Genomic DNA, 54,589 nt, shown 5'->3' with positions numbered 1-54,589 from the left:
GGCGATCGACACCAGAAGACCCGGCCGGTCGACGCCCAGTTTGCTCACGCAGCGCGGCGGCCGTACGTCGGGAAAGAACTCATCGAAGACCTCGATCAGGCCGTCCGCGTCCTCGGGCCGCATGAGCAACGTGTGGACCATGACGGCGTCACTCAACTCAGCGCCACCGGCGCGCAGAATCGCCTGGCAATTGCGCAACGCCTGACGGGCCTGCTCCTGAACTGTAGGTCCCGCGAACTCCCCGGTCGCGACATCGATTCCGACGGTTCCGGCGACATAGATCGTGTTACCGACCTTCACCGCCTGGCTGTAAGTGGGGTACTCCGGCGCCTCAGGGGTGGAAATGATTTCACGGGGCATCGATAGGGCTCCTGCCTGGACAGCTTCCTGCTCACCTCGTAACCCTAACGACAAAGCCATTCACCCGAACACGGATTTCTACCGATACCGCTGGCCGGCGCATCCGCCAGGCGGCGCCTGCGCTTCGGCGAAGTGAAGCGTCCTATCGAAGCTCGTGATGACGGCCCCGAGCGACCGTGAGGGAAGCAAAAGCCTCGTCGGTGATGGCGTCGAGGGCGCGACCGCCGTCGAGTTCGACCCAGTGCTCCAGTGCGAGCGTCAGGCAGTCCAGGGCCGCCGCCACTCGTACGAGCGCGGCCAGCGGGGATGCCCCCGAGCGTTCGGCGAGTGCCCGCGCCAGGTGCGGACGCCATCCGACCACCTTTTCACGGAGGCGGGCGCACAGAGCGGGAGTGGCCTGGACGAGGCGGAGCAGGGCGAGTTTGTCGGCGGGGTCCCTGGCGTAGCAGGCGACGGCGGGATCGATGGCGCGGCGCAGGGCCGTCCAGTCGTCCTCGTCGGCGGGGCGAGCCCGCAGAGCGGCGGTCATCTCGTCGCCGAGGGGGTCGAATGCGCAGAGCACCACCTCCTCCTTGGTGCCGAAGTAGCGCAGGAAGGTGCTGCGGGAGACCCCGGCCGCCGCGGCCAGGTCGTCGAAGGTGGCCTTCTCGAAGCCGTCGCGGCAGAACACCCCGAAGGCCACCTCAGCCAGCTCTTCGCGAACGGCGCTCCGCGCGATGTCCCTGGTCTTGGTTCGTGGAGTGCTCATTCCGCCATCGTACCCGGCAGCCGCCACTGACTTGCAATATGGAATCCCAGTGGCTAGCTTGACACTGAGTATCAGTAGCGCATACCAGTATCACAGAGGGGAAAAGACACGTGACCAGGACCATCGGTCTCATCGGGAGCGGCATGATCGGCGGCACTGTCGCCCGGCTCGCCGTCGCCGCCGGATGGAACGTCGTACTCAGCAACTCGCGGGGTCCCGAGACCCTCGGCGAGCTGGTCGCCGAACTCGGCGAGGGGGCGCGGGCGGCCACTCCGGCCGAAGCGGCCAGGGCAGGGGACCTCGTCGTCGTGAGCGTCCCGCTCTTCGCCTACGACCAGTTGCCGCGAGAGGCGCTGGCCGGTCGCGTCGTGATCGACACCCTGAACTACTATCCGGTGCGCGACGGGCAGATCGCCGTACTGGACTCCAACGAACTGACCTCCAGCGAACTCGTGCAACGCCACCTGGCGAGCGCCCGCGTGGTCAAGGCGCTCAACAACATCACCGCGAAGCAGCTGTCCTCGCTGGCGCGGCCGACCGGCGCGGCCGACCGGAGCGCGCTGACCGTCGCCGGGGACGACGCGTCGGCGAAGGCGGAGGTGACTGATCTGCTCGACGCCCTGGGGTACGACGCGGTGGACGTCGGCACCCTCGCGGAGAGCTGGCGCAGCGAACCCAACACGCCCGTGTACTGCGTTCCGTACTTCGGGGATGTGCCGGCCGGGTTGGACTCGGCGGAGTTCCAACACTGGGTCTTCCAGACGCCCGGAGCGCCGGTGCCCGCACGACGCGTCAAGGAACTCGCCGGCGCGACCGTGCGCGGGCGCGCCGGCGGCACGATGTAAGGGCTACGGCTCAGTGGCGCCGACCTCGTCGGCCGTGGCCGGCGACCGGCCGACACGTCGAGGTCGGCGTCCGTCGCGTGGGCTTGGCCACGGCCTCGTCACGCGGACTTCAGGAACGCCAGGGTGCGGGAAAACAGCAGCGCGGCGGCGTCCGGGTCGTAGGAGGGCAGCGTGCGGTCAGCGAAGTAGTGCTGGTCACCGGGATAGAGGAAGAGCTCTCCCTGCTCCGCAGACTCGACCACCTCCCGAGCGAAGTCGACGTCGCCCTCGCCGACAAAAATGGGGTCGGCGTCCATGCCGTGCACCTGGACCGGTACGCCGTCCGGCCAGGCGTCGCCGAACTCCGAGAGCGGCACACAGGAGTAGTACAGCAACGCCCCCCGCGCACCCGACCGCGTCTGAGCCAGCTTCTGCGCACAGAGCACACCGAGCGAGAACCCGGCATAGACCACGTCGGCGGGCAGGTCCTCGACCGCTCGGGTACCACGCTCGATCACCGCACCGAAGCCGATCTCCTGGACGTAACCCATCCCCTCCTCCATGCCGCCGAAGGTGCGGCCCTCGAAGAGGTCAGGCGTATGAACGATGTGCCCGGCCTCGCGCAGGTCATCAGCGAACGCGGTGACACCCGGCGTGAGCCCCAGTATGTGATGAAACAAAACGATGGTCGCCATATCTCCCCGATCATCACCAGCAACACGAATGACCCATCACCGCAGCATATTCAGGCACCCCCGATCAATCCGGGCTTTCCGACTACAACCTCGCGGAACCCAGCTCGTAGCCGTTCCGTCGCATCCTCCTTGACCGCTCATCGAGAGAACCCTGAACTCGCCCGGGCCCTCGGCCGCCCGAAACGGCTCTACAGGCGGCCCGCCACCTGGCGTACCCTGACTGCCCCTGCTTGATCGACAGGGGTATCGTCCAGGTGTGGCCGAGCAGGTTTGGCAACTGCGTCGCGGCGAGGAAATCGTCGGCGACATACACGTGAACGACAACGATTTCCCATGGCTGTCGGGACGCTTCGTCGCCCACCCCGGGTACGCGGCCGTGGAACCGTTGTTCGATCAGGAACTCGCCCTCATCGAGGCAGACGGCGACCTCGATTACGAAGCCTGGGACGCCGTGTATGAGCGGATCAGCGCCCAACTGGAGTTGATCACACCCGATGGCCCGCCTGCAGCGGACTTCCTTCTCCACATCAGCGGGCAGCACGCCTGGTTCCGATGGAGCCCGCACCCTCTCGTTCCTCAGCCGCCCCGGTAACACGCCGTCTGGACGCGCTTCTACGGTTCCGGAGTCTGGCCCGCCTGATGGTTCTGCACGAGCGGCAGGAAGAGTTCGTCGACAATCGATTGGATGCGTGCGGGCTTCAGGGGTTCGAGGTCCATGAGCATGTCGTGTCGTACCAGTTCGAAGGGCATGGCGAGCACGGCTGAGGGGACGCGTTCGAGGTCGATCTCGCCGCGGTCGTGGGCGCGTTGGTAGATGATCCGGACACGCGGGAGCGGCTGGGTGGCCATGACCTTGTCGCGGGCCTGTGAGGGCGTGAGGCCCGTGTCGGCCAGTAGTCCCGAGAAGGCGGCGGCCGCGGCGATGGCGAAGAAGCCGGCGAGGGCTTCGCTCACGGCGGTCAGCTGGGCGAGCAGGTCGCTGCGCAGGGCACCGGTGTCGGGGACCGCGACCGGGTTGGCGCACCGGTAGTGCTCGATCGCGGCCAGCACGAGCTGATCCTTGTTGGCCCAACGGCGATAGAGCACGGCCTCGCTGGTACGAGCGCGCACGGCGATCGATTCCATCGTCAGACGGGCGTACCCGACCTCGACCAGCTCGTCCCATCCGGCGGCGAGCAGCGCGGACTCGAGTTGCTTGCCGTGCCGGCGCCGGCGGACGGGTTCGGACGCCTGGGTAATCACCACTCCACGATAGAAAGGCTTTCATTTCTTAGCAAACCCGGGTAGAAAGGGATTCCTTTCTTACACAAGGGGATGAGATGACGAGAACGCAGGTGCGGGACGCGCTGACGGTGCTGATCGTCGGCGCCGGCCCGACCGGTCTGACGCTGGCCTGCGAGCTCGCCCGCAGCGGCGTCTCCTTCCGCCTGATCGAGGCCGCCCCCGGCCCGCAGCCCGGCTCACGCGGCAAGGGCGTCCAGCCGCGCACCCTCGAGGTGTTCGACGATCTCGGCATCGTCGATCGCGTGATCGCCAACGGCCGGATGGCGATGCCGATCTGTTCGACCGCTCCCAACGGCCAGGTGACACTGGGCGGCGCCGAAGCGGTGAGGGATCGCCCCGACATCCCTTATCCGGCGAGCCTGATCACGCCCGAATGGCGGATCGAGGAAGCGCTGAGGCTGCGCCTGACGGAGTTCGGCGGCGCGGTCGAGTTCGGCACTGCGCTCAGCAGCTTCGAGCAGTCGGACGAGAGCGTGTCGGCGGTGCTCGTCAAGAGCGGCGGGGCCGAGACGGTCACCGCGCGCTGGCTGGTCGGCTGCGACGGCGGCCACAGCATCGTACGCAACCAGGCCGGTATCGCTTTCGACGGCGAGACCCGCGAGACGGTACGGATGATCGTCGCCGATGTCGAGGTAGACGGGCTCGATCGCGACGCATGGCACATGTGGCGGCATGAGGAGGGCCTCGTCAGCCTCTGCCCACTCCCCTCGACCAGCACCTTCCAATACCAGGCCGGCATCACGCCGGAACAGGACCCCGAACTCAGCCTCGCGAACATGCGGGCCATCCTCGAGCGGCGCAGCGGCCGTACCGACATCCGCCTCCACGAGCCGGAGTGGTCGTCGCTGTGGCGCGCCAACATCCGCCTCGCCGACCGCTACCGCGAAGGTCGCGTGTTCCTCGCCGGCGACGCGGCGCACATCCACTCGCCCGCCGGCGGCCAGGGGATGAACACCGGCATCCAGGACGCGCACAACCTCGGCTGGAAACTCGCGGCGGTCGCGAAGGGCGCCTCGCCGGCGCTGCTCGACACCTACGACGCCGAACGGCGACCGGTCGCGGCCGGCGTACTCGCGCTCTCGAACGCGCGCCTCAAACAGGCGATCGAGCAGAAAAGCATCCCCACCCGCCGCGATGCGAGCACGACGCAGCTCAGCGTGGGCTACCGCGGTTCTGCCTTGGCGCGCGACGACCGCGACGACACCGCCCTGCTCCGCGCCGGCGACCGCGCCCCCGACGCGACCAAGCTGACGACGGTGGAGGGTGACCGCCGACTGTTCGACCTGATCCGCGGCGGCCGCTTCACGCTACTGAACTTCGGGGCCACGCCAACGGTCGAAGCCTCTCGGCCCGGCCTCAGGACTCTCCATGTCGTCGCGCGACCGACCGGCCCCAACGACATCACCGACACCGAAGGCCATCTTGCCGGCACCTACGGCGCGACCAACCGAACCCTCGTGCTGATCCGCCCCGACGGCTATGTCGCACTGATCTCCGACACCGGTGACATCTCGGCGGTATCTGACTATCTCGCCGCAATCGACTGAGTCGCTGTCCCCGCAGGCCGGACTCTTGAGCAACGCCGATGAGAGCTATCCGGCCAACGCCACGTAGACCAGCAGAAGGCCCGGAGGGATCAGGGCGACCAGGGAAATGATCTTGATGATGGGTGGCACCCTTGTCTGCCACAACTTCCACGACGCCATCAACAACGCCATGCCGGCCGTCAGCGGCCACGACAGGACAGCCTCGATGGTGTCGGCGACAGGGTTTGATCGGACTTTTTGCTGTACCGGCGGATGCGACAAATCGACATGGTCATACCGATCAAGTGACTCCACGCCATCAGCGTACGTCTCCAGTGCCGGAAGCGTTGAAATCGCATGTCCGGCAGGAGCCCCAAGGTGCTTGGTCCCCCTGACGCGACCCGCGAACGCACGGAGCCGGCCCGGGTGGATTCCGGGCCGGCCCTGTGCGGCGCGCGTTACGGCGCGGAGACGCCGTCGAGAATGCTCACCGCGTCGGTGCCCGGCGTGACGACGAGCTTGCGGGTGAGGGTGTAGGAGCCACCCGCCGGCACCTCGACATTGAACCGGCTCATCACCCAGTTGCCCGCGGCGTAGACGTCGAAGGCGCTGGCCGGCGTGCCGTACACGAGACCGAAGACCTGCGGGTCGGTCCCGGTCATGCCGATGTACGGCTTGGCCGGGACGTACTCCGCCGCCGCGCCCGGCACCACGATGCCCGCGCCCGGGATGACACTGGCCTGGCCGGCCGCGTCGTGGTCCATCGCGTCACCGGTCCACACATTGAGCGGAGCCGAGCCGGAGTTGCTCAACTCCGTCGAGACCGTGGCGAAGTCGTCGCCCGGCTTCAGCGTGTACGTGGTCGTCGCCGTCAGACCCGTGATGCCGTTGACCGGCCCGGACACCCGCACGACGGCCTTGTCGCCGGTCGCCTGGACGATCTGCACCTCGGTCGCCGCCACCGACCGGATGTCCCACGCGCTGCCGCCGGTCGGCTGGGTCGCCGAGACGTAGGGCAGGTTGATCCAGTCGAACTGGTCGGCCATGCCGCGGACGGCGATGTCGACCGGCTTGCCGCGGGTGCCGCCGGAGAGCTGCGAATCGTTGTAGGCGTCGGCGATCGCCATCGAGAGCTTGTCGTTCTCGAGCATGACGTCGCCGGAGCCCGCCTCGACCAGACCCGAGCCGATCTGCTTGCCGTAGCTCGCCTCGACCGTGACCGGGCTCAGCGCGACGTCGGCGACGCCGCTGCCCGCCGCCGGCACGGTGACCTTGCCGGTGGCCGTCTGGTAGCCCAGCTTGGACACCCGGAGGTCGTACTCACCTGCCGGGGCTTTGACGAGGTACTTGCCCTGGGCGTCGGTGCTCGTGGCGGCGACCACCGTACCGGCCTGCTCGAGGGCGACCCGGGCGCCGGAGACGGCGGCGCCGCCCGCGGTGATCGTGCCGGCCGCGCGAGCGGCGTCCGGGACGGTCGTGTCGTGCAGGTCGATCTCGTCGACCCACTTCGCGATGTTCCGGGTGGGGTCGCCACCGGCGGTCGCGTAGTCGGTCAGGTGGTAGAAGCTGAACTGCTTGGTGGCGCCGGGCGCCATCGTGGCGTCGTAGTAGAGACCCTCGACGTAGCCGTACGCGCCGACCGCGGCCGGCGTGTCCAGCGCCCAGGCGAGACCGTGGGCGGCCTGGCCGTTCGTGGTGGCCGCGTCGGCGCCGACGTAGACGTAGTTCCCGGTCCAGCCCGAGGTCTTCAGACCCGGGTTGGTGCCGCTGAACCCGGGGATCCGGCCGTTGTCGACCGAGCTGTCGGGGTCGATCATGTAGTTGAAGTAGCCCTGGTAGCCCGTCGTGCCGGTGTTGGTCAGCTTGACCGTCATCTTCACGATCGGAGCGTCGGGCAGGGTCTCGTAGCGTACCTGCGCCTTGATGGCCGGGTTCGCCCGGTACTGGCCGTTGCCGACCACGGCGGCGCCGTAGACCGCGAGGTCGGGCAGGTCGAGCTGGTCGTTCGGCCGTTCCCACGAGTCGGGCGGCGTGAGGCTCGGGCGCAGCAGCATCTCGCCCCAGTCGAGGGTCTCGGCGCCGTTCGCGTCGTTGAGCATGATGTCCGACAGCGCGCCCTGGCCCAGACCGCCGACGCCGTTGTTGCCGCCGACGCCGTTGTTTCCGGCGGCGTACGGCGTCACGGACGCCCGGATCTTGTCGTTGGCCAGGTAGTAGTACTCCCTGCCCGTGACGACGTCCGTGCGCGTGCTGCCGTTGCCGTAGTCCGGCGCGTACGTCGACTTGCCGGCGACCGGGTGGGTCACCTTGATCAGCTTCAGGTCGGCCTTCTCGGTGCCCGTGGCGCCGACCGTGACGCTGGCCACCGAGCGGTCGTCGGCGATCAGGCCGCGCTTGGCCGCCGTGACGCTCCAAGTCGACGCCGGCAGGCCGAGCCGGTAGTGGCCCTTGGTGTCGGTGCTGGTCACCGCGGTGTCCTGACCGGCGGCGACGGCGGTGACCTTCGCGCCGGCGATCGGAGCGCCCGTCTCCGGGTCGCTGACCGTGCCGGTCACGGTCGCCCAGCGCTGCGCGGACTCGCCGCCCGGCACGTAGGCGTACAGGTTGCCGTCCCAGGCGCCCGCCACGACGGTGTTGCCGCTGACGGCCGGGCCTGCGCCCACCCAGGTGCCGATCTCGTGGCTCCACAGGATCTGGCCGGTGTCGGTGGCCAGGGCGTAGAACCTGCCGTTGTTGGCGCCGACGAAGAGCGTCTCTCCGGCCACGACCGGGCTGGACATGACGCCGCCGTGGTAGACGTCGCCGGGCAGCACCCGCTCCCAGAAGACGTTGCCGTTCTGGGCGTCGAGGGCGACGACGGCGCCGCTCGGGAAGCCCATGTAGACGACGCCGTCCTTGACGGCCGCGGCGCTCGGGGTCGAGCCGCTCGAGACGAGCGAGGAGCGCGGACTGTTGTACGTCCACAGCGTCGCGCCGGTCTTGGCGTCACGCGCGACCATGCCGTTGCTGGCGCCGATGAAGACCTTGCCCTCGGCCGCGGTCGGCACGCCGTCCTGCCAGCTGCCGAGCGCCTCGGCTCCGGTCCACTTGCGGGCTCCGGTGGCCAGGTCGTACGCGAGTACGCGGTCGGCGGTCTCGTTGCCGACGTACACGGTACCGTCCATGACGGCGGGCGTGCCGTCGCTCATGGTCGCGCCCGACATCGGAGAAGCCCAGATCTGCTGTCCCGTACGCGTGTCGAGCGCCTTGAGGACGCCCTGGCTGCCGATGCCGAAGCGCGTCTGGTACGGCCAGAGCACCGTGTGGCCGGAGACGGCCGGCGAGTAGTAGCCGTAGGTGCGCTGGTTGTTCGGGGCCGGCGCCTGCTCGGGCACGGCCTTCCAGCGCAGCTCGCCGGTCTCCGCGTCGACGGCGTAGAGCTCCGAGCCGAGGGTCGGCGCGAAGATCAGGCCGTCACCGTAGGCGAGGCTGCCGTGGATCGACTGCGGCACCTCGACGTTCCACAGCTCCCTGCCGTTCCTGAGCCGGACGGCGTGGATCCGGCTGTTGCCGTCGCCGTTCTCGTCGCGGGTGCCCGCGTAGACGACGCCGTCGTGGATGACCGGCGAGCCGGTGAGGAAGGTGCCTTCGGTGCGGAAGCTCCAGGCGAGGCGGCGGCCCGCCTCCTGCGCCGGCGCGACACCGGAGTGGGACTGGTCGCCGTGGTGCTGGTTCCAGTCGTCACCGGCGACCGTCTTCAGCTCCGGCTCGTCGGTCAGGGTGAAGTCCGCCGACTTGGTCCAGGTCTTGCCCGCCGCGTCGACCACCTGCACGTCGATCCTGTGCTCACCGGGCGTCTGCTGGCTGTTGGGCAGGTTGCCCCGCCAGGTGAACTCACCGCTGCGGTACAGCGGCCGCCAGTTCTTGTCGCCGGCGATCTGGAAGCGCGCCGAGACGACCTCGTCGCCGGTGTCGTACGCGTTGATCTGCACGTCCGGCATTCCCGCGGCCGGCACCTTCGAGCCCGGCGCGGGGTTGACGATGGTGATGTGCTCGTTCTCGCCGTACATCCGGAACGGGTTGTCGAAGCCCGGGCCCGCCATGTGGATGTAGCGGAAGCCGCGGGGCGCGTTGTCGATCGTGTACGAGCTCGACACGGTCTGGATGTGCTTGGCGGTCGAGGCGAACGCCGACTTGTTCTCGACGTGGTTGGAGTGCTCGTGGCCGACCAGGATCAGCTGCGCCTTGTACTGCTCCAGCACGTCGCCGAAGGCGTCGTACGTCGACGGCGAGCCGAACGGGACGTTCATCGGCTGGTGGGTGAGGACGACGACCTCGATGTCGTTGGCCGGGTCGTCGTCGAGCGGGACACTCGCGGCGAGGTCGTCCTTGAGCCAGTTCAGCTCCTCGTCGAACGGCGCCGAACCGTTGTTCTCGAGCACCACGAAGTGCCGGTTGCCGTAGTTGAACGAGTACCACTCCGGACCGACGTTCTTGCGGTAGTTGTCGATCCTGTCCGCGTACGCCGACCCGCTCGCGTACTCGTGGTTGCCGACGGCCGGCCACACGCCGACGGCCGACTGCTGGGTGCCGCGGCGATACGTGTCGAACTGCCCCTGGCTGGCGTCGTTGGTGAGGTCGCCGCTGACCGCGATGAAGCGCAGGTCGGTGCCGGTGGAGTTGATCTCGCGGATCTGGTCGGGCAGCTGTGCGTTGACGTGCGGGTCGGCGATGTTGGCCCAGGAGAAGGTGTCGCCGTCGGAGACGCTGTCACGGATGAGCGCGAAGTTAGCGGTCGGCGTGGCGTCGTCGGCGAGTTCGCCGAGGTTCGCCCAGAACCTCGGCTCCTTGTACTGGTCCAGGCCGAACCGGTAGCCCCGCGGCTGACCGGCCCAGACGATGTCCGTCTTGCGACGGTCGGTGGAGATCGTCAGAGAGTAGGAGCCGTCGGCGGCGGTCGTGGTGGCGACCGTGCCGTCGGAGACGCGCACGCGGGCCAGGCCGGCCTCGCCGGGGTTGCGCTGGCCGTCGGCGTTGGCGTCGACGTACACGACGCCGCTGACGGTGGCCTCGGGCGGGTCGATGGCGTTCGCCGCGTACGACGTGAGCGGGCCCGCCACGACACTGACGGCGAGCCCCAGCGTGGTGGTGTACAGGACGACGCGCAGGCGCGCGCGCGTCCATGTTAAGGCGGACATCGGGATCCTTCGGGGTGGGGAGAGGTGGATCTCAGGTCAGGAGCGGGGAACGTTCCGCGAACCAGACCAGACCGGCACCGGCGACGGCGACGGCCGCCGCGACGGTGCCGAGCGTGAGGGCGCGGGCGGCGGGCGGCGTGGTCGCGGCCCTCCGCAGGAACAGCAGCGCCGGGAAGGTGAGCGCGATGATCGCCAGCTGGGCGAGTTCGATGCCGACGTTGAAGGAGACCAGGTCGACCAGCGTCGAGGCCGACAGCGGCCCGTCGACGCTGAGCGCGCCCGCGAAGCCGAGCCCGTGCAGCAGCCCGAACCCGAAGACCACGGGCAGCCGGTGGCTCGTCCTCGGCGAGAGCAGGTTGTCGAGCGCGACGAACGCGATCGACAGCGCGATGAGCGGCTCGACGATCCACCCGGGCAGGCTGACCCAGCCGATCGCGGCCAGCACCAGCGTCACCGAGTGCGCGACCGTGAAGGCCGTGGCCACCTCGACGACGTCACGCAGCCGCCTCGCGCCCAGCAGCAGCGCCAGCAGGAACAGCACGTGGTCGAACCCGAAGAGCAGGTGCTCCGCCCCGAGCCAGGCGAACCGCGGGATCTCGCTGAGCAGGTCGGTGTCCCCCACCGTGGCGCTGGTGCGGTCGGTGTCGAGCAACGTCGAACCGCGGCTGCCGTCGATGTCGTAGGCCACCATCGTCTTGGTGTCGTCGACGACGCCGTCCGAGGCGCGGAAGATGTCGCTGCGTACGGTGAGCGCGCCGGACGCCGGGCACTCGTAGGCGAGCGCGACCCGCACCGCGCCGGAGTCGGCGAGTTCGACACGGGCGTCGTCCCCGGCGGTGCACCCGATCGAACTCCGGCTCAACCGCAACCGCCCGCCGACGTATGCCGCCACCTCGCTCGCGTGCGCGTCCAGCGACCTGCGCCGCACCTCGGTCGGCACCTCGGCTTCCGCGCCGTCCGCGCCGTCCACGCCGTCCGCGCCGACCGCGTCCGGGCTCAGGACACCGTCGAGACTCAGCAGCCGGCCGAGGACGTCGTACTCCACGTCGACGACGGCCGTGACGCCGTCGCCCTGGCTGCGCAGGTCGACCGCGACCGAGGTCGCGCGGACGTGCGCCCGCGCCGGAGCGGCGACGAGGAGGGCGGCAACAAGGGCGGCGAGGAAGGCCACGAGACGCACGGCAAGCACTTCCGTCAGGAGGAACGGCGGTCGTTACCCAACCCTGCTGTGCTCCCTCCACACCCGGCAACTCAAGACGACCCAATTCACCGACCCTTCCACTGCCGGTTACTCACCAGCCTGAATCCCGATTTCTGAACGCCGAAAGCCGGGTTCCGGGGCCCGGCGACGAGTCCCACGGCAAAGCCGGATGAGCAGCGACAGGCCGCACGCGCCGACGCGCCCCGCACAGCGACGGCACGCGTCAGCAGTTCCTCAAAGTAGCCCGGCCGGTCATCGATCGAAGCGCCGAGCAGGTCAACCACGACGCTTCGAGCCGACTCATCCGGCCCTTCCCCGGTCGGCGCGGTAGCTGTGCCCTCCGCCCGGTAGTGGACGACTTGGAGCTGTGGGTGCCGATGACGGTGGCGGTGTAGGTGACGCCCGCCCGCGTCCAGGTGATCGTGTCCGCGCGCACGGCGCTAACGTCCGGTTACCGGCAGGTCCAGGCGAAACCGGTCAGCGAATCCGATCTCCTCGTCCTCGACCGTGCTGCCGTTGGGGAGCGCGCTGGGCCCTCGCGCAAAGGCGGTGAACTGAGAACCGAGCAACCACCCGAGATTTACTGCGTAGAGCAGAAGACAGCCCCACACAGCAGGGCCGGGGTTCGCTGGCCGCCTGCCCACTGATCGACCGATTTTCGGATCACTCTTAGCCGGGTCGGATGGCTTGCCGGCCCCACGGGACCGTCTCCATCAGAAGTGCGATCACCGGCCATGAGTGATACGCAATTTGGACTGCTTGTGCTGGGACTGTTCCCAGTCGTCCATGAACTCGGCCCGGAGGCCGTATCGGTTGGCGAGGCTCACCAGCGTTTCGGTTTGGTAGTAGAAGTCCTCGCGCAGCACATGATGTTCGGCCTTTTCGGTGCGATCGAAGGTGAAGTCGAAGAAGCCCGCCGGATGAAGGATCCGGCCGACGTGGCGAAGACATTCGTCGATCACCTCGATCGGGCTGTGGGAGAAAACGCTGTGCGCATGTACCACCGTGAAGTGCGCGTCGGGAAGAGCAGCGAAGGTGAGGTCCTTCACCAGGCTCAGATGGGGCAGCTTGGACTGCAACCCCTGCTGCGCGAGGGTTTCCGCGGCCGCTAGCAGGATCTCCGGCGAGATGTCGACGCCGTAGTAGTGACCAGGCTGGAGATATCCGATAAGCCGCCAGCCGAGTCGCAGGTTGCCGCAGCCGATGTCCAGGACCCGATCTTGTGGGGTGAGCCCGTGCCCCACCAGGTAGTCGAACTGCATCTTTCCCACCCGGAGCCAACTCTTCTGTCGGTGGCTGCCGATGGCGCCGTCCGCGCTCATCTCCTCGATGTCGGCGCGCATGACCTCGCGGTAGTAGGAAACATGATCCCGAGTCGTGGCCCGCAACCTCGCGTCACGGGTCAGCCGTCTCAGGTGCGGCCAGACCTTGTCCGGATGACGCAGGGCGTAAGTCAGCTGATACGTGAGGCGTGATCGCTGGCGTGCCACGTAGGGGTTTCGCTTCATGACTCTAAGTTAGAGCCACCTGTTGGCCGCCACTTGGGTCCATAAAGATGATCAGGAAAAATCAGCTCCGGAATTGCTGAACAAAGCAAAGACGGACCGCCCCGGCTTTCCGAATTGGTGCGGAATCGGGCTAGTTGCCGAGAATGTGCGTAATATGAGTAAATGTTTCTGATGGCCCGCCGATCGCGGCGGTTCTGTTCCGATTCCACAATGTCCTGTGCCGGTCAGTTCCGTGCGGGTGCACCTGCGCCTCGTGCTACGACCTGCTCACCGAACGGCTGCGATCATATGATGCGGCCATGACAACGCCCCGTGTCAGGCTCTCCGAGGCCGAGATCACTGCAGCACTCGCCGAACTGCCGGAATGGGCGAGGGAGGGCGACGCCGTTGTCCGCACGGTGGCCCACCCTGACTTCGGGGCTGCGCTCGGATGGGTCGTCCGCGTCGGACTGATCGCGGAAAAGGTGGACCACCACCCGGATATCGACGTCCGCTACAACCAGGTGACGCTACGGCTCTGGACGCACACCACCGGAAGCATCACCGCGGCGGACATCGACCTCGCGAAACGCATCGACGCGACCGTGTAGGACACCCGTCGGCGCCCGAACGGTGCCCTGCGCTACCGATACGCGGGGCTGGACGGGCGTTACGGGATCGCCCACGCGCCCGTTCGCTGGTGAAACCGCTGTTCAGCGAAAATTGAAGCTTCGCGAGTCTGCCGTCCTGGGGCACCGAAGAGGACCACGCTCTTACGCGAATCGCCCGGGTTGGCCGTGACGGACGAGAAGACCACACCCTCCTTCACCCCGCCGAAGGTGTGCGTGTAATGCTGGCCCTCCGTGTCGATCAGCTTGAGCCCGTTGCCGGGTGCGTCGTCGAAGACGGTCGCGCCCGTGTTCTTCAACCGCAGCTCCACCACCACCCATCGGGCACCCGAATCGGGCCTGACGTGGATGGCCGACGCCGGCGTACGCGTTCACGTGCTCCGCACGGTCGCCGGCCATGGATCGCTGACCACACAGCGCTATCTGCACCCGAATCTCGGTTCGGCGACCGCTGCCGGGACCGCCCTGAGCGCTCGTCTCGCTGGGCGACGGCCGACCCAGGGTCCCCATCTGGTCCCCAACTACGCTGGGTAATCGAGCTCAAGGATCGCTGTCGGCAAACAGAAACAGCCTGTTAACCTGGCTATTCACCAGGCCGACAGGCTGCTGCCATTCTGTCGGGACGACAGGATTTGAACCTGCGACCCCTTGACCCCCAGTGGGGGTCGTTGCGGTCCTGTCAGTCCATGGAATGCAGCTCAGGGCCGCCCATTAGTCCGCTTCGTCCGAATCGGTTCGCCCTTTCCGGGGGAGTCTGTGAGACGCCTGTGAGACGGCGCATCGTCGGAAGGTCAGGCGATGGTGGCAGTCCAGCGGCCACGCTGCAGGCGGATCGCCCCGTCCGGCGAGACCCGGACACGGGCCCCGTACAGCGGCAGTGCGCCGTGCTGGAGCCAGTAGTCGCGGACATGGTCGAGCTCGTCCCAGAGGCGGCGTGGACCGCCCTGGTGGACGGTCGGCGGGTCTCCCCCGGTCGACTCGGCGCGGGCCCATGACCCGTCCTCGTGGACCATGACGGCCGTACGAGAGTCCTCGTCCTCCCCGTAGGAGTGCTCGATGCCCGGCGCTGCGATCTCCAGCATCGAGCGGATTTCCCATGTGTCGCCGTTGACCATGTCCAGCACCGGGAACCGGGACGGCTCCACGCTGTCGCCCTCGGCGTTCTGGGCAGTGGCCACCAGATCGTCGAGTCTGGGCGGATAGTCGGCGCCCTCGCGGCTGGACATGAACATCGCCCAGTCCCGGGCGACTTGCCCGGCTGCTCCACCGTCTTCGGTCTTGTCGGCCACCACGATCAGCGACGTGCCCGCGATGGTGGTGACGAGCCGCCCGCCGGGACGCAGCGCCTCCAGCCAGGACGCGGGGATGGGCTTCACCGACATCGTGGCCACGACCCGGTCGTACTCCCCCGGCAGTGGTCCGGTCGCGTCCACGGTCGCGAGGGTGGGGTACAGGCCGACCGCCGCGAGCCGTTCGCCGGCCACCTTCACCAGGTAGGGGTCCACGTCCATGCTCGTGACCCGCTCGCTGCCGAGCAGGTGAGCCAGCAGCCCCGCCCCGTACCCGGAGCCGGTGCCGACGTCGAGCACGTCCAGACCTGGATGGACGTTGGCGTGGCCGAACATGGTCAGTACCAGGGACGGCAAGGTCGAGGACGAAGTCGGGTAGCCGCAGGGGTGGTCCTCGGGCGTGGCGTGGTCGGCGTGCAGGATGCCGATCTGGGTCACCAATGTCCGGTCGGAGTAGGCGGCGCGCATCCACGCGCTCGGGTCAGCAGGGCCGTCCTGGACGGTGCGGCCGCCCGGTCCGGGTGCCCACCAGCAGGGTACGAGTAGGTGACGGGGCGTCGAGGTGACGGGTTCGCGCCATCGCGAGCCGGGATGGGTGACCTGCTCTGCGAGGCGTTGCGCGTGCGATGCCCAGTCCATGGGCTTATTCTCCGTCGACCTGCTGTGCCGGAGGGCAGTCATTGCCATCCGAAGCCGGATTGCATTCTGGAGGACAGACCCTGCCTTGACGTGGGATCTGGACGAGATGGTCACGCCATGCGGCGCCGCCCACGATCACTGTCAGCGGCTCAACCAAGACGTTGCCGGCGACCATCCAGCCCGACATCACGCACGGGGTGACATCGCCGGTCGGGGAGACCGCCAGCCGCCTGTCTCCGCAGCGGCCGCAGAGTTGGGCGGGGTCCGGCCGACTGCCTATCTGGGCTCGACCGAGGTCCTGCACGTGGCCGACGCGGACACGAGTGACACCGAGCGAGCGGAGATCGGCCTCAGCCTCCCGGACGCGCTGGCCGTCGAGGACGCCCACGATGGCAGCACGCACGGGGATGCCGAGGCCGACCGCTTTGGCCACGTTGGCTCGGGTGCGCTCGTAGCTGCCAGCCCGTCCGGTGATCCGGGCGTGATCGTCGGCCTGGTCGGAGTACCAGCTGGTGGCCAGGGACACTCCCGGCCGCGCAAGCAGCTCCCACCAGGATTCGCGAATCCGGTACAGGTTGGTGAACACCTCGACGGGCACGCCGAGCTCCACGGTGTGGGCGAGGATCCGCGCGAAGTCCGGATGCAGCGTCGGTTCGCCGCCGATGAACTGGACGCGGGCGCCCAGCGCCGCAGCGACGCCGATGAGGTGGCACCAGTCGCCGCCCGTCATGGTGCCGTGCGAGGCGGCCGGCCCGGAGTCGGCGTAGCAGTGGACACAGCGAACTGGCGCGGCCGGTCAGCGCCAGCGCGACGTGCCAGCCGGTGAGTGCAGTGTGGGTGGCGCTCTCGTGCAGAACGGTCATCAGCGTGACCTTTCCTCGCCGGGCGATGGCTGAGAGGGGTGGACTGTGTCCCCCGGTTGGAGAATACGTCGGATCAGCGCCGTAACCCGATCCGGGACGTCAGGTGCTCGTCTCTTTCTCCGGCGGGGATGCGAGTTCCACTGGAGTTCCCCAGGAGGAGAAGCGAATGTCGCTCTTCTTCTCCAAGGGGCCGAGAGTGTATTCGGGATCGGAATAGCTCGTGACCAGTCGTGTCGGCAGCCCGTCCAGGCCCACCGACATCCGCCATGACATCACCAGTGCGGCCTCTCGGGTGTCGGTCAGGTCCTCGGCCTGGAATGACGGCGATACCGCGTGGAGAGCGCCCAGCGTGATCGTTCCCTCGTACACGCCGCCGGACTGCTTCGCCATCGTCGCCAGCACGGCTTTGAGGGTGGCGGGTTCGAGGATCAACATCGGGGTGAAGAACGGGGTCCGCTTTCCCGGTTCGCTCTCCGACTTCCGCCATTTCTTACCGTCGGGCAGGACGTCCGCGATCGTTCCGCCGGACTGGTAGGAGGAGGAACCGATCGCAAGCGTCCGGATGGGGGCGTCCATCAGCTCGGTTTTCATCGTAATGTCGTATCCGTCGACGCCGATGCCGCTGAACTGTACGACGCCGTCGCGGTTCCCGTTGTTGAAGAGTTCGCCGTCGACGTGGGTCTCCTGAATCTCGCTGACTTTGACTCCGCGCTTGGCCACGAACTGCGCTTCCAGCGCCGCCAGCGGGTTGACCGTCGGACTGGCTGTCGGGTCAGCTGATGGGTCGGCCGAACCTCCGCATCCTGCGATGAGCACAACCAGCGCAGTACCGACATAAGCAATGAAACGCCTCAAGGTTCTCCAGTCACTCAAAAGCTCATTGGTCGGCGAATGCTATCGACATTCGGTCCGCGCGTACGGCTGCGCGTGGGCTGCAAACTTGCGGTGCGAATGGTCGCTGGTTAGGTCGCTCTCACCCCCACGCAAAGCCGACCCTAGTTAGAGTACGAGAATGGGCACTCCGCGCATGACCCTCCCGACGCAGCTCGTCCTGCGCGCCCTCCTGGAGGACCCCACCCGCGAGATGTACGGCCTGGAGATCTGCCACGCCGCCGGCCTCGCCCCGGGCACCATCCAGCCGATCCTGGCCCGCTTCGAAGGCATCGGCTGGCTCGAATCACGGTGGGAAGACATCGACCCGCACGAGGCCGCACGGCCGCGCCGCCGGTACTACCGCTTCTCACCTGATGGTGCCGACCTCGCGCGGCAGGCGCTTGAGGCCGCCCACGCGAGGAACCCAGGCAGGTCCCGTTGGGTGCTTCGGCCCGGTGGTGCTACGTGAACGCTTCCCTCCCGGGAACCCGCGGCACACCCACCGGAGATCGCTTTCCCGAAGGACAACCTCGACCGAATCGCCGGCGGCATCCGGATCCAGTGGACCGGAGACATCGGAGACCTCCGGGTGACGTACCTGCCGGATGGCTGGCGAAACTCGGGTGAGATCGTCCTGTTCAACGACGGCATCGCCAGGACTTGGTCGCACGGCCAAGCCGCATGGGTCACGGTGGAGGCGGTGTACGGTCTGCGCGCGAACGACCTGAAGTCACTGCAACGGATCTCCTTCCCCACGGACGAGCAACTCGAAGACGCGCGCCGAACCTCCGTCAACGGATCACCGGCCGTCGAAGGCCGAGTCGTCGGCACGAGCCGCGGCCTGGACAAGGGCCGCATGCGCCTGTGGGTCATCCGGCCCGGCCTGGGCATCCGGATCTGGGCATCGAGCGACTTCACCGACGACCTGCGACGGCTCTCGGAAAGCATCGAGCTGATCTCCAACACCCTCGCGGAGCCGGTGGACGGGATGAGGGCACCGCAGGGGCTCGGGAAAGGCAACGAGAGGGTGGAGTTCGGCGAAGGATGGCAGCGGACCACCCGCTACTGGGGAGAAGCGACAGGTCAGAGCCCCCACGTGGCCATGACGGTGTACCGAGGCCAGGCGGTGGACGCCGGGGACTGGCAGCAGACAGGACGCGAGCCCTGGTCGACGGACACGCCCACCGCGACGCAGGAGCGGGCCGTCGTCGAGGGAGTGTCCGGCTTCATGCGCACCTGGACCGACACCGGCCGCGTCAACGGCGAGCCGAGACCCCTGCAGGGCCGCCGGTTCATCTGGACCGTCGAGACGGGCCTGGCCATCGCGATCACGACCGTGGTCGATCCCACCAGCTCGACCATGTACGCCAGTTCGGAGCTGGAGGTCCTGGTCCGCAGCGTCAAGTGAGTATGGGGGATCTGCCCTGGCCGGCGACCTGCGGTGACGGTCGGAACCGGGTGTCGTCGGCCAGAGCTCATCTCAGCGGGCTAACTCGGGATGTTCCACTTCTGGGGGTTGAGGCCGTTGCAGTCGTAGATCTGGAGCCAGGTGCCGTTGGCCGTCGCGCCACTGGGGCTGTCGAGGCAGCGGCCCGACTGCGGGTTCAGCAGGGAGCCGTTGGGCTGCGGCTGCCACTTCTGACCGCCCGCGGTGCCGCACTCCCAGAGCTGCACCTTGGTGAGATTGGCTGTCCCGTTTCCTACGATGTCCAGGCACTTGCCGAACGCCCGGATGGTTCCATCGCCCGGGAAGGACCAGCGCTGGCCGGTGGCGGCGCCGCAGTCCCAGAGCTGCACGTGCCGGCCGCTGACGTTGGTGTTGGTGTCCACGTCGACGCACTTACCGGCCGTCGCCGGGCCGGTGATCTGGCCGACCGGGCCGCCCAGCCTGCCGATGCCGTACCTGACCTGGCACTGGTTGCCGGTGAGCTGGGTGGCGGCCAGATAGAGGAAGGTGGTGCCGTTGGCCGAGGGCACGATCGGGGAGCTGTAGCCGGGGCAGGAGGGCACGCCCGCCGCGTAGCCCCCGGTGGGGTTGATGTTGACCGGGGCCTCGATCTCGGTCCAGGCGCCGACGCCGAGGTTGGTGTTGCTGAACAGGACGGAGCCCGATTCGCCCAGGACCGCCTTGCTGCCGGTCGGGCCGCTCACGACCCGCTGACCCGACAGCAGGAGCGTGCCGTTGGGGCCGCCGCCGGGCAGCCAGGCCACGTACGGCGTGTGCAGCAGTTGCCTGCCGTCGACGGTCTGCACCAGGGTGCCCGCCGACGACCAGTTCAGCCCGTTCGAGCTGGTCTTGACGTAGACCTCGCAGGCGTGGTCGGCGTTGGTCGCGTCCCGGCAAAGCTCGTACGCCATGAGGAAGGTGCCGTTGGGGAGCGTGGTGAGGATGGACATGCCCGGCCTGGCCAGGTTGTCGGCGGGGAAGGCCACGTCCTGGGTGAGGGAGGCACTCCAGGTGACGCCGCCGTTGGTGGAGGTGTAGTGCCCGATCACCTGGTTGTTGGTCGGCGTGCCCGACGGGCGTTCGTCGGAGATGAAGCAGGCCAGGGTGTTGTTCGGCGCGAGCAGGAACCACGGCTCCCAGATGCCGTGTCCGATGCTGTTGGGCTGGCCGCTCGTCGAGGTGCAGTTCGACAGGTAGCTCCAGGTGACGCCGTGGTCGGTGCTCTTGAAAACCTCGACCTTCTGGGCCGTGTAGTTGCCCACCTGCCAGGCCGTGCCGCTGGCGAGCAGGTCACCCTGGTTCAGCCCGTTCGCGGTCCTCGGCACCTCGTAGAGAACCGGGGCCTCGATACCCCATCCGGCGGTGTTGGACGTGATCGTCGAGATGGGACTGGCCGTCCACGTCGCGCCGCCGTCGGTGCTGCGGTAGATCGGCAGCGAGGAGGGCGCGCCGTGGTTCCGGCGGGCGAAGGTGGCGAGCATGGTCTCGTTCGGTGATCCGTCGTAGTCGAGGCGGATCGCGCGCGGGTAGCTGGCGTCACCCTGCGGGTAGGTGCCGAGGTTGGGCGAGTAGAGGATCTGGCCGGGCGGGGCGGCCAGGGCGGGTGCCGTAAACATCGCTGCCACCAGCACCAACGGGGATAGCAGTAGTAAGAAACGGCGCATGACGGATCTCCTACAGGGGGTGGTCGTCACCGATGACGCGGTCCGTGTGGGAACTCACGTCCACCGCCGTACGGGCGATGACCGTGCCACCGGAGACGAGGGCGAGGTGGAGCCGGCCCGCTTGCCGACCCACCGGCAACTCGGCGGCCACCTGGACGGCGGAGCCGAGCACGTATGGTTTGGCGCTCGCGGCGGACCCTTCAGCCCAGGCGCCGTCCACGGGAGTGGGAGCGAGCAGGCCGGTCCACAGGGTGTGGACGACGCCGTGCACGGGCTCCTGACCGTGGTGCGAGACATGCACATCGATGGTGAAATTTCGGGACTCGGTGAGCAAGTCGCGGCCGGGGGCCACCGGAACCACGTCCACGACCAGGGTGGTCACGGCGTTCACCTCGGCGGGGCTGACCCCCGCGAGGTCCTTCGCCCGCCGTTCGGTGTCGAGCAGACCGGCCGACTCGTGCTCGATGTCGTACAGCTCGGTGTACACATAACCGGCCAGCCGGTCGTGCCTGCGCAGCTCCTGGGTCTGCCAGCGCAGGTGCCAGGCGCGTTCGACGCTGGTGAAGCCCCCGCCGTACTCGCTGTTGAGGTTCGGCACGCCCGGCAGCGGCGCGACGGAGAGCGCCTTGCGCACCACGAAGTCCGGCCCCAGCTTCACCGGGAAGTCGTCGCGGTCGCCGTTCATCAGACCGGCCACGTTCCGCGCCCAGGCCGACGGCGACTCGTCGTAGTAGTGCCAGTCGAGCAGGTCGGTCTTCACGTGCGCCCAGCCCGAGTTCTCCACCGCTGGCCGGCTCGCGTCCAGCTCCTTGACCAGGTCGTACGCCCGGACGGCCGCCTCAGCCTTCAGCGGATCGCCCGGGATGTCCCAGTCCAGCCCCCATTCCTCGTTGTACAGCCCCCACACGACGATCGACGGAGCATTGCCGTGCAGCTCCACCATGGGCGCGATCTGCGCCTCGAAGGCGGCGACGGACTCGGCGGAGAACCGGCCGGTGGCCGCCGGCTCGGCCCAGACGAGCATGCCCATCGTGTCGCACAGGTGGTAGAAGCGCGGATCCTCAAGCTTCAGGTGTTTGCGCACCAGGTTGTACCCGGCCGCCGCGGCGGCCTCGATGTCGGCGACGAGCGCTTCGTCTGAAGGCGGCGTGATCCCGGTCAGCGGCCAGTACCCCTGGTCGAGCACGCCGCGCATGAAGAACCGCCGCCCGTTCAGGTACAGCTCCTCGCCGACCGCCTCGATACTGCGCAATCCGGTGTACGCGGTGACCCGGTCACCCGAGGACAGCTCGGCGTCGACGTGATAGAGGTGCGGACTCTCCGGCGACCAGAGCAGCGGCTCCGCCACCGGCAACGACGCCCGCGCGACCCCGTCGACCACGGGCACCTCGACGGAGTCGCCCCCGCGCAGCGAGAGCCGCAGCGTGCCGCCGGAGGCCAGCGCCGCCACCTCGATCCCGTCGAGGCTCTCGTTCGGCCGCAGCCGCAACGCCGAGATGTGGTCGGCGGGCCTGCCCTCCAGCCACACGCTCTGCCAGATCCCCGACGACGGCGTGAAGCAGACTCCGTCGAAGTCGTCCCGCGGCACGCTGCGCTGCTTGCCGTGCGCGATGTCCCGCTTGTCCAGGGGTGCGTGCACGCGTACGACGAGCTCCTGCTCGCCGGGGACGAGCGCGTCGGTGATGTCGGCCTCGAACGGCGTGTACCCGCCGACGTGCCGGACCACCTCGACGCCGTTCACCCACACGGTCGCCTCGTGGTGCACGGCGCCGAAGTGCAGGATCACCCGTTCGGTGAAGGCGGCGGGAACGGTGACGGCACGCCGGTACCAGGCCAGGGGGACCCAGTGCCGCGCCACCCCTGACGCGGCGGTCTCCCACGCGAAGGGCACCGTGATGCTGCCCCAGTCCGCATCGGTGTCGGCGCGGAAGTCCCATTCGCCGTTCAGGCTCGACCAGGCGTGCGACCGGTCGAAATGGGGGCGGGGGTAGGCGGACATGCTTCTCCGTTCCATGAAATTCAGCGAAAAATCAGCCTTTGACGCTGCCGGCGAGGATGCCGTTGATGAAATGCCGCTGGAGGACCACGAAGATCACCAGCAGCGGCACCATGGCGACGCTGCCCGCGGCCAGGAGCTCGCCCCAGACCGTGGTGAAATCGGAGCCGATCCTGTTTCCGGTGATGTTCTGCGCGAGTGTCGAGAGCACCACCTGCAGGGTCTGGTGCTCGGTGTCGTTGACGGCCACCACCGGCCAGACGAAGTCGTTGTAGACGTTCATCGTGGTCAGCACGGCCAGCGCCGCCAGCCCCGGCCGGATCACCGGCAGCACGACCCGGAAGAAGATGCCCAGCTCGGAGGAGCCGTCCACCCGCCCGGCGTCGATGAGCTCGCCCGGGATCGCGGCGATCGTCTGCCGCATCCAGAAGATGCTGAACGCGTCGATCGACCCCGGCAGAATGAGCGCCTGGTAGGTGTTCACCCAGCCCAACGCGCTCATCTCCAGCAGCAACGGGATGATCAGCACCAGCGTCGGCAGCATCAGCGTCAGTAAAACCACGCCGAACAGCACGTTCTTGCCGGGGAAGCTGAACTTGGCGAACGCGTACCCGGCCAGCGGGCAGAACAGCATCGTCATCGCGCCCTTCACGACCAGCACCAGCGCGGTGTTCGCGAAACCGGTGCCGATCGGCACGTCCGCGAACATCGCCTCGTAGTTGTGCAGCGTCGGGCCCGAGAGCGTCAGCGGGTCGGTGATGATGTCGTTCGGCGGCTTGAACGAGGAACTGATCGCCCACCAGATCGGGTAGAGGAAGCCTGCCGCGAGCACACCGAGGATCGTGTACTGGCCGATACCGGGTTTCATGACGTGCCGTCCTTGGGCCGCAGCAGCCTGACCGCGCCGAGCGAGAGCCCGAACACCAGCAGGACCAGCAGGAACGAGTTGGCCGCCCCGGTGCCGAGGTCGGACGCGGAGATATGGTCGTAGAGGTAGAGCCCCGCCGTCTCCGTCGAGCCGTAAGGCCCGCCCTGAGTGACCACGTACGGCTCGGCGAACATCTGGAACACCGCCAGCGTCTGCACCACCACCAGGAAGGCGATGCTGCGCCGTACCAGCGGGACGGTCAGCGACCAGAACTGCCGCCACCGCGACGCGCCGTCGAGGCCGGCCGCCTCATAGACCTGTCCCGGTACGGCCTGCAGCCCCGCCAGCAGAATGATGATCGCGAAACCGGTCGTCTTCCACAGGAACAGCAGCGCCAGCGTCGGCTTCGACCAGGTCGTCGAGGTCAGCCAGCCCACATCGGGCAGGCCCACCAGGTTGAGCACGTAGTTGACCAGCCCGTAGTCGGTGTCGAACACGACGATCCACACCTGCGCCATCGCCACCAGCGGCGTCACGAACGGCGCGATGAACGCCACCCGGAAGAACCCGCGCAGCCGCAACTTCGCGTTCGCCAGCAGGACGGCCGCACCCAGCCCCGCCACCACCTGGACCGGGACGATCAGCAGCCACAGGACCGCCGAGTTGCCCAGCGAGGCCCAGAAGTCAGGGCTGCTCAGCAGGTACGAATAGTTGCCGAGCCCCACGAAGACGGCCTCGCCCGCGCCGCGCCACCGGGTGAAACTGAGCTGGAGCGCGAAGATCAGCGGGTAGACGCCGAACGCGGCGAACACCAGGAAGAAGGGCGACACGAAGACGTACGGCGTCAGCCACGTGCGGACGCGCATCAGCCGCGGTCGATGAGGTTGCGCTGGATCTTCTTGGCCGAGTCGGCGATCACGTCGTCGGGCGACATCTTGCCCTCGATGAGCCGCTGCACGTTGTTGCCCAGGTAGTCGACCGACTGGGCCCACCACCACGGGATCGGCACGGCGGCGGGGATCGTGGCCGCCGCCTCCGTAGCGACCTTCCACAGGTCCTGGCCGCCGAGTGCCTCGATGGGCTGGAAGAGCGGTTTGGCCGGGTCGAGCGCCGGGGTGTAACTGGGGACGGAGGTGGACAGGCCGCCCGGGTAGACGCTGTTCGGGCCGTACACGGCCTGGATGCCTTCGTCCTTGAAGCAGAGGTACTCGTACAGCAGCCAGGCCAGTTCAGGGTTCTTGGCCTTGGCGGGGATGACGAAGCTGCTGCCGCCCATGGCGCCGCTGCGCGCGCCGCCGGGCGTCCAGGCGGGCAGCGGCGCGGCGCGCCACTTGCCCTTGGTGGTCTTGAGCAGGTTCTGCGGTGCGAACGACCACCAGATGGCCCACGGCACGAACACCTGCTGGCCGCTGTCGAGCGTGTTGACGTCGGCGGGCTCCAGATAGGGCGCGTGCGTGACCAGGCCGTCGCCGGTCGCCTGCCGGATCCAGGCGAAGATATTCTGGTATTCGGGGGAGTCGAGGCGGAGCTTGCCGTTCGCGTCGGTCAGGCTGGTGCCCTGCTGGTTGGCCAGCATCTCCAGCCAGAGCTGCGACAGGAACGGGTTCTTGTCCAGGTGGATCGGCTTGCTGGCCGGGTTCCGCTCCTTGATGGTCCGCGACGCGGCGAGCAGGTCGTCGTAGGTGGCGATGCCCGCGATGTCGACCCCGGCGTCTTCGAGGATGTCCGCGCGGTACCAGAGCAGCCCCGGGTCCAGATCCCACGGCACGCCGTAGATCTTGCCGTCCACGGTGTTCACCGAGATCTTGTACGGCGCGGTCTGGTCCTTGTAGGGGGCGACCAGATCGGTCAGATCGTACAGATGCTCGGCCTGGCCGCCGATCTTGGCGTCGTCCCAGAAACTCCCGTCGGGCACGTCGGTGCCGCTGATCAGGGTGTTGGCCAGCTTGGCGTCGATGTCGACCTGCTGATGGTTGACCGTCACGCCCGGATAGGCCTGCTTGAACTTAGCGATCGCGGCGTCGAAGACCTTGAACAGGTCGCCCGAGCGATTCCAGATCGTGATCTCGCCCTTGACGGCCGAGGCGGTGGCGCTCGGCGCGGCCAGCCTGCTCGGTGCGGCCTGGCCGCCCCCGCCGGGCGCGCAGCCGGCCACGGCGAGCGCGCCGACGCCGAGTGCGCCTCTGAGGAAGCCGCGCCGTCCGATAGGGGGTGTGGACATGTGGTGCTCCTTAACCGTGCCCCGATCTGCCGTTGTAGGGCTCTGCAACGATGTAGACATCATGCATATAGCAATGCAACGATGCAAGTGCCAGATAGTGTCTAGCAAAGCCGGACTGGTGGAGGTATAGGAGACGCATGGCCGGACCCACACTGCGCGACGTCGCCCGGCGCGCCAACGTCTCGATCCGCACGGTCTCGAACGTCGTCAACGGATATGCCCCGGTCTCCGATGAGCTGCGCAGCCGGGTGCAGGCGGTGCTCGACGAGCTCGAATACCGGCCGAACCTGATCGCCAGGAACTTGCGGCAGGGGCGTACGGGCATGATCGCGCTGGTCGTACCGGAGCTGGACGTGCCGTACTTCGCCGAACTGGCGCGAGAGGTGATCACGGCGGCCCGCGCGCACGGCTACGTGGTGATGATCGACCAGACCGACGGGGACGCCGAACACGAACGCGCGCTGCTCGGCCGCGACTCCCGGGCCACCATGTTCGACGGGTTACTGCTCAGCCCGCTGACGATCAGCGCCAAGGAGCTGCGCGAACGGGGTAACCGGGTGCCGATCGTGCTGCTGGGCGAGCACATCTACAACGGCAGCTTCCACCATGTGGCGATGGACAACGTCGCCGCCGCCCACGACGCGACCGCCCACCTGCTCGGCCTCGGCCGCACCCGGGTGGCCGCCATCGGCGACCAGCCGTACGCGACGGGGGAGACCGCGCAGCTGCGGACCATCGGCTACCGGCAGGCGCACGCCCGCCGCGGCCTGCCCGTGGCGGAGGAACTCGTGGTGCCGACGGCGCGCTTCCACCGACGGCTGGGCGCGGAGGCGATGGACCGGCTGCTGGCCCTGCCGGAGCCGCCCGACGCGGTGTTCTGCTACAACGACCTGCTCGCGCTCGGTGCGATCCGGGCGCTGACCAGGGCGGGGGTGCGGGTGCCCGAGGATGTCGCCGTGGTCGGCGTCGACGACATCGAGGAGGGGCTGTACAGCACGCCCAGCCTCACCACGGTCGCGCCCGACAAATCCGTCATCGCGCGTACGGCGGTGGACACGCTGCTCTCAGCGATCAACGGCACGGCGAGCTCCGGCGCAGCCGAGATCGTCGTGCCGCATCGGCTGATCGTCAGAGAGAGCACCGCCGGCTGACGGCTGTGTCGGGTCGAACCTCACGGGTAGGGGACGAGTGAGGTGAGAATCATGCCAAGGGGTTCCAGTCCCAAACGGGAAAGGCAGTACGAGCACATCAAGGACAGCGCCAAGAAGCGCGGCGTGAGCGACAAGCGTGCCACCGAGATCGCCGCCCGGACGGTGAACAAGGAGCGTGCCCGGGCGGGTGAATCCAAGACCGCGAGCCGGACCTCCATCGATGACATCTCGTCCTCTCGCCGTGGGGGGCTGCGGTCGCATTCGGGTGCTGGTGGGCGTACCAAGCAGCAGCTGTACGCGGAGGCTCAGCGTCGCAATATCAAGGGGCGCTCCGCCATGAGCAAGGCGCAGCTGGAGAAAGCGCTCGGCTGACGTCGATTCGGGATCGGTGGCTTGCCGCCATCGGTCCCGTTCAGTTCTCTTCGCCGGTGGTTCGTGTCGTGCTCCCACCGGTTTGGACTCCGGTGACCCCCGCTGGCGTAGAAAAATTGAAAACGCCACCATCGAGAGCACCGCCAGGAGTTCCGACTGCCAGTTCTGCAACGTGCGGTTCCAGAAATCGGCGGAGGCGACATATCCGCCCCAGCTCACCGGGTCCTGCAACTGCGCCAGGCGCTCCCGGTTGTAGGAGGCCGTCCCCGCGACCGATTGCCCCAGCCACGTCAGGACGAAGATCGCCCCCATCAGCAATCCGAGCGAATTGCCGTACAGGCCGGCCGTGACCAGCACATCGCCGGCGGCGACCTGCATCTGCACTACCAGGACGGGGTCCGGGAGGCCAGGCGAGCCGAGGGCGGCGCCGAGCCCGGGGAATGCCCCTACCCGGGTCTGGCCGCGTTCGAGGCCGGGCAGGCGAGGTGGTTCTTCGGCCGCGACGAGATGACCGCGGAGTTGCTGGTACGCCTGGACGAGCGGTGGCGCACCGGCGGCCCGCTGATGATTGTCGCGCCGTCCGGGGCGGGCAAGTCGTCCTTGCTGCGCGCGGGTCTGCTCCCGGCATTGGCCCGTGGCGGTCTCGCCGTGAGCGGGTCGGCGCACTGGCCGCAGATCCTCACGACGCCGACCGCGCATCCCCTGCGGGCCCTCATGGCGGGCCTGGGCGCGGCGCTGGATAAGCCGGAAATCGGCCAGCTGTCCGCGGTCAGCGCAGACGCCGTCGCACCCGGCCCCGTCGGCCGCGTCGATTCCGACGGCTTGTCGATTCCGACCGGCTTGCTCAGCTTGTCCATGCGAGCGGCAGACGGCTGGTGCTGGTAGTCGATCAGCTCGAAGAGCTGTTCACCTTGTGTGAGGACGAACGCGAACGCCGAGACTTCCTGGCCGCGCTCGCCGCGCTGAGCCGGGCCGAGTCGGAGGACGGGCCGGCCGCCGTCGTGGTGCTCGGCCTGCGGTCGGATTTCTACACCCCGTGCGCCGATCATCCGTGGCTGCGCGCGGCGCTGGAGACCGGGCAGATTCTGGTCGGCCCCATGAGCGAGGCGCAGGTGCGCGAAGCCATCCTGTTCCCGGCGCGTGATGTGGGCCTGCGCGCCGAGGCGGGACTGGCCGAACTGCTGTTGCGGGACCTCGGCCTGCCGGGCGGCTATCAGGCCGGCCGGTTGCCGCTGCTGGCGCACGCGTTGCGGGCCACCTGGCAGCAGCGTCACGGGCAGACCCTCACCGTGGCGGGTTACCGGGCCACGGGCGGCATCCACCACGCGGTGTCGGCCACCGCCGAGCGCCTGTACACCGGCCTGGATGCCGCCGGTCAGCGGGCCGCGCGGGCGCTGTTCCTGCGCCTGGCCAGGATCGGCGACGACGCCGACGACACGCGCCGCCGCATGCCCCGCGCCGAACTACTCGAAGCGAGCGGTCCGTCGAGCGCCGAGGTGACCGCGGTCATCGACGCCTTCACGCGCGGCCGCCTGCTCACCCACCACCAGGACACGGTGGAGATCACGCACGAGGCGCTGCTGCACGCCTGGCCTCGCCTGAGGCAGTGGATCGACGCCGACCGCGCCGGTCACCTGCTGCACCAAGACCTCGAACAGGACGCCGCCGCATGGGACCGCGACGGCCGGGACAGCGGCAGGCTGTACCGGGGATCGCGGCTGGAGAACGCCCGCACGTGGGCGGCCCGTGCCGAGGAGACTCCTCTCGTGGCGGCGTTTCTCCTAACGATCAGCGCGCAGTGCGCGCATGATGTGCTCGCTCACGTTGCGCAGCACGATCAGGCGCATGAAGTCGATTCTGTTCGGCACCTTCATGCTGACGACCTGCATTGAGGCCGCGCTCGCCGCCTCGGCGGGCTCGGGCCACAGGGTCCCGTGCAGGATGGCCAGGGCGTTGGCGGTCAGCTTCACCCGGTCGGCCTCAGGGCCGCCTCCGAGTGACTTCGCCTGGTCGATGGCTGCGTCGGCCTGCCGGATCAACCGGTCTTTCAGTTCCTGGCGCTCTCCCGGGAAGCGTTCGCCGGTGTCGAGCAGGCGCAGGACCTCGCCCGCGATCGGGTCCTCGATTCCGGCGATCGCGATGACGGTGGTCGCGATTTTGCGGTTGACGGCCGGTGCCATCGCGGGTGAGGGATCGGCGAGGATGCGGGCGAACTCCGGCTCGTCCAGGAAGGGCGCCCGGGGGTCGAGGTAGGCGGGCGGGACGATCGCGTCGGGCAGCGGGTCGACGATCTTGAAGACGTAGCGGGGAGAGTGCAGCCACTCGGGAGGGAAGAGGGCCCCGCTGAGTTTCTGCCCCAGGGCCAGACAGCGGGCCTGGAGCTCGGGCAGGCTCAGCTCGTCGCTCACGCCCAGCTCCGCCAGGAACGGGTCGAGCGCCGAAGGGTCGGCGCCCGTCCTCTGCTCCACCTCGGCCAGGTCGAACTCGGTCTGGACCACGCCGTCGACGGCGTAGCTGACGGCACTGTCCATCGCGGCGCTCCAGTAGACGCTGAAGGCCCGCCCTTGGGCCGACAGGGACTCCATGACCTCGCTCCTGGATCCCTGGTAGCCGTTGGGCGCCAGCGCGAGCGTCCAGCCGCCGATCGTGACGAGGTGGATCAGCTCGGCCTGGTAGTCCTCCTCGAGTTCCGCGATGGTGTCCTCGTCGGCCCACTGCTTGGACTCGACATCGGCCCCGAATCGGCGGGCGACCTCGTCGATGTCGGGTTCTTGGACCCAGGTGAGGCAGAGCTGGTCCGGGAGGCCGCCATCCGTCAGCTCGGCGTACTTCGCGTCGGCGGGGTGCACCTTTTTCCTTTCGAAGAATCGTGGCCCGTCCGGTTCACGGGCGGGCCACGATGTTAGCTGTCAGCGGACCGGAGGCAGGTCACGGTCCTGGGCGCGCGGGTTGGCGGCGACATAGAAGGGGTCGTTGCCGAGCCTGCGCGTCTGCTGGTAGAAGCCGCCGAGCTGGCTGCCGGAACTGCGGTTGTCAGACGCGTTGATGTACCGCACCGAGAAGTTGCCGTTGGCCGAGAGCGAGCCTTCCTTCGTACTGGCGAAGGGGAACTCGTCGCAGTCCAGCTTCTCCTCCTTCGGTCTCACGACCGGCCATTCCGTGCGGCAGATGCTGATCGAATGGGTGCGGTTCTTCTTGATAGTCCCGGTGGGCGCCAAGTCGGGGTCGACCAGATCCGCATTGGCTCCTTCGACCTCACGGTGCAAAGGCCCGTAAGGGGCGTGGCCGGGAACCTTCTTGGGATTGTCGCTCTCCGGTTTCGTCCACTTGTCGGCGTTGAAGTACGCGTCCCACACGTGCTTGGCCGACTCTTTCACCCCGTCGTTCTTGACGGCGTCGAAGGCCAGCACCGGCGCGACGTCGGCCAGGACGCATCCACCGGTGTAGTTCTTGATGAGCGGGGAGGTGTCACACTTGACCACCGGCCTCTGCAGGGGGACATCGGCCGTGATGTCCCCGCCGGGAGTGGCGGGGGTCTGGGGTGAGTCGAAGCCGACGGTCGGCATGATCTTGCAGGTGGTCACCAGGTCCTTGCCCGCTCCCATGCTCTTGGGCGAGTGGATCGTCCACTCCGCCTCAGGCTGGGCGGCCCAGGTGGCCAGAGTGGCGTTCTTGGCGATCCGTGCGCCATCTCGCGGACCGCCGTCCTGGATCTGGCACTGCGATGTCGTCACCACGCCCGCCCTGACCTTCATCGGTGTGAAGTACCTCAGGTCGCTGCCGGTGACGTACCTGGGCTTCTCGAAGCGCCAGGTGAAGACAGTGTCACGGCCATGCTTGCCCGACGACGCGTCGATCTCGGCGTTGGCGCTGCCCTTCTTGCCACCGACGTAGGTGTAGGCTCACCAAGGGTGCCCAGGCCATGGACAAGATCTTCAAGAAGCGGACGACGTCCGCCTGACCCTCTGGCTCCCCGTTTGGCTCCCGAAGATCGGAAAAGGGGCCTCGGATAGACTCCGAAACCCCTTGTGACCAGGAAGAACCTGGTCGGGACGACAGGATTTGAACCTGCGACCCCTTGACCCCCAGTCAAGTGCGCTACCAAGCTGCGCTACGTCCCGTTGCCTGGTTGACCAGGCGAGAACAACCTTAGCGTAGATTCGGTGCGGGTGTGCACATGGTTACGGTGGCGGGCCTAGGGTGGCGATCATGGGAAGGAAGGCTCGGGTCGATCAGGGGGAGCTTGCGCGGCTGGTGGCGCAGGGGTGGTCGAATGGGGAGTTGGCGGAGCACTTCGGGGTGACGGAGTCGGGGGTTCTGCAGGCCAAGCGGGCGGCGGGGTTGTCGCGGCCGATGACTGATCATTCGGCGGCGTTGCCGTGGAAGTTGAGCCGGGAGCACAGTCAGTCGGGGCCGGCGACGAACTTGCGGAATCTGTCGGCCGTGGCGCAGGGGCGTACGATCCCGAAGGAGAAGCTCAATACGGCCTTGCGGTGGGCGGGGCGGTTGGGTGAGCAGGGGTTGGATATCGCGTACGACCCTGTGCAGGGGTTCTACGAGGTGGCGGCGGGTGGGTCGTCGCATGTCGGTGGGGTGTTGGCGGCGGCCCGGGAGGCGCTTGGTTCGCCGGAATGACGTCCGGGTGGGTCGCCCTGCCAAACGTTGGTGCTCGGGTGATGGGTGTCCGTCGGTCGTTGGCGCGTGGCCGGTCGTTCGGTGCATAGCCGATCGTCAATGTCTGCTGTGAGCACCGACGCTTGGGTACCGGCCTACGCCTGGATCACGGGAGCGGACGATAACCGCTTGCGTGGCTTCGCTCATTCTTTTACCGTCTGGTGCATGCTTATTCATCCTTGGGATGCCGCTTCCGATGAGGAGTCGTTGGCGTTCGTGCGGGAGAACTCCTTCGGGCAGTTGATCGCGAGTGGGCGGGGGCGGGACGTTCCGGTAGTCGTGCCTACGCAGTTTTTGCTGGTGGATGAGCGGCGCGTGGTGTTGCATCTGGCGCGGCCCAATCCGGTGTGGGAGGCGATCGAGGAGAACCCGAATGTGGTGCTCTCGGTGGCGGGTGACTGGGCGTATGTGCGGGGGTCGTGGAAGGTCTTGCCGGGTGAGGGCGAGCCGGGGGCGGGGATTCCGACGACGTATTACGCGGCGGTTCAGCTCGTGTGTCAGGCGCGGGTGGTGGCGGATGATGCGGGGAAGGCCGAGATTCTGCGGCAGCAGATCGCTGCGCTGGATGAAGGGCTGGTTGACCCTGACGAGCATGTACGGCGTTTCCGCGGGATTCGTGGCCTGGAATTGACCGTCAGGGAGATCAAGGGCAAGTTCAAGTACGGCGGGAATGTGGACGCCGAGCATCGGGCGTACGTGGCGGAACGGCTTGTGGAGCGGGACGGGCCTGGGGACGCGGCCGCGCTGGGCCATCTCCGGCGCAGATCGGCCGGCCTGCCCAGCTGACACCCTTCGTGGGTACTTATCAGAATGGGCCAGATGCTGGTTCTCGCCGTTATCCGGCGCCGTTAACGCAGGTAAGGCCTTCTCGCCACACCGGCGCCAAGAGGGGCCGACTCATCCTGTGCCACGACCATCTCATTCTTCTCGCGTAACTCGGCGCCGTTGATGCCGTCGCACCGGTGTCAAGCGCGACCGGTTGATTCGGTTAGGGCATCCAAAACGTCCTGACCGAATGAACTCGCCCCGCTCATGGCCTTCGTCGGCTCTTGAGCATGGACATCTGAGCAGGCGGCGAAGGGGGCTGCTAGCGGGGGCTCAGTCGTCGTAGTGGGTTTCTCGGCGGACGTGGACGTGGCGTTCTGAGGGGTGGACCCTGGCGTGGGTTTCTTCCTCGTGGACGTGCCGGTACGGTTCCGTGGCCGGATCCACCGTGTACATGAGGTCGGGCTCGATCGTCTCCACGGCCTCCTCGGGCCGCGGCCGGCGGGTGTAGATCACGGTCAGCAGCGTGCCCACGCCGCCCACCGCCATCAGGATCCAGCCGATCATCTGCAGGTCGATCCCGGGCACGTCCCATTTCACCGCGAAAGCCAGCACCGCGCCGATCGCGATGAAGGCAAGACCGGCTCCGAAGCCCATGGCGAACCTCCTCGGTCGAATGACGTCTCGGCGTCAACGACGAACCGCTCTACCCGCGAGAACGTGGATTACTCGCGCCTTTCCCGGGCAGTGCGGAGAGTCAACTCAACAGAACACCCGGAGGCAGACAATGAATGCCATTGGTTGGGTGGCTGTCGTCGTAGTCGTGCTGGTGGCGCTGGGGGCCGTGGGCTATTTCCTCGCGACCCAGAACCGCCGCCGCCGTCTTCAGGATCGTTTCGGTCCGGAGTACGACCGCGCCATCCAGGAGACAGACAACCGCCGCGTGGCCGAGCAGGAGCTGCTGGCCCGGGAGGCTCGGGTGGCCGAACTCGATATCCGGCCGCTGGACGACGAGACGCGTGAGACGTACGCGAAGAAGTGGATGGAAGTGCAGGAGCGTTTCGTCGACGCGCCCGGTTTCGCGGTGACGGAGGCGGACGCGCTGGTGACGGCGGTCATGGCCGACCGCGGTTTCCCGACCGACGAATTCGAGGAGCGCCTGAACGTGCTTTCCGTCAAGTACGGGAACACGCTCGACCGATACCGGCAGGCGCACGAGATCAGCGGACGGGCGGCCCGGCAGGAGGCCGGAACCGAGGAGCTCCGCCAGGCGATGGTCCACTATCGCGCGCTGTTCGAAGAGCTGCTCATGGATTCCCCGCGCCCGAAGGAGGCCGACCGCTGATGGAACGCAACCCGTACAACCCTCCCTACGACACCCGCCGGGAGCCGGACGAGGAGCCGGTGCCGGAGTCGCCCGAACCGCTGACGGAGGAGGAGCGCCGCGAGGCGGCGGCCCACGAGGGTGATCGGCTGGTGGCGGGCGAGGGCACCCACAAGGACGCCCAAGACGATCTCAACGCGGCCAACGACCTGGCCGCGGATCAGGACCGGCTGGGCGACCCCTACGCGACCGGAACCCAGGACCCGCTGGACGATCGGGACGTGCCTGGCGACCGGCTGAACGATCTCCATAAGACTGGCGACCGCCACAAAGGCGGCGACCAGGACCGCTTGGGCGGCCCGGACGCGACCGGAACGCACAACCGCCTGGACGACCCGGACACGACGAGCACACACGACCGGCTGGGCGACCCGGACGCGACCGGCACGCGAGACCGGCTGGACGATCCGTTCCAGACCGGCGGCCCGACCGATGAGGATCAGTTCGGTGACCCGCGCCCCGGCGAGTTCGGCCGTGACGACGTCCGGGTAGGCCCCGGCCCCGTGCATCAGCCGCTGGCCGCGGACGGCGCCCCCGTGGTCGCCCCGCTGAGCGAGGAGAGCGACGCCCGGCTCGAAACCCCGGACGACGTGCTCGCCCCCGACGCGGTGACGGTCCCCGAGCAGCGTCTCCCCGAAGACGTCTACCCGCAGGACATCGACTTCGACGCCCGCTGGCACGACATCAAGGCCGGTTTCGTGGACGACCCGCGCGACTCGGTGGAGAAGGCCGACGCGCTGATCGACGAGGCCGTGAGCGCGCTGGCCGCGCGGCGGCAGGCGCTCGTGGACGGCTGGAAGAACGGCGACCAGAACGACACCGAGCAGCTGCGGCTCGCGTTGCGCGAGTACCGCTCGCTGTTCGACAAGCTGAAGGGATGAACAGATGTTCGCAATCGCGGCGGCCGTCGTTTTCGGCATCGCCTTCCTGCTGGATCTGCTGAACGCCAGTATCGGCATCGGCATCACCGCGCTGGTGGCGCTCGGCCTGTGCCTGCTCGCCCTGCACCAGGCCGGGATCGGTACGGCCGGCGTCAACTCCTGGCGCGGCTACCGCGGCCGGACCAGAAGGTAGATGATTCCGGTGCAGACGGTACGTGATGTCATGACCACCCATCCGACGACGCTCCCGGTGGACGCCCCGCTCATCAAGGCCGCCAAGCTCATGCGCGACCAGGGCATCGGCGACGTGCTGGTGACGAAGGAGGGCCTGCTCTGCGGCGTGGTGACCGACCGGGACATCGTGGTCCGGGCGGTCGCCGAGGGCCGCGACGTCAACCTCACTCCCCTGGGCAGCCTGTGCAGCGCCGACGTCGTGTCGGTCGGTCCCGAGCAGGATTCCGACGACGTGGTACGGCTGATGCGCGAGAAGGCGATCCGCCGCATCCCCGTGGTGGAGGACAACCGCCCGATCGGGATCGTCACCCTGGGCGACATGGCCCTGGAGCGCGACCCCACCTCGGCGCTGTCCGACATCAGCGCCGCCCCGCCGAACGGCTGAGCCCTCCGAGAACCGTGCCGCGCGATCCTTCAGGCCAGGTCGCGCGGCACACTCGTGTCCGGGGGGCTATTTGACCTCGCGCAGCCGTCCGGTCTCGACCTCGTAGACGAAGCCGCGGACGGAGTCCTTGTGCGGGATGAAGGGGTCCGCCTTGATGCGGGCGATGGACTGCAGCACGTCGGCGTCGAGGTCGGGGAAGGTCTCCGCGGCCCAGTCCGGTTTGATGCCGACCTCCGCCTGGATGCTCTCCCTGAAGGCCTCGTCGGTGAAGGTGACCATGCCGCAGCCGGTGTGGTGGATGAGGATGATCTCGCGGGTGCCGAGCAGCCGCTGGCTGATGGCCAGGCTGCGGCGGCCGTCGGCCGTCACGACCCCGCCCGCGTTGCGGATGATGTGCGCGTCGCCTTCCCGGAGCCCGAGCAGGCCGTAGACGTTGAGCCGCGCGTCCATGCACGCGAGCACGGCCACCTGTTTGGCCGGCGGCAGCGGCAGGTCGCCCTGGTCGAAGGATTCGGCGTACCGTTCGGCGTTGGCCAGCAGTTCGTCGGTGACGCTCATCGGGTCTCCTCCGCTTCTTCGAGGCTGTTCTCGACTATTTCCGATATTTCCTACACAATCAATAGGCAATACGTGAAGAAGAGAATCAGAGCATGAAGCGCATGACGACGGACGTGCCGTTCTCGCCCGTACGCACGTTGAGGGAGCGGCTGAGCAGCCGGGCCACCCACAGGCCCATGCCGCTGGTGGCGTGCTCGCCCGGCGGCGTGTGGCCCGGCACCCCGTCCAGCACCCAGTGCCGGCCCTCGTCGTGGACGTCCACGACCAGGTCGCCGGTGTCGTACCAGAGGCGGAGGCGGGCCTTGGTGGCGCCGTGGGTGACGGCGTTGGTGGTGACCTCGTTGAGGGCGACCAGGAAGTCGCCGACGCGTTCCTCGGTCATGCCGCCCCGGCGGGCGAGGGCAGCGGCGAACTCCCGTACGTCGGGAAGGTCGGCGAGGGAGAACGTGATCTCCTTGCCGCCCCCAGGTACGGGCGTGACGCCGTCCTCGTTCACCCGCTAACGCCTCCCAGTAGTGGCGACTCACCGACGAAGATACCCCGGGATATCACCCCAAGTCGGTCGATACCCCGGGGTAGGTCACGAACGATCATCATCCGGCGACGAGCTCGGAGCGGAGCTGGTCGAGAACCTTGCGCAGGATCCGGGACACGTGCATCTGCGAGATGTCGAACTCGGCGGCTATCTCCGCCTGGGTCATGTTGCCATAGAAGCGCAGCAACAGGATGGTCTTCTCCCGCTCCGGCAGATCGTCGATCAGCGGTTTCACCGCTTCGCGGTCGACCAGGACGGAGAGGCTGTCGTCGCTGTCGGGGATGACGTCGCCGAGGGCGGCCGCGTCGTCGTCGGCGCCCAGCGGGGCGTCCAGGGAGAGCGTGCTGTAGGCGGCGGAGGCGTCCAGGGTGAGGATCATGTCCTCCTCGGAGATTCCCATCCGGGTGGCCAGCTCCGGCACCTTGGGCGAACGGCCCAGCTCCTGGGTCATGTCGGCGACCAGGCGGTTGAGCTCGGAGCGGCGCTCCTGGTAGAGGCGCGGGACCCGGACCGCCCAGGTGCGGTCCCGGAAGTGGCGCTTGACCTCGCCGGTCATGGTGACCATGGCGTAGCCGCGGAAGCTGTGGCCGAGGGTCGGGTCGAAGCCGTTGATGGCCTTCATGAGGCCGACGTACGCGGCCTGGAGGAGGTCTTCCATGGGTTCGCCGCGGTGCAGGTAGCGGCGGGCGATGTCGCGGGCCATCGGGCGGTGCATCTCCACGATGAGCTCGCGGAGGCGTACGCGGCGTTCCTCGGTGGTGGCGTCGTCGACGAGTTCGGCGAGCAGGTCTTCGGCGGTGGGTTCGCAGATGATTTCGGCAGGCATCTCGGCAGGCCCCTTATATGATCGCGGGCCGCGCCTTACCGTGCAGAAGGCGCGCCTCGCTCAACGATCGAGACGAAGCCCTCTGCTGGACCTCTGGCGCAATAATGCCCCAGATCCGGGAGTTTCACCACCCCCGGGATAACAGTAAGGTTGCGCCGAAGGAGGAACACGTGGCCAATCTCACCATGCGCTCGACCGCTGCCGAGGGCATCGTGGTGGTTCATATCGACGGCATCCTCGACGCGACGACCCGGGAGCAGTTCTCCGAGTACCTGGACACCGTGGCCGAGGATCACGGGCCCGACATGGTGCTCGACCTGGGCGGAGTCTCGTTCATGGATTCGCGCGCGCTCGGGCTGATCGTGCACCACTGGCAGCGGTCCGTCGGGGCCGGCGGCCATTTCGCGCTGATCTCGGTGCAGTACCCGAACTCGAAGGTGATGTGGGTGACCGGGCTGTCGCAGCGGCTCCCGATGTTCGACACCCTCGACGAGGCCCTGGCCGCCTTCGCCGGTTAGGTCACCCGGTCAGGTCACTTGGCGTTCTTCTGCTGGTGCTCGGTCACCAGGAGCTTGGCCAGGTCCGCCACCTTGACCTGGTGGTGCTGGGAGACGCGGCGCAGCTCGTCGAAGGCGGCCTCGGCGGAGCAGCCGCTGGCCTGCATGATGATCCCCTTGGCCTGGTCGATGAGCGCGCGCCCGGCCATCGCCTCCTGCATCTGGGCCGCGCCGGTCAGCACGTCGTCGAACTCCCAGATGTTGGCCAGGGCCACGGTGACCTGCTCGCGCAGCAGGTCGGCCAGGACCACGTGGTCGGCGAAGACGCCGGGGCGCACGCCGTACAGGCCGACCACGACGACGGCGCCGTCGGCGCGGACGGGCAGCACCAGGACGGAGCGGATGCCGTGCCGGACGGCGGCGGCCGCGTAGCGGGGCCAGCGCGGGTCGCGCATGACGTCGGCCGCGACGACGGGACGGCCGGTGGCGAGGGCCTCGCGGGAGGGGCCCTCGCGCAGGGCGCGCTCGCGGTCGGTGACGGCGATGAGCTCGCTGTGCGAGGCGGCGAACAGGACGCGCTCGTCCTGCCAGAGTTCGGCGGTGCCGCCGGCGCAGCCCGGGACGCCGCGGGCGATCGCCTCGGTCACGCCGCGCAGCACGCTCTCGAGGGAGGCTCCCTCGGTGACCCGTCCGAGGGCGGCTAGATCGCGCGCAAGAATGGGAATCACAGGGAAGACCGTTCCCCTAGTTCGACGGTTGATGTACAGAGGAGCATATGTCCGTGACCGAACTTGAGCAGAGACTGGCCGAGTTCGCCGACCGGGTCGCCTCGATGCCGGCCAGCGCGGAGCTGGCGGCGGCCGAGGAGCTGGTCAGGGACGCCCTCGCCGAGCTGGGCCGGGCCCGCAAGCGCCGCGACGGCGGGCCGCAGCGGGAGCAGAAACTGCTCAGGCAGATCTTCCGGACGCTGCCCGTTCCGGTGATCGTGATGGACCCGGGCGGAACGGTCCGGCGCATCAACAACGAGACGACCCGCCTGCTGGGCAGCCCGGCCGGCTATCTGATCGGCCGCGGTTTCCCGCTGCTGATCGAGTCCTCCCGGCGCGCGGCGTTCCGGGGGCAGCTGAACGCGGCGCTGCGCGGCGAGGAGAGCATCACCTTCGAGACCCGGCTCAACCACCAGGGGCGCACGCACACGGTGCGGCTGGTGCTGAGCCGGCTGCGCATGCCGGGCGAACCGCAGGAGATGGTGGCCGCGGTCGCGCTGCCGACCGAGGTGCAGCTGACCGAGGCGCAGCACCCCGCGGAGGCGCCGGACGAGGCGCTGTTCCTGGCCGCGGCGCGCCGGCACGAGCTGCTGTCCCGGCTGACCCGGCTGCTGCTGGACGAGGAGAGCCTGCGCGAGCCGGTGGCGCTGATCCGGGCGGCCCGGCTGCTGGCGGCCGAGACAGCCGACTGGGTGATCGCCGACGTGCTGCGGGACGGCGTGCCGCACCGGGCGGCGGTGATCGCGCCGAGCACCGAGCCGGTGGCCCGCCTGCACCGCGCGGTCGAGGCCCTGCCCCCGGCGGAGGCGCCGCTGGTCGCGCACGTGCTGGCCACCCAGAGCGGCATCATCCACGAGATGCTCAGCGACGAGTCCCTGCTGGGCTCGGACGTGCTCGCCCAGATGCGCGCCGGTTCGCTGCTGTCGGTCCCGATCCGTACCGACGAGGAGGTCAGCGGCGTCCTCACGCTGGTACGGCTCCGCGACCGTCCCCCGTTCGGCCTGGCCGACCTGGGCCTGCTGGAGGAGATCGGCGGCCACCTGGGCCTGGCGTTGCGCGCCCAGCGGACCTTCCAGCGCAGCTCCAACGCGGCCGACGCGCTGCGCAGCGGGGTGCTCCCCCGCACGCTGCCCGACATCCCGGGCTTCGAGTTCGCCGCCATGTACCACCCGGGCTCCGGCCTGCGCGCGATCGGCGGCGAGTTCTACGACGTCTTCCCGATGAAGGGCGGCTGGGGCTTCGTGATCGGCAGCGCGGCCGGCCGGGGCGAGGAGGCGTCCTCGGTGACGTCGCTGGTCCGCAACGGCCTGCGGGTGATGAGCGCCTGGGAGCGCGACCCCGGCGCGGCCCTGCGCAAGGTCAACGACGCGCTGCTGGCCCAGCACACGGGCCTGTTCGTGATGGCCGCGGCCGGTTTCGTGCGCGGCCGGAAGGTACGGCTCGCCTCCGCCGGCCACCACCCGGCCGCGCTGCTGCAACCCGACGGCGGCGTGCGCTTCACCGAGGGCGGAGGCGTCCCGCTGGGCTTCGAGGAGGGCGCCGAACCCGCCGCCGAGGAGCTCACCCTGGCCGCCGGGGAGACGCTGGTGCTCTACTCGGACGGCCTGGTCGGCTCCCGCAGCGCCGACGGCGCCGGCTACGGCGAGGACCGGCTGACCGAGGTGCTGGCCAGATGCGCGAGCCAGCCCCCGTCCGCCGTGGTCAAGGCCATCGAGGAGGACCACCGCGCCTTCGCCGGAGACCGGGTCATCGACGAGATCACAGTGCTCACGCTCCGCCGCGCCCGCTGAAAACTTGTGGAAAAGTTTGCGTTTAGCGCCAGTCGATGTACGGTAAGGACAGCTACATATCTGGTGCCTAAGACGCAGGCACACCCTTTCATCGCGATCAACGCCATGAGGTGTGCCATGCATATCGCCATCGTTTCCACCAGTGACCTCTCCAGCGACGCCCCCGCCATCGCCCGTGAACTGGGCCGCGGCCACAGCGTGACCGTCTACACCCGCGGCTCGTCCGCCATCAAGGGCGTACGGGTGGAGCAGGTGCCCGCCGGGCCCGCCGGTGAGCTCTCCGAGAACGACCTCCTGCCCTACATTTCGGACTTCAGCGACGGACTGAAGCGGTGCTGGCGGCAGGACCGGCCCGACGTGATCCACGCCCACTCCTGGACCGGCGGCCTGGCCGCGATCGCCGGGTCCGACGGGCTCGGCGTGCCGGTGACGCAGACCTTCCACCACGGCGACGTGCCGTCCGCGCCGGTGCTGCGGCTGGAGCGGGCGATCGGCCGCCGGGCCAGGGCCGTCATCGCGAGCTGCGCCGGCGAGGAGTCCGAGCTGATCCGGCTGGGCGTGCCGCGCCGCAACATCGCGGTCGTGCCGACGGGCGTGGACGTGGAGCGGTTCCGCCGCCAGGGCCCGGCCCTGCCGCGCGGCGACCGGGCCCGGCTGCTGCACATCGGCGACAGCGGCGCGGGCATGGCGATCTCCGCGCTGGCCTTGGTGCCGGGCGCGGAGCTGGTGGTGGCCGGCGGCGACGGGCCGGTGCTGGCCCGGCTGCGCATCCTGGCCAGGGAGAAGGGCGTGGAGGACCGGGTCGAGCTGCTCGGCCGGGTGCCGCACGCGACGATGCCGAAGCTGATCCGCAGCGCCGACGTGGCGCTGGCGCTGGCCCCCGCCGCGCCCACCGGGATCGCCGCCGTGGAGGCCATGGCCTGCGGCGTGCCGGTGATCGTGTCGGCGACCGGCGCGCACCTGGACGCGGTCGTGCACGGGGTGACCGGATTCCACGTGCGCCGCCCCGCCGAGGTGGTGGTGCGGATGCGGCAGCTGCTCGGGGACCGCACGCTGCGCACGGCGCTCGGGTTCGCCGGGGTGGACCGGGCGCGTTCGCGCTACTCGCTGGAGCGGGTCAGCCAGGAGCTCATCCGGGTGTACGAGAACGTCTGCGCCTAGAGATGGGCGGCTTTCAGGGCCAGGTGGAGGAGCAGGCGGCTCTGGCCGTCGGCCAGGTCGAGGCCGGTCGCCTCGGCCGCCCGGCCCAGCCGGTAGTAGAGCGTCTGCCGGTGCACGCCCAGCTCGGCCGCCGTCTCCTGGACGTGGCCGCCATGGTCGAGGTAGCACTCGACGGTGGCGGCCAGCTCCCCCAGCGGCGCGGCCTCGGCGGCCAGGTCCTGGAGGTCGCTGTGCGGAAGTTTGATCAGATAGCGGTAGACGCCCAGATCGTCCCAGTACGCGATGGGCGTGCCCCTGGCCTCCGCCACCCGCAGCGCGCCCAGCGCCTCACGCCAGGACTCCCAGGCGTCGGCCGGGTCCCTGCGGGGGGCGCCGACGCCGGTGGCGGTGCCGTACATGTCCTGGACGCGGCGGGCGACGTCGCGGGACTGGTCGGCGGGGACGAGGAAGGCCGGGCGGGTCAGCGTGAGGTCGATGCGCACGTCGTGCGGGAGCGTCCACAGCGCCGCGACCTGGCCGGGGGCGGCGCGGGTGGCCATCGCCACCAGGGGTCCCGCCAGTTCGGCGGCGGCGGCCGCGCGGGCGTCGGGGTCGGCGGAGAAGAGGGCGTCGAGGGGGGCCTGGCGGGTCTGGGTCTCCCGGGCGAGGGTGGCGGCGGCCCGCGCCACCAGGGGTTCGATGGTGCGGAGCCGGTCGTCGGTGAGGTGGCCGGAGTCGAGCAGCCACAGGTATCCGTACGTGACGCCCTTGTGGCGGAGGGGCACGCAGACGCGGCCGAGCACACCCGCGATGGGCGGGATCCTGACCGGGCCCGCCGCGGTGGCGATCCCGTAGGCCTCGAAGTGGGCGCGGGTGGCGTCGGTGGCGCGGCGGCGCAGGATCACCTCCTCGCGGACGGCGTCGATGTCGCCGCTCTGCGCGCCGTACGCGACGAGCTGGAAGGACCGGTCCTCCAAGGTCACCGACGCGTCCAGCAGGCGGGCTATTTCGTCGACGAGCTCCTGCACACCACCCATTATTGAGCATTTGTCTGAACACGCTTGGCCGGATGTCCGTGGATGGCCGCTGACGTGGGGATTTAGGCTGGTCACATGCTTGGTGAGGTACTTCTGGCGGCGTCCCGGAACCGTCGGGCGCGGCGGGCCGTGTCCCGCTTTCCGCTGACCCGGGGGGTGGTGGACCGGTTCGTCGCGGGTGAGCAGACCATCGACGCGGTCACCGCGACCCGGCGGCTCGCGGATCTGGGGCTGATGTCCACGATCGATCATCTGGGCGAGGAGGTCCGCGACACCGGGGCCGCGGTGGAGACCACCAAGGCGTACGTGCGGCTGCTGGAAGCGCTGCGCCCGCTCGGGTTCGGGGACAAGGCCGAGGTGTCGGTGAAGCTGTCGGCCGTCGGGCAGGCGCTGGACGACGCCATGGCCCTGGACCACGCGCGGCAGATCTGCGAGGCGGCCAGGGAGAACGGCTCCACCGTGACGCTGGACATGGAGGACCACACCACCGTGGACTCCACGCTGGCCATCCTGCACGCGCTCCGCACGGACTTCCCCGACACCGGGGTGGCCATCCAGTCCTATCTGTTCCGCAGCGAGGCCGACTGCCGCGACCTGCGTGACACGCGGGTGCGGCTGGTGAAGGGCGCCTACAAGGAGCCCAGCTCGGTCGCGTACCAGAAGAAGAGCGAGGTGGACCGGGCCTACGTGCGCTGCCTGCGCGTGCTCATGTCCGGGTCCGGCTACCCGATGGTCGCCACCCACGACGACCGGCTGATCGCCATCGCCGAGACCCTCGCCGACGGCCGCTCCGACTACGAGTTCCAGATGCTGTACGGCATCCGCACCGACAAGCAGCTCGCCCTCGTACGGTCCGGCGCCAACGTCCGCGTCTACGTGCCGTACGGCGACGACTGGTACGGCTACTTCATGCGCCGGCTCGCGGAACGTCCCGCCAACGTCGCCTTCTTCCTGCGCTCTCTTGGGGGTAAATGATGGATTCGGTATCTAACGTCCCCGTACCCGCCAACGAGCCCGTGCAGGGGTACGCCCCCGGCAGCGCCGAGCGGGCCGCGCTGGAGAGCCGCATCAAGGAGCTCGCCGCGGCCGGCCTGGACCTGACCATGACCGTCGGCGGCGAACGCCGCATGGGTGGCGGCGCGTCGATCGACGTCGTGCAGCCGCACAACCACCAGGCCGTGCTGGGCCGTACGGCGGACGCGACCGCCGGGGACGTCTCGGCGGCCATCTCGGCGGCGCTGGACGCGGCGCCGGCGTGGCGGGCGCTGTCGTTCGACGAGCGCGCGGCGGTGTTCCTGCGGGCCGCCGACCTGCTGGCCGGGCCGTGGCGGAACACGCTGAACGGCGCGACCATCCTCGGGCAGTCCAAGTCGGCGCACCAGGCGGAGATCGACGCGGCCTGCGAGCTGATCGACTTCCTGCGCTTCAACGTCGCGTACGCGCGGCAGCTCTACGCCGAGCAGCCCGTCTCCTCCCCCGGCGTCTGGAACCGGATGGAGTACCGGCCGCTGGAGGGGTTCGTGCTGGCGATCACCCCGTTCAACTTCACGGCGATCGCGGGGAACCTGCCCGCGTCGGCCGCGCTGATGGGGAACGTGGTGGTGTGGAAGCCGTCGCCGACGCAGCAGTTCGCGGCGCACTTCACGATGCGGCTGCTGGAGGCGGCGGGACTGCCGCCCGGGGTGATCAACATGGTGACGGGGAACGGGCAGGCCGTCTCCGAGGTCGCCGTGCCGCATCCGGCGCTGGCGGGCATCCACTTCACGGGGTCGACGCGGACGTTCCAGCATCTGTGGGCGAGTGTCGGGGCGAACATCGGCTCCTACCACGGGTATCCGCGTCTGGTCGGCGAGACCGGAGGCAAGGACTTCGTGCTGGCGCATCCGTCCGCGGATCGGGGGACGCTGCTGACGGCGCTCATCCGGGGGGCGTTCGAGTACCAGGGGCAGAAGTGTTCGGCGGCGTCGCGGGCGTACATTCCGCGGTCGATCTGGACGGGGTTCCGGGACGAACTGGTCGGCACGGCCGAGTCGCTGACCGTCGGCGACGTGTCGGGTGATCTGTCCACCTTCCTGGGGGCGGTCATCGACGGGCGCGCCTTCGCCAAGCACAAGGCCGCGATCGACCGGGCGCGCGCGTCGTCCTCCATCGAGGTCCTGACCGGCTCCTACGACGATTCGACCGGATATTTCGTGAAACCGACCGTGCTGGTGTCGGGTGACCCCACCGACGAGATCTTCACGACCGAGTACTTCGGGCCGATCCTCGCCGTGCACGTCTACGACGACGCCGACTACGACGCCGTCCTGGACCAGATGGAGTCGGCCTCGCCGTACGCGCTGACCGGGTCGCTGATCGCCCGGGACCGGCAGGTCATCGCCTCGTCGAGCGCCCGGCTGCGGTTCGCCGCGGGCAACTTCTACATCAACGACAAGCCCACGGGCGCGGTCGTCGGTCAGCAGCCCTTCGGCGGCGCGCGCGCCTCCGGCACCAACGACAAGGCCGGCTCGATCTTCAACCTGATCCGCTGGGTGAACGCCCGCACCGTCAAGGAGACCCTCAACCCGCCCGTGGTCCAGGGCCCGTACCGGGGCGACATCCCGCAGTCCGGCTGGGTCCAGCCCGAAATCCGGTAGTAGGCCGGATCCGCCGACAGGCCATAAAGTCGGCGGATGATCTGGCACGTCCTGGTCGCGGTCCTCATCGAGTTCTTAGGGCTGCACCTGCTCGCGCGGGGGCGAGACGTCCTCGCCACCGCGCGCGGCTTCCACAGCCGCGCCGTCCCCGGCCAGGGCGAGGTCATCCGCCTCCGCACAAGCCGCGAAGGCGTCCCCCAACACCCCCGCTACAGCCACGTCTACCACCCCGTCCTCCGCTTCACGACGGCCGACGGCGTACGCGTGGAAGCAGAATCCCCGGTAGGCGCCAACCCCGCCCCCGCCCAACCCGGCGACACAGTCTCGATCCTGTACGACCCAGCCAATCCCCACCACGTCCGCATCAACGACCTCAAAGGCCGCGGCACCTTGGTCGGCGGCATACTCATAGCCCTGGGCACGGCTTTCCTCGTCGCCGCCCTGGCCCTGATCCTCCTGAGCTGACCTGTGAGACTGAGTTGGCGTCCGCCGAGCACCTCCGCGACGAACACGACAGGCAACTCCGGGGACGTGTACCGCGAACCGATCGAGTGGAAGGTCTACTCGCACGATCCCACACGATTACCGGAACACTTGCCGGCGGCGGGATTCACTCCCGGGTGGAGCCGTTCAAGCGTGGCCTCCTGGCCTGCGCCGTTCCCGGAGAGCCCCTCTACTGGCTGAACCGCTACCACGCAGGCTCGCGATTCGACCCCCTCAGAGTCGGCGGTCCCGGCCAACCTCGCTGGCCCGGCCGGGCTTACCCTGACGGGGACTACTACGTCTACCTCACCTCCGATCTGCGGCTCGGCACGTTCGGCCACCCGTGGGAGGAATCCCTGTGCGTCTTCGGCCGCGACCTGCTCACCGAAGTGGAAGACGACCTCACCGACCTCCTGGGCACCGTCCTCCGCCGCGGCGGCCGCAACATCGGCAACATCTGGTTCTTCGGACCGGGCCGAGCCCATCCCTTTACAAAGTAGATCAACGCCTCTCGTCAGTCGTAGAGGTCGGTGAGGGTGATCAGGTCTACCTCGCCCTGGTTCTGGAGGCGGCGGAGGTCGTCGGTGAAGCCCGCCGCCGAGAAGCAGAGCAAGCGGGTGGACGAGGTGTCGTAGCGGTCGCTGGCGGTGAGCAGGGCGCGGATGCGGCGGAGGCGGTCGAGGTGGCCGACGCCCATGGTTTCGCCCCATTTGGCTTCGCCGATGGCCAGGAGCGGGGGTTTCGCGCCGTCCGCGTGGCCGATCACGGCGACGTCGACTTCGTGGGTGGTGCGGTTGGCCGAGTCGTTGACGGTTCCGGCGGTGACGTCGGCAGGCCAGCCGCCGAAGCGGTCCTCGGCGAAGTGCAGCGCCCAGTCGCGGCAGAGACGCTCGAAGTGCGGGCCCAGGACGCCGCCGGCGAACCGGCGCTCGGCGCGCCGCCAGATACGGTCGGTGGCGGTGGCGCGCATGAGCTGCGGCCAGAACGGGCGCATGATGCCGTGGTAGAAGGTGAGCAGCGGCTCCTTGATCCGGAAGGTGGTGCGGTTGCCGCGGAACGCGTCGCCCTCGCGGACGATGAGGCCGGAGTCCTCCAGGACGGTCAGCGGGTGGGAGAGTTCGTTGGTCTTGCGGCCGACGTACCCGGCGATGCCGCCGCGCCCGTTGTTGCCTTCGGCGATGGCGGCGAGCACGGAGTGGTAGAGCGCGCCGTCCCGCAGATCGGGCTCCTCCGCGAGGAGATACCTGGCCTCCAGGAACATGGGACTGCCGGGTGACAGCACCGCGCGGATCACCCAGTCGTCGAAGTCGTCGAGATCACGCGGCCGGTCATAGCGGATCATCTCGGTACGGTACGCGGGCGTCCCTCCCACGACCGCGTGCACGAGCGCCGCCAGCCGTACGTCCTCGATCTCCCAGAACCGGCGCGCGAGCCGGTAGTCGAGCGTGTCCACCGGCAGATCCAGCGACGCCCGCCCCCGCAGCGGCGCGTTGCCCGACAGCAGGCGGCCCATGAACGACATGGCCGAGCCGCACAGCAGCAGCCGGGTCCGCGACTCCGTCCGCTCGGCCCGCCGGGGCGCGTACGCCCCCTGGATGATCGACGGCAGCGCGGGATGCGCCCTCGCCAGGTACGGAAACTCGTCGATCACCACCGGCACCGGCCGATCCCTGCCGATCCGCAGCAGCACGTCGATCGCCGTCGCCCAGTCGGGCAGCACGAACGGCGCCACCGGATCCAGATGCCGGGTCAGCGCGGCCCCCAGCGACGCCAGGGACTCGGCGTCCGTCGCCTCCTGCGCCGAGAAGTAGAACCCCCCGGCCTCCTGGCACAGCGACTCCAGCAGAAAACTCTTCCCCTGCCGCCGCCGCCCGGACACCACCCCCAGCGTCGCCCCGGCCTGCTCATCGCTCGCGAACCGCACCAGGGCAGCCCACTCCCGATCCCGGTCGAACATGTCCGACGGCTTCCGCATACCCGCCCCTCTTAGAGAAGTACAGTTATCATAACTGCACTTCTCTCCGCCGATGAGCTGGTTCTCGCTGCTCAGGAGGCCAAGAGCGGTCGTACTCATTCGCTGTGGCCGGGAACCCGTGAGCGAGCCCGGCGGGCGAAGACAGGGACGCCCGCCCGCTCCAGGGCCTGGAGAATGTCGATCACGGTCATGGGCGGCCGCCGTTTGCCTGCCGACATTCGGGCCAACACAGCCAGCACCTCATGTGAACTCTGGCTCAGCAACGAGCACAGGTAGGTGTCCGGGTCCGTGACCGTCAGCCCGAACCGAGCCAGGAAGCCGGCCGGAAAATCTCCCCGATTCCAGGTCACGAGGCTCTGAGCTCCGCCGGCGATGGCGGCGGCCATGTGATATCGATCGTCGGGGTCGTCGCCCTCCATCTCCTCGACAAGGGCTTTGTAGTCGCCCTCAGGGACGCGAGTGTCCGCGAAGAACCACGGATCACGGCACAGATTCGCGCGGCCGAGGACGCTGAGCGGTGCTCTTCACGGACGATGACCCGTTCCCACTCGTCGAGCAGGTGGTCGCTCCAGACGACCGTATGCACGGCGTCCTCGGTCAAGGCGAGCATGAGATCCATGAGCGAGAACGGGAACAGGACATTGGTGTCGACGAAAACCCGTGCCATCAGGAGTTCTCCCGCGCGCTCAGTAGGGCAGGTCCTCGTCCTCGACGATGTCACTGATTCTTCGGCGGCCCTCGGCGCGGCGCTCCCGGCGGGCCTGGAAGGCCAGGACGTCGGCCAGTCGGACCAGCCGGTGGCGGCTGCCGGGGAGGTGCTGTGCCGGGATCTCCCCCTCGTCGATCAGCCGGGACACGAAGGGGCGTGAAAGGCCGAGCAGCTGGGCGGTCTCGCTGGGGGTCAGACGGGTCTCCACGGGGAGGGCGAGGACGGCGTTTCCCCTCGCGAGGTCGTGGACCGCGGCCAGCACCAGGGTGAGCAGCGACTCGGGTAGCACGATGTCCTGACCGTCGGTTCCGCGCAGAAGGAGTTGCGCCGCGTTCTCCGCGGTGGCCTCCAGGCGCTCGAAGAGCTGCCGCTCACCACTGTCCGCGTGGACACGTGTCGCCTTGGCGAGAACACCGGTTCGCGACATGACCGCCTCCCAGTTGGATATCTGAAATAAGTGTAACTCATTCAGCGGGTCAGGCGGTTGAGGGTGGCTAGTTGGGTGGTGCGGGACTTGACCATGGTGGTGGCGAGGGTGTGGGCGGCGGGGTCGGTGCCGGATTTGCCCTCGGCCGTGGAGACGAGGGCGACCTGTTCGAGGTGGCCGCGGAGGTGGGCGATGAAGAGGCGGTCGAAGGCGGGGCCGGTGAGGGGGGTGATGAGGGTCAGGTCGGCCTGGGTGACCATGCCGGGCATGTCGTGACCCTCGTGGGGGTTCTGGCCGGTGACTCCGGCGCGGGTGAGGATGCGGCGCAGGGCGGGGAGCTCGGCGCGGTGGGCGGTGCCGACCTGGGCGGCCAGGCGGGCCAGGTCGGGGTCGGTGAGGCGGTCGGGGGCCCGGTCGAGCAGCCGGAGCAGGCCCTCGTGCATGGGGACCATGAGCTGGGCCCAGGCGATGTCGGTGGCGTTCAGGGTGCCGGTGCTCAGCGGGTTCGGGTCGAGGGTGGCCGCGATGGTGGTCGCCACCGGCGGCGGAGCGGGAACCTGGGGGGTGACCGCCGCCGGTGGCGGGGCGCAGGAGGCGGCGAGGAAGGAGAGGATCAGCAGCTTTCGCATGTGATGTCCTTCCTCGCCACCGTCAGCGTGGGGTCAGGGCGTGCCGTTGGCGCCGCACTTGATGATGGGACGGATGCAGTCACGGACGCGGCGTTCCATCTCGGCGACCGGCCAGGCGTTGAAGAAGTCGCCGTGCATCGTGTATCCGGGCCCGGAGGCGAGGCGGAAGGTGGCCGGGCTTCCGTTGACGGGATAGCGGAGGACCTGGCGGAGCTTCGGCACCGGGACCGGGTGGGTGGAGGGGCAGTCGCCGTTGACCGGGTAGGCCATGTGGCTCTTGTGGTCGGGCGAGTCCAGCGCCGTCCCGTTCCAGCACTGCGGGAAGTCCAGGTACGACTCCAGCATGGTCCCCGCGGGACAGGTCACGAAGTCCTTGCCCGGCGGCACGTGCCCGGCGTGCAGGCAGGACCAGCGGGCGGTGGAGCTCGCGTCGGGCGCGGTCGCCTTGGCGTTGCCCGCCACGATCCGCAGGCCCAGCGGGATCGGCTGGGTCCTGGCGATCACGTCGTCGCGTACGCCTTCGCCCAGGTAGTAGAAGGTGGTGCCGGTCGGCTCCACGGGCACGTTGTTCACGTACAGGGTGGGCACCCAGTACGAGGACAGGTCGGTTGACGGATTGCAGTTGGTGGGGGCGTTCTGCAGGTCCGCCAGGGTGGTGAAGGCGTTGGTGACCGTGCTGCCGAAGAAGCTGTGCATGTGCGAGCCGCCGGGCAGGTTGGGGGCGACGATCGGGTCGTCGGGCAGCCGGTGGCTGAACGGGCAGTCGGCCAGGAACTCGGCCACCCGGATGATCGGGCCGCCGCCTCCCCCGCCGCCGCTGCCGGGGCCGTGCACCTGGAACTCCCAGAGCGAGACGCCGTACGCGGTGGCCTTGGCGGTGGCGTGCAGGCGGACGTAACGGCCGTTGCCGTTGACGTTGTACGTCTGGTTCCCGCCGGTGCCGTTGGTGACGGTGTGGATGGTGGTCCACGTGTTGCCGTCGGGTGAGGTCTGGATGGTGAAGGCGGTGGCGTACGCGGCTTCCCAGTTGAGGACGATCTGGTTGATCGCCTGGGCGGAGCCGAGGTCCACCCTGATCCACTGCGGCACCGAGAAGGCGCTCGACCAGCGGGTGCCGGCGTTGCCGTCGACGGCCGCCCCGGCCGGGGTGCCGCCGTTCTCGACGGAGGAGGCGAGCGTGGGCCTGCCCTGGGACAGCACCGCGGCGGAGGCCTGCTCCGCCGTGGCGAACAGCGAGGTGGCGAGCAGGGCGGTGACGGCGGCGAGCAGGGTGGCCAGGCGTAAGCGGGTCCGGCCCGGGACGCGGGCGCGGAAGGACATGGTCATGCGAGCTCCAGGCATCGGCGGAACAGCCGGGGGGACACACGGGTCGCCGTCCGCGTGCTGAGCCCGAGGCGGTTCCTCGGGAGGGCGAGTGTCGGGGAGCGCTCCCTGCACGCAAAATGTCCCCTCAGCCGGGAACTTCTGTCAAGTGTTAAGTTAACTCTCACGTAATGTGCTGGACCGTTTGACGCGGTCCAAAAGCCATCCGGAGAGCGCTCTCCAGACGCCTCCTATGAGACGAAATTTCGCCCTTGAAGTGGACGTATGCCGTAATGAGACAGCCCATGTGAAAGCCTCACCGAGGGCTGCGGAGAAATCTTGGCCGACGCTGAAAGCCGCTGAATGGCCGGTTGACACGGCCGTAACCCGGCCTCACCCTGATTGAGGGAGCGCTTTCTTCATGATCGTGGACGCTAGTCGCGCCTGGCCTCACGGGCTTCGCGCTCCGCGGCGTCCAGAGCCTCCGCCTCCTCGGGGGTGGGGGCGGAGCCGCCGAGATGGGCGGGCTGCCACCAGACGCCCTCGGGGATCTCGGCGTATCCGCGCTGCGCCTTGTCGACCAGCTCGGCGATGCGCCGGCGCAACTCGGCGGTGTGGGCGTCCATGTCCTCACCGCGTTTGGGGTGCATCGGCTCCCCCACCAGGATGGTGATCGGGATGTGCCGCTGCCCCAGCGCGCGCTTGCGGCCCTTGGTCCACAGCCGCTGGGTGCCCCACAGCGCCATCGGGATCATCGGCGTGTTCGTGGCGGCAGCCATCCGTACCGCGCCGTTCTTGATCTCCTTGACGGTGAACGAGCGGCTGATCGTGGCCTCGGCGAACACGCCGACCACCTCACCCGCCTTCAGCGCGCGCAGCGCCGCGATGTACGCCCCCGCGCCCTCCGCCCGGTCCACCGGGATGTGGTGCATGCCCCGCATCAGCGGACCGGAGATCTTGTTGTCGAAGACCTCCTTCTTCGCCATGAACCGCACCAGCCGCCGGGACGGGCGGGCGGCCAGGCCGGCGAAGATGAAGTCCAGATAGCTGATGTGATTGCTGACGAGCACAGCGCCGCCGGTGGTCGGGACGTTCTCCGCGCCGACGATGTCGATCTTCATGTCGAGCACCCTGAACATGGTCTTCAGGGCCCCGATAACCGGGGGGTACACGATCTCAGCCATGTCAGAACCGTAACAGTTCAGTGCCCCCGGAAGGCCTCCTCCAGCCACCACGACCCACGCTCGGCGGCCACCTTCGCGTGCACCAGCAGCGGCCGGTCACGCGGCCCCTTGAGCCACTCGGCCACCCCGGAAAGATCTTCCTTGTCCCGTACGGTCAGCGCGTCGCAGCCGAAACCCCGCGCGATGGCGGCCAGGTCGGCGGGCGGGAACGTGACCGTGCCGAGCGGGAATCCGTCCGGCCCGAAATGGTGGACCTCCGCGCCGTACGCCTCGTCGTCGTACACCACGATCACCATGGGCAGGCCGAGGCGGACCACGGTCTCCAGTTCGGCGATGCCCATCAGGGCGCCGCCGTCGCCGAGCGCGGCCACCGGCAGCCGGTCGGGCCGGGCGAGCGCCGCCCCGACCGCGGTGGCCAGGCCCAGCCCGATGGACTGGAACGCCTGCGTGAAGACGAACCCGCACTCGTCCGGGACGTCCATGAACATCGCCGGATATCCCATGAAATTTCCGGAGTCGGTGGCGATGATGCGGTTGTCGGGGAGCAGGTCGTCCAGGCCGATGGACAGCGTCCGCGGGTCGATCCGCCCGCCGCTCCCCCAGTCCTCGTACGGCACGTCGCGCCAGCGGCCCTCGCGGGCGAGACGCTCGGCCAGGCCGGGCGAGCGGTAGCCCATGCGGAACGTGGTGACGTGCCGCGGGTCGAGCAGGTCCAGCACCCGCCGCGCGGTCTCGGCCACGTCGCCGACGACGCCCAGGCTCACCGGGCGGTGGGCGCCGATCGCGTCCTGGTCGTGGTCGACCTGGACGACGGTGGTCTCCGGGCCGATCAGGGTGCCGTGGCGCATGGTCCACATGTTGAGGGCGCAGCCCCAGCCGACGATGACGTCCGCGTCCCCGATCAGCTCCGCGGCCAGCGGCGTGGCGAATCCGCCGCTCACGTCGAGGTCCCAGGTGCTCCCCCGGAACAGGCCCTTGGCGACGGCCGAGGTGGCGAGCAGCGCGCCCACCCGGTCCGCCAGGGCCACCAGTTCCGCGCGCGCCCCGCGCCCGCCCCGGCCGGCCACGAACACCGGCCGCCGCGCGCCGAGCAGCACGTCGGCGAACTCCTCCAGCCCTTCCACGCCCTCGGCGAGTTCGGGCGGCGTCGCCTCCGGGAGCTCCGTCCCGGCGTATCCGGCCGCCTGCACCTCCAGGGGCAGGTTGAGCAGCACGGCCCGCCCGGTCATCGCGACCCGGTATGCCTCGGCCGTGTCCTCGGCCGCCCGCCCCACGGAGATCCTGGCCGGCACGGCCCCGACGGCGGCGGCCAGCGCGTCCTGGTCGACGTAGAAGTTCGAGCGCGGCGAGGTGGCCTCGCCGGCCAGCAGCAGCAGCGGCGTACGGCTCTTGGCGGCCTCGGCGAGGCCGGTCAGCGTGTTGGTCAGGCCGGGCCCCTGGTGCACGGTGACCACGCCCGCCTCGGAACTCATCCGCGCGTACGCGTCCGCCATGGTGACCGCGCCCGCCTCGTGCCGGGCCGCCACGAACCGGGCGCCCCCGGCCACCAGGGCGTTCGTCACGTGGAAGTTCCCGCTGCCCACCACGCCGAAGACCGTACGCACGCCGAGGCCGGCCAGGGTGGCGCCGACGGCCTGCGCGACGTTCACGGTCATCTCTCGACGAGGGCCAGCACCCGCAGCGGGCTGCCGGAGCCGCCCACGATGGGCAGCGGCGGGGCCACGACCACGGCGCCGGTGACCGGCAGCCGGTCGAGGTTGCGCAGCTGGGTGAGACCGTACTTGCCGGCGCCGAGCAGGAAGGTGTGGCAGGGGAAGGCGGGGTCGAAGGAGTGGGCCGCGCCCGCGTCGGTGCCGACGGTCTCCACGCCGACGCCGGCGATGGCCGTCCGCTCGGCCAGGTAGCGGGCGCATTCCACGGAGATGCCCGGAGTGTGGGGGCCCGTCTCGCTGGCGTTGAGGAACTGGCCCTGGTCATGGGCGTACGCGTCCCAGCCGGTGCGGTAGAGCAGCCAGCCGCCCTCGGGCAGCGGGCCGTGCTCCTTCTCCCACGCGGTCACGTGGTCCACTTCGAGCAGGAAGTCGGGGTTGGCGGCAGACTCGGCGGCGAAGTCGAGTACGACCGCCGGGGCCAGGAAGCGGGACGGCGGCACCTGGGAGACGTCCTCGCCGTCGCGGGCGGTGATCCAGTGGATCGGTGCGTCGAAGTGGGTGCCGGTGTGCTCGCCGGTGGCGATGTTGTTCCAGTACCAGCCGGGGCCGCGGTCGTCGTACCGGCTGATCTCCTGGAGTGTGAAGGGGATCGTGTTGCCGAACGGCTCGGGCAGCATGAGGATCGGGGTCGTGCTCGCGAGCGGCGCGGTCAGGTCGATCACCTCGATCGAACCGCCCCGGATGCCCTCCACCAAGTCCCGCAACACCGACATGATTCCTCCGCTGTGACATTGGCCGATCCTTC

The 54,589-nt window shown here is 68.9% G+C and carries 56 protein-coding genes, 1 tRNA gene and 2 pseudogenes (1 of these 59 cut by a window edge); 23 read left to right on the top strand and 36 right to left on the bottom strand.

Annotated features, from left to right (window positions below; genetic code table 11):
• On the bottom strand, positions 1 to 360 hold the 5' portion of the coding sequence (locus Aph01nite_RS11050; protein WP_204040712.1) for a RidA family protein. Its footprint begins 21 nt before the window's first position; 360 of the gene's 381 nt are visible here — the first part of the coding sequence; it begins with the start codon at positions 358 to 360; the stop codon falls past the left edge of the window.
• 142 nt (positions 361 to 502) lie between these two features.
• A complete protein-coding gene (locus Aph01nite_RS11045; RefSeq protein WP_204040711.1) occupies positions 503 to 1,108 on the bottom strand; it encodes a TetR/AcrR family transcriptional regulator in 606 nt (201 codons plus the stop codon).
• Positions 1,109 to 1,197: 89 nt separating this feature from the next.
• Here Aph01nite_RS11045 and Aph01nite_RS11040 point away from each other — a divergent pair, with 89 nt between their 5' ends.
• Positions 1,198 to 1,953, top strand: a complete 756-nt coding sequence (locus Aph01nite_RS11040) for an NADPH-dependent F420 reductase (protein WP_373872285.1) — start codon at positions 1,198 to 1,200, stop codon at positions 1,951 to 1,953.
• 98 nt (positions 1,954 to 2,051) lie between these two features.
• On the opposite strand, the gene Aph01nite_RS11035 is transcribed toward Aph01nite_RS11040, so the two are convergent.
• Positions 2,052 to 2,627: a dienelactone hydrolase family protein gene (locus Aph01nite_RS11035; protein WP_204040710.1), complete on the bottom strand. Its 576-nt coding sequence runs from the start codon at positions 2,625 to 2,627 to the stop codon at positions 2,052 to 2,054.
• Positions 2,628 to 2,883: 256 nt separating this feature from the next.
• Between Aph01nite_RS11035 and Aph01nite_RS11030 the strand changes: the two genes are divergently transcribed.
• Complete coding sequence (locus Aph01nite_RS11030; RefSeq protein ID WP_204040709.1) at positions 2,884 to 3,219, top strand: hypothetical protein; 336 nt, start codon at positions 2,884 to 2,886, stop codon at positions 3,217 to 3,219.
• Between the two features lie 20 nt (positions 3,220 to 3,239).
• Here the strand turns inward: Aph01nite_RS11030 and Aph01nite_RS11025 are convergent, their stop codons facing one another.
• A complete protein-coding gene (locus Aph01nite_RS11025; RefSeq protein ID WP_204040708.1) occupies positions 3,240 to 3,869 on the bottom strand; it encodes a TetR/AcrR family transcriptional regulator in 630 nt (209 codons plus the stop codon).
• A gap of 77 nt (positions 3,870 to 3,946) precedes the next feature.
• Between Aph01nite_RS11025 and Aph01nite_RS11020 the strand changes: the two genes are divergently transcribed.
• Positions 3,947 to 5,458: an FAD-dependent oxidoreductase gene (locus Aph01nite_RS11020; RefSeq protein ID WP_204040707.1), complete on the top strand. Its 1,512-nt coding sequence runs from the start codon at positions 3,947 to 3,949 to the stop codon at positions 5,456 to 5,458.
• 45 nt (positions 5,459 to 5,503) lie between these two features.
• Here Aph01nite_RS11020 and Aph01nite_RS11015 read toward each other — a convergent pair whose 3' ends face one another.
• The 4 genes from Aph01nite_RS11015 to Aph01nite_RS11000 all read right to left on the bottom strand — a co-directional run bounded on the left by Aph01nite_RS11015 (position 5,504) and on the right by Aph01nite_RS11000 (position 13,323).
• Positions 5,504 to 5,752 (bottom strand): hypothetical protein, encoded by a 249-nt coding sequence (locus Aph01nite_RS11015; protein WP_204040706.1) that lies wholly within the window; start codon positions 5,750 to 5,752, stop codon positions 5,504 to 5,506.
• Between the two features lie 143 nt (positions 5,753 to 5,895).
• Entirely contained in the window at positions 5,896 to 10,614 is a 4,719-nt protein-coding gene (locus tag Aph01nite_RS11010; RefSeq protein WP_204040705.1) for an outer membrane protein assembly factor BamB family protein, read from the bottom strand.
• Between the two features lie 31 nt (positions 10,615 to 10,645).
• The gene (locus Aph01nite_RS11005) at positions 10,646 to 11,803 is read right to left on the bottom strand and encodes a HupE/UreJ family protein (protein ID WP_204040704.1); all 1,158 of its coding nucleotides are present in this window, start codon (positions 11,801 to 11,803) and stop codon (positions 10,646 to 10,648) included.
• Positions 11,804 to 12,540: 737 nt separating this feature from the next.
• Positions 12,541 to 13,323 carry a class I SAM-dependent methyltransferase gene (locus Aph01nite_RS11000; protein ID WP_204040703.1) on the bottom strand — a complete coding sequence of 261 codons (783 nt, stop codon included), beginning with the start codon at positions 13,321 to 13,323 and terminating at the stop codon, positions 12,541 to 12,543.
• A 299-nt stretch (positions 13,324 to 13,622) separates the two neighbouring features.
• Here Aph01nite_RS11000 and Aph01nite_RS10995 point away from each other — a divergent pair, with 299 nt between their 5' ends.
• Positions 13,623 to 13,913: a 4a-hydroxytetrahydrobiopterin dehydratase gene (locus Aph01nite_RS10995; RefSeq protein WP_204040702.1), complete on the top strand. Its 291-nt coding sequence runs from the start codon at positions 13,623 to 13,625 to the stop codon at positions 13,911 to 13,913.
• A gap of 59 nt (positions 13,914 to 13,972) precedes the next feature.
• Here the strand turns inward: Aph01nite_RS10995 and Aph01nite_RS10990 are convergent, their stop codons facing one another.
• The 5 genes and pseudogenes from Aph01nite_RS10990 to Aph01nite_RS10975 form a co-directional block, all read right to left on the bottom strand.
• Positions 13,973 to 14,281, bottom strand: a complete 309-nt coding sequence (locus tag Aph01nite_RS10990; protein ID WP_275419112.1) for a DUF4352 domain-containing protein — start codon at positions 14,279 to 14,281, stop codon at positions 13,973 to 13,975.
• A gap of 441 nt (positions 14,282 to 14,722) precedes the next feature.
• Complete coding sequence (locus tag Aph01nite_RS10985) at positions 14,723 to 15,859, bottom strand: methyltransferase domain-containing protein (RefSeq protein ID WP_204040700.1); 1,137 nt, start codon at positions 15,857 to 15,859, stop codon at positions 14,723 to 14,725.
• Positions 15,860 to 15,863: 4 nt separating this feature from the next.
• On the bottom strand, positions 15,864 to 16,163 hold the full coding sequence (locus tag Aph01nite_RS42590; protein ID WP_373872284.1) for an SPASM domain-containing protein: 300 nt from the start codon (positions 16,161 to 16,163) through the stop codon (positions 15,864 to 15,866).
• A 63-nt stretch (positions 16,164 to 16,226) separates the two neighbouring features.
• Positions 16,227 to 16,634: pseudogene (locus tag Aph01nite_RS42585) on the bottom strand (radical SAM protein); the annotation flags it as partial.
• A gap of 187 nt (positions 16,635 to 16,821) precedes the next feature.
• A complete protein-coding gene (locus tag Aph01nite_RS10975) occupies positions 16,822 to 17,577 on the bottom strand; it encodes a hypothetical protein (protein ID WP_204040698.1) in 756 nt (251 codons plus the stop codon).
• 157 nt (positions 17,578 to 17,734) lie between these two features.
• Between Aph01nite_RS10975 and Aph01nite_RS10970 the strand changes: the two genes are divergently transcribed.
• Together Aph01nite_RS10970 and Aph01nite_RS10965 are read left to right on the top strand one after the other, a co-directional pair.
• Positions 17,735 to 18,064, top strand: coding sequence for a helix-turn-helix domain-containing protein (locus Aph01nite_RS10970; protein ID WP_239161580.1), 330 nt, complete (start codon positions 17,735 to 17,737; stop codon positions 18,062 to 18,064).
• A gap of 120 nt (positions 18,065 to 18,184) precedes the next feature.
• Entirely contained in the window at positions 18,185 to 19,003 is an 819-nt protein-coding gene (locus Aph01nite_RS10965) for a hypothetical protein (RefSeq protein ID WP_204040697.1), read from the top strand.
• 80 nt (positions 19,004 to 19,083) lie between these two features.
• Here Aph01nite_RS10965 and Aph01nite_RS10960 read toward each other — a convergent pair whose 3' ends face one another.
• Genes Aph01nite_RS10960 through Aph01nite_RS10940 form a run of 5 tightly spaced genes read right to left on the bottom strand, consistent with a single transcriptional unit; the run spans position 19,084 to position 25,791 of the window.
• On the bottom strand, positions 19,084 to 20,658 hold the full coding sequence (locus tag Aph01nite_RS10960; protein WP_204040696.1) for a ricin-type beta-trefoil lectin domain protein: 1,575 nt from the start codon (positions 20,656 to 20,658) through the stop codon (positions 19,084 to 19,086).
• A gap of 58 nt (positions 20,659 to 20,716) precedes the next feature.
• Positions 20,717 to 22,705, bottom strand: coding sequence for a glycoside hydrolase family 2 protein (locus tag Aph01nite_RS10955; RefSeq protein WP_239161579.1), 1,989 nt, complete (start codon positions 22,703 to 22,705; stop codon positions 20,717 to 20,719).
• A gap of 31 nt (positions 22,706 to 22,736) precedes the next feature.
• Positions 22,737 to 23,570: a carbohydrate ABC transporter permease gene (locus tag Aph01nite_RS10950; RefSeq protein WP_204040694.1), complete on the bottom strand. Its 834-nt coding sequence runs from the start codon at positions 23,568 to 23,570 to the stop codon at positions 22,737 to 22,739.
• Complete coding sequence (locus tag Aph01nite_RS10945) at positions 23,567 to 24,436, bottom strand: carbohydrate ABC transporter permease (RefSeq protein ID WP_204040693.1); 870 nt, start codon at positions 24,434 to 24,436, stop codon at positions 23,567 to 23,569. Before Aph01nite_RS10945 ends, Aph01nite_RS10950 begins: the two co-directional genes overlap by 4 nt.
• Positions 24,436 to 25,791, bottom strand: a complete 1,356-nt coding sequence (locus tag Aph01nite_RS10940; protein WP_204040692.1) for an ABC transporter substrate-binding protein — start codon at positions 25,789 to 25,791, stop codon at positions 24,436 to 24,438. The genes Aph01nite_RS10945 and Aph01nite_RS10940 overlap by 1 nt, the downstream gene beginning before the upstream one ends.
• A 137-nt stretch (positions 25,792 to 25,928) precedes the next feature.
• Here Aph01nite_RS10940 and Aph01nite_RS10935 point away from each other — a divergent pair, with 137 nt between their 5' ends.
• Entirely contained in the window at positions 25,929 to 26,942 is a 1,014-nt protein-coding gene (locus Aph01nite_RS10935; protein ID WP_204040691.1) for a LacI family DNA-binding transcriptional regulator, read from the top strand.
• 51 nt (positions 26,943 to 26,993) lie between these two features.
• A complete protein-coding gene (locus tag Aph01nite_RS10930) occupies positions 26,994 to 27,314 on the top strand; it encodes a plasmid stabilization protein (RefSeq protein WP_204040690.1) in 321 nt (106 codons plus the stop codon).
• Positions 27,315 to 27,434: 120 nt separating this feature from the next.
• On the opposite strand, the pseudogene Aph01nite_RS42435 reads toward Aph01nite_RS10930, so the two are convergent.
• A pseudogene (locus tag Aph01nite_RS42435) lies at positions 27,435 to 27,626 on the bottom strand (DUF6766 family protein); the annotation flags it as partial.
• On the opposite strand from Aph01nite_RS42435, the gene Aph01nite_RS10925 reads away from it, so the two are divergent.
• Together Aph01nite_RS10925 and Aph01nite_RS10920 are read left to right on the top strand one after the other, a co-directional pair.
• Entirely contained in the window at positions 27,591 to 28,199 is a 609-nt protein-coding gene (locus Aph01nite_RS10925) for an ATP-binding protein (RefSeq protein ID WP_204040689.1), read from the top strand. The pseudogene Aph01nite_RS42435 and the gene Aph01nite_RS10925 sit on opposite strands and share 36 nt — an antisense overlap.
• Entirely contained in the window at positions 28,190 to 29,206 is a 1,017-nt protein-coding gene (locus tag Aph01nite_RS10920) for an nSTAND1 domain-containing NTPase (RefSeq protein ID WP_204040688.1), read from the top strand. The genes Aph01nite_RS10925 and Aph01nite_RS10920 overlap by 10 nt, the downstream gene beginning before the upstream one ends.
• Here the strand turns inward: Aph01nite_RS10920 and Aph01nite_RS10915 are convergent.
• The 3 genes from Aph01nite_RS10915 to Aph01nite_RS10905 all read right to left on the bottom strand — a co-directional run bounded on the left by Aph01nite_RS10915 (position 29,096) and on the right by Aph01nite_RS10905 (position 31,435).
• Positions 29,096 to 30,163: a DUF6461 domain-containing protein gene (locus Aph01nite_RS10915; RefSeq protein ID WP_204040687.1), complete on the bottom strand. Its 1,068-nt coding sequence runs from the start codon at positions 30,161 to 30,163 to the stop codon at positions 29,096 to 29,098. The genes Aph01nite_RS10920 and Aph01nite_RS10915 overlap by 111 nt on opposite strands.
• Positions 30,164 to 30,223: 60 nt before the next feature.
• Positions 30,224 to 31,069, bottom strand: coding sequence for a NucA/NucB deoxyribonuclease domain-containing protein (locus Aph01nite_RS10910; RefSeq protein WP_204040686.1), 846 nt, complete (start codon positions 31,067 to 31,069; stop codon positions 30,224 to 30,226).
• Positions 31,070 to 31,358: 289 nt separating this feature from the next.
• Positions 31,359 to 31,435, bottom strand: a tRNA-Pro gene (locus Aph01nite_RS10905).
• A gap of 88 nt (positions 31,436 to 31,523) precedes the next feature.
• Between Aph01nite_RS10905 and Aph01nite_RS10900 the strand changes: the two genes are divergently transcribed.
• Both Aph01nite_RS10900 and Aph01nite_RS10895 read left to right on the top strand, forming a co-directional pair.
• Positions 31,524 to 31,949, top strand: a complete 426-nt coding sequence (locus Aph01nite_RS10900; protein WP_204040685.1) for a hypothetical protein — start codon at positions 31,524 to 31,526, stop codon at positions 31,947 to 31,949.
• Between the two features lie 108 nt (positions 31,950 to 32,057).
• Positions 32,058 to 32,774, top strand: coding sequence for an FMN-binding negative transcriptional regulator (locus Aph01nite_RS10895; RefSeq protein ID WP_239161578.1), 717 nt, complete (start codon positions 32,058 to 32,060; stop codon positions 32,772 to 32,774).
• A 312-nt stretch (positions 32,775 to 33,086) separates the two neighbouring features.
• On the opposite strand, the gene Aph01nite_RS10890 is transcribed toward Aph01nite_RS10895, so the two are convergent.
• Complete coding sequence (locus Aph01nite_RS10890; protein WP_204040684.1) at positions 33,087 to 33,410, bottom strand: DUF6458 family protein; 324 nt, start codon at positions 33,408 to 33,410, stop codon at positions 33,087 to 33,089.
• A gap of 148 nt (positions 33,411 to 33,558) precedes the next feature.
• On the opposite strand from Aph01nite_RS10890, the gene Aph01nite_RS10885 reads away from it, so the two are divergent.
• From Aph01nite_RS10885 to Aph01nite_RS10870, 4 genes are read left to right on the top strand one after another with little or no spacing between them, the layout of a single operon-like run.
• Positions 33,559 to 34,098, top strand: coding sequence for a hypothetical protein (locus Aph01nite_RS10885; protein ID WP_239161577.1), 540 nt, complete (start codon positions 33,559 to 33,561; stop codon positions 34,096 to 34,098).
• On the top strand, positions 34,098 to 35,018 hold the full coding sequence (locus Aph01nite_RS10880) for a hypothetical protein (RefSeq protein ID WP_204040682.1): 921 nt from the start codon (positions 34,098 to 34,100) through the stop codon (positions 35,016 to 35,018). The genes Aph01nite_RS10885 and Aph01nite_RS10880 overlap by 1 nt, the downstream gene beginning before the upstream one ends.
• A 4-nt stretch (positions 35,019 to 35,022) precedes the next feature.
• Positions 35,023 to 35,211, top strand: a complete 189-nt coding sequence (locus Aph01nite_RS10875) for a hypothetical protein (RefSeq protein WP_204040681.1) — start codon at positions 35,023 to 35,025, stop codon at positions 35,209 to 35,211.
• 30 nt (positions 35,212 to 35,241) lie between these two features.
• Positions 35,242 to 35,637 (top strand): CBS domain-containing protein, encoded by a 396-nt coding sequence (locus Aph01nite_RS10870; protein ID WP_239161576.1) that lies wholly within the window; start codon positions 35,242 to 35,244, stop codon positions 35,635 to 35,637.
• Positions 35,638 to 35,703: 66 nt separating this feature from the next.
• On the opposite strand, the gene Aph01nite_RS10865 is transcribed toward Aph01nite_RS10870, so the two are convergent.
• The 3 genes from Aph01nite_RS10865 to Aph01nite_RS10855 form a co-directional block, all read right to left on the bottom strand.
• A complete protein-coding gene (locus Aph01nite_RS10865; RefSeq protein WP_204040679.1) occupies positions 35,704 to 36,195 on the bottom strand; it encodes a beta-class carbonic anhydrase in 492 nt (163 codons plus the stop codon).
• An 85-nt stretch (positions 36,196 to 36,280) separates the two neighbouring features.
• Entirely contained in the window at positions 36,281 to 36,691 is a 411-nt protein-coding gene (locus tag Aph01nite_RS10860) for an ATP-binding protein (RefSeq protein WP_204040678.1), read from the bottom strand.
• Positions 36,692 to 36,788: 97 nt separating this feature from the next.
• On the bottom strand, positions 36,789 to 37,556 hold the full coding sequence (locus tag Aph01nite_RS10855) for a SigB/SigF/SigG family RNA polymerase sigma factor (protein WP_204040677.1): 768 nt from the start codon (positions 37,554 to 37,556) through the stop codon (positions 36,789 to 36,791).
• Positions 37,557 to 37,726: 170 nt separating this feature from the next.
• Between Aph01nite_RS10855 and Aph01nite_RS10850 the strand changes: the two genes are divergently transcribed.
• Positions 37,727 to 38,074, top strand: coding sequence for an STAS domain-containing protein (locus Aph01nite_RS10850; RefSeq protein WP_239161575.1), 348 nt, complete (start codon positions 37,727 to 37,729; stop codon positions 38,072 to 38,074).
• Between the two features lie 14 nt (positions 38,075 to 38,088).
• On the opposite strand, the gene Aph01nite_RS10845 is transcribed toward Aph01nite_RS10850, so the two are convergent.
• A complete protein-coding gene (locus Aph01nite_RS10845; protein ID WP_239161574.1) occupies positions 38,089 to 38,781 on the bottom strand; it encodes a GAF and ANTAR domain-containing protein in 693 nt (230 codons plus the stop codon).
• 53 nt (positions 38,782 to 38,834) lie between these two features.
• Here Aph01nite_RS10845 and Aph01nite_RS10840 point away from each other — a divergent pair, with 53 nt between their 5' ends.
• Both Aph01nite_RS10840 and Aph01nite_RS10835 read left to right on the top strand, forming a co-directional pair.
• The gene (locus tag Aph01nite_RS10840) at positions 38,835 to 40,610 is read left to right on the top strand and encodes a SpoIIE family protein phosphatase (RefSeq protein WP_239161573.1); all 1,776 of its coding nucleotides are present in this window, start codon (positions 38,835 to 38,837) and stop codon (positions 40,608 to 40,610) included.
• A 117-nt stretch (positions 40,611 to 40,727) separates the two neighbouring features.
• A complete protein-coding gene (locus tag Aph01nite_RS10835; protein WP_204040675.1) occupies positions 40,728 to 41,771 on the top strand; it encodes a glycosyltransferase in 1,044 nt (347 codons plus the stop codon).
• Here Aph01nite_RS10835 and Aph01nite_RS42100 read toward each other — a convergent pair.
• Positions 41,768 to 42,787, bottom strand: a complete 1,020-nt coding sequence (locus tag Aph01nite_RS42100; protein WP_204040674.1) for a PucR family transcriptional regulator — start codon at positions 42,785 to 42,787, stop codon at positions 41,768 to 41,770. The two genes, Aph01nite_RS10835 and Aph01nite_RS42100, sit on opposite strands and share 4 nt — an antisense overlap.
• A gap of 75 nt (positions 42,788 to 42,862) precedes the next feature.
• Between Aph01nite_RS42100 and Aph01nite_RS10825 the strand changes: the two genes are divergently transcribed.
• The 4 genes from Aph01nite_RS10825 (at position 42,863) to Aph01nite_RS10810 (ending at position 46,406) form a co-directional block, all read left to right on the top strand.
• Complete coding sequence (locus tag Aph01nite_RS10825) at positions 42,863 to 43,762, top strand: proline dehydrogenase family protein (RefSeq protein WP_204040673.1); 900 nt, start codon at positions 42,863 to 42,865, stop codon at positions 43,760 to 43,762.
• Positions 43,762 to 45,423, top strand: a complete 1,662-nt coding sequence (gene pruA, locus Aph01nite_RS10820) for an L-glutamate gamma-semialdehyde dehydrogenase (RefSeq protein ID WP_204040672.1) — start codon at positions 43,762 to 43,764, stop codon at positions 45,421 to 45,423. Before Aph01nite_RS10825 ends, pruA begins: the two co-directional genes overlap by 1 nt.
• A gap of 36 nt (positions 45,424 to 45,459) precedes the next feature.
• Positions 45,460 to 45,888, top strand: a complete 429-nt coding sequence (locus tag Aph01nite_RS10815; protein WP_204040671.1) for a DUF3592 domain-containing protein — start codon at positions 45,460 to 45,462, stop codon at positions 45,886 to 45,888.
• 155 nt (positions 45,889 to 46,043) lie between these two features.
• Positions 46,044 to 46,406 (top strand): DUF2716 domain-containing protein, encoded by a 363-nt coding sequence (locus Aph01nite_RS10810; protein WP_239161572.1) that lies wholly within the window; start codon positions 46,044 to 46,046, stop codon positions 46,404 to 46,406.
• 14 nt (positions 46,407 to 46,420) lie between these two features.
• On the opposite strand, the gene Aph01nite_RS10805 is transcribed toward Aph01nite_RS10810, so the two are convergent.
• The 8 genes from Aph01nite_RS10805 to Aph01nite_RS10770 all read right to left on the bottom strand — a co-directional run bounded on the left by Aph01nite_RS10805 (position 46,421) and on the right by Aph01nite_RS10770 (position 54,557).
• Positions 46,421 to 47,881 carry an AAA family ATPase gene (locus Aph01nite_RS10805; RefSeq protein WP_239161571.1) on the bottom strand — a complete coding sequence of 487 codons (1,461 nt, stop codon included), beginning with the start codon at positions 47,879 to 47,881 and terminating at the stop codon, positions 46,421 to 46,423.
• A gap of 95 nt (positions 47,882 to 47,976) precedes the next feature.
• Positions 47,977 to 48,300 carry a VapC50 family PIN domain-containing toxin gene (locus Aph01nite_RS41295; protein ID WP_239161589.1) on the bottom strand — a complete coding sequence of 108 codons (324 nt, stop codon included), beginning with the start codon at positions 48,298 to 48,300 and terminating at the stop codon, positions 47,977 to 47,979.
• Positions 48,301 to 48,567: 267 nt separating this feature from the next.
• Positions 48,568 to 49,017 (bottom strand): helix-turn-helix domain-containing protein, encoded by a 450-nt coding sequence (locus tag Aph01nite_RS10795; RefSeq protein ID WP_204040670.1) that lies wholly within the window; start codon positions 49,015 to 49,017, stop codon positions 48,568 to 48,570.
• A gap of 41 nt (positions 49,018 to 49,058) precedes the next feature.
• Positions 49,059 to 49,646 carry a DUF305 domain-containing protein gene (locus tag Aph01nite_RS10790; protein ID WP_204040669.1) on the bottom strand — a complete coding sequence of 196 codons (588 nt, stop codon included), beginning with the start codon at positions 49,644 to 49,646 and terminating at the stop codon, positions 49,059 to 49,061.
• Between the two features lie 33 nt (positions 49,647 to 49,679).
• Entirely contained in the window at positions 49,680 to 50,972 is a 1,293-nt protein-coding gene (locus tag Aph01nite_RS10785) for a DUF1996 domain-containing protein (protein ID WP_204040668.1), read from the bottom strand.
• Between the two features lie 410 nt (positions 50,973 to 51,382).
• Positions 51,383 to 52,132: a lysophospholipid acyltransferase family protein gene (locus tag Aph01nite_RS10780; protein ID WP_204040667.1), complete on the bottom strand. Its 750-nt coding sequence runs from the start codon at positions 52,130 to 52,132 to the stop codon at positions 51,383 to 51,385.
• A gap of 17 nt (positions 52,133 to 52,149) precedes the next feature.
• Complete coding sequence (locus Aph01nite_RS10775; RefSeq protein WP_239161570.1) at positions 52,150 to 53,787, bottom strand: thiamine pyrophosphate-binding protein; 1,638 nt, start codon at positions 53,785 to 53,787, stop codon at positions 52,150 to 52,152.
• On the bottom strand, positions 53,784 to 54,557 hold the full coding sequence (locus Aph01nite_RS10770; protein ID WP_204040666.1) for a cyclase family protein: 774 nt from the start codon (positions 54,555 to 54,557) through the stop codon (positions 53,784 to 53,786). Before Aph01nite_RS10770 ends, Aph01nite_RS10775 begins: the two co-directional genes overlap by 4 nt.
• Positions 54,558 to 54,589 lie beyond the last annotated feature (32 nt).

Source organism: Acrocarpospora phusangensis (assembly GCF_016862995.1).
GTDB classification, from domain to species: Bacteria; Actinomycetota; Actinomycetes; order Streptosporangiales; family Streptosporangiaceae; genus Acrocarpospora; species Acrocarpospora phusangensis.
This window is presented reverse-complemented; position numbering and strand designations above follow the sequence as displayed.

What these genes read in the sequence shown, in the direction of transcription:
- Aph01nite_RS11020 (WP_204040707.1), top strand. Translation starts at nt 3,947, where the DNA reads ATGACGAGAACGCAGGTGCGGGACGCGCTGACGGTGCTGATCGTCGGC.
- Aph01nite_RS10880 (WP_204040682.1), top strand. Translation starts at nt 34,098, where the DNA reads ATGGAACGCAACCCGTACAACCCTCCCTACGACACCCGCCGGGAGCCG.
- Aph01nite_RS10950 (WP_204040694.1), bottom strand. Translation starts at nt 23,570, where the DNA reads ATGAAACCCGGTATCGGCCAGTACACGATCCTCGGTGTGCTCGCGGCA.
- Aph01nite_RS10855 (WP_204040677.1), bottom strand. Translation starts at nt 37,556, where the DNA reads ATGCCTGCCGAAATCATCTGCGAACCCACCGCCGAAGACCTGCTCGCC.
- Aph01nite_RS10935 (WP_204040691.1), top strand. Translation starts at nt 25,929, where the DNA reads ATGGCCGGACCCACACTGCGCGACGTCGCCCGGCGCGCCAACGTCTCG.
- Aph01nite_RS10835 (WP_204040675.1), top strand. Translation starts at nt 40,728, where the DNA reads ATGCATATCGCCATCGTTTCCACCAGTGACCTCTCCAGCGACGCCCCC.
- Aph01nite_RS11000 (WP_204040703.1), bottom strand. Translation starts at nt 13,323, where the DNA reads ATGAAGCGAAACCCCTACGTGGCACGCCAGCGATCACGCCTCACGTAT.
- Aph01nite_RS10945 (WP_204040693.1), bottom strand. Translation starts at nt 24,436, where the DNA reads ATGCGCGTCCGCACGTGGCTGACGCCGTACGTCTTCGTGTCGCCCTTC.
- Aph01nite_RS10985 (WP_204040700.1), bottom strand. Translation starts at nt 15,859, where the DNA reads ATGGACTGGGCATCGCACGCGCAACGCCTCGCAGAGCAGGTCACCCAT.
- Aph01nite_RS10940 (WP_204040692.1), bottom strand. Translation starts at nt 25,791, where the DNA reads ATGTCCACACCCCCTATCGGACGGCGCGGCTTCCTCAGAGGCGCACTC.
- Aph01nite_RS10805 (WP_239161571.1), bottom strand. Translation starts at nt 47,881, where the DNA reads ATGCGGAAGCCGTCGGACATGTTCGACCGGGATCGGGAGTGGGCTGCC.
- Aph01nite_RS10870 (WP_239161576.1), top strand. Translation starts at nt 35,242, where the DNA reads ATGACCACCCATCCGACGACGCTCCCGGTGGACGCCCCGCTCATCAAG.
- Aph01nite_RS10930 (WP_204040690.1), top strand. Translation starts at nt 26,994, where the DNA reads ATGCCAAGGGGTTCCAGTCCCAAACGGGAAAGGCAGTACGAGCACATC.
- Aph01nite_RS10955 (WP_239161579.1), bottom strand. Translation starts at nt 22,705, where the DNA reads ATGTCCGCCTACCCCCGCCCCCATTTCGACCGGTCGCACGCCTGGTCG.
- Aph01nite_RS10865 (WP_204040679.1), bottom strand. Translation starts at nt 36,195, where the DNA reads ATGAGCGTCACCGACGAACTGCTGGCCAACGCCGAACGGTACGCCGAA.
- Aph01nite_RS41295 (WP_239161589.1), bottom strand. Translation starts at nt 48,300, where the DNA reads ATGGAGGGCGACGACCCCGACGATCGATATCACATGGCCGCCGCCATC.
- pruA (WP_204040672.1), top strand. Translation starts at nt 43,762, where the DNA reads ATGGATTCGGTATCTAACGTCCCCGTACCCGCCAACGAGCCCGTGCAG.
- Aph01nite_RS10790 (WP_204040669.1), bottom strand. Translation starts at nt 49,646, where the DNA reads ATGCGAAAGCTGCTGATCCTCTCCTTCCTCGCCGCCTCCTGCGCCCCG.
- Aph01nite_RS10770 (WP_204040666.1), bottom strand. Translation starts at nt 54,557, where the DNA reads ATGTCGGTGTTGCGGGACTTGGTGGAGGGCATCCGGGGCGGTTCGATC.
- Aph01nite_RS10875 (WP_204040681.1), top strand. Translation starts at nt 35,023, where the DNA reads ATGTTCGCAATCGCGGCGGCCGTCGTTTTCGGCATCGCCTTCCTGCTG.
- Aph01nite_RS10795 (WP_204040670.1), bottom strand. Translation starts at nt 49,017, where the DNA reads ATGTCGCGAACCGGTGTTCTCGCCAAGGCGACACGTGTCCACGCGGAC.
- Aph01nite_RS10900 (WP_204040685.1), top strand. Translation starts at nt 31,524, where the DNA reads ATGGGAAGGAAGGCTCGGGTCGATCAGGGGGAGCTTGCGCGGCTGGTG.
- Aph01nite_RS10825 (WP_204040673.1), top strand. Translation starts at nt 42,863, where the DNA reads ATGCTTGGTGAGGTACTTCTGGCGGCGTCCCGGAACCGTCGGGCGCGG.
- Aph01nite_RS11035 (WP_204040710.1), bottom strand. Translation starts at nt 2,627, where the DNA reads ATGGCGACCATCGTTTTGTTTCATCACATACTGGGGCTCACGCCGGGT.
- Aph01nite_RS10960 (WP_204040696.1), bottom strand. Translation starts at nt 20,658, where the DNA reads ATGTTTACGGCACCCGCCCTGGCCGCCCCGCCCGGCCAGATCCTCTAC.
- Aph01nite_RS10970 (WP_239161580.1), top strand. Translation starts at nt 17,735, where the DNA reads ATGGGCACTCCGCGCATGACCCTCCCGACGCAGCTCGTCCTGCGCGCC.
- Aph01nite_RS11045 (WP_204040711.1), bottom strand. Translation starts at nt 1,108, where the DNA reads ATGAGCACTCCACGAACCAAGACCAGGGACATCGCGCGGAGCGCCGTT.
- Aph01nite_RS10775 (WP_239161570.1), bottom strand. Translation starts at nt 53,787, where the DNA reads ATGACCGTGAACGTCGCGCAGGCCGTCGGCGCCACCCTGGCCGGCCTC.
- Aph01nite_RS11010 (WP_204040705.1), bottom strand. Translation starts at nt 10,614, where the DNA reads ATGTCCGCCTTAACATGGACGCGCGCGCGCCTGCGCGTCGTCCTGTAC.
- Aph01nite_RS10785 (WP_204040668.1), bottom strand. Translation starts at nt 50,972, where the DNA reads ATGACCATGTCCTTCCGCGCCCGCGTCCCGGGCCGGACCCGCTTACGC.
- Aph01nite_RS10890 (WP_204040684.1), bottom strand. Translation starts at nt 33,410, where the DNA reads ATGGGCTTCGGAGCCGGTCTTGCCTTCATCGCGATCGGCGCGGTGCTG.
- Aph01nite_RS10815 (WP_204040671.1), top strand. Translation starts at nt 45,460, where the DNA reads ATGATCTGGCACGTCCTGGTCGCGGTCCTCATCGAGTTCTTAGGGCTG.
- Aph01nite_RS10995 (WP_204040702.1), top strand. Translation starts at nt 13,623, where the DNA reads ATGACAACGCCCCGTGTCAGGCTCTCCGAGGCCGAGATCACTGCAGCA.
- Aph01nite_RS10910 (WP_204040686.1), bottom strand. Translation starts at nt 31,069, where the DNA reads ATGAAGGTCAGGGCGGGCGTGGTGACGACATCGCAGTGCCAGATCCAG.
- Aph01nite_RS42100 (WP_204040674.1), bottom strand. Translation starts at nt 42,787, where the DNA reads ATGGGTGGTGTGCAGGAGCTCGTCGACGAAATAGCCCGCCTGCTGGAC.
- Aph01nite_RS10780 (WP_204040667.1), bottom strand. Translation starts at nt 52,132, where the DNA reads ATGGCTGAGATCGTGTACCCCCCGGTTATCGGGGCCCTGAAGACCATG.